This window comes from Reyranella sp., from assembly GCF_044224635.1.
Classification (GTDB): domain Bacteria; phylum Pseudomonadota; class Alphaproteobacteria; order Reyranellales; family Reyranellaceae; genus Reyranella.
The window spans coordinates 221931-278138 of the sequence record NZ_JBGAKA010000003.1; the positions used below are offsets into that span (position 1 = coordinate 221931).

54 protein-coding genes and 1 pseudogene (2 of these 55 running past the window's edge) are annotated in these 56208 nt (G+C 68.5%); 30 read left to right on the forward strand and 25 right to left on the reverse strand.

All coding sequences use genetic code 11. The annotated features are described in order from the left end of the window. From ACILR9_RS04680 to ACILR9_RS04700, 5 genes are all read right to left on the reverse strand, one after another. Positions 1-601, reverse strand: partial view of a DUF2950 domain-containing protein gene (locus tag ACILR9_RS04680; RefSeq protein WP_395708732.1) — the 5' portion only. 326 nt of this gene lie to the left of the window's left edge; the window shows 601 of its 927 coding nt (coding positions 1-601); it begins with the start codon at positions 599-601; its stop codon lies beyond the left edge, outside the window. After that, the gene (locus ACILR9_RS04685; RefSeq protein WP_395708733.1) at positions 598-1806 is read right to left on the reverse strand and encodes a DUF3300 domain-containing protein; all 1209 of its coding nucleotides are present in this window, start codon (positions 1804-1806) and stop codon (positions 598-600) included. The genes ACILR9_RS04680 and ACILR9_RS04685 overlap by 4 nt, the downstream gene beginning before the upstream one ends. 73 nt (positions 1807-1879) lie before the next feature. Further along, on the reverse strand, positions 1880-3736 hold the full coding sequence (locus ACILR9_RS04690) for an adenylate/guanylate cyclase domain-containing protein (protein WP_395708734.1): 1857 nt from the start codon (positions 3734-3736) through the stop codon (positions 1880-1882). Positions 3737-3946: 210 nt separating this feature from the next. After that, positions 3947-5554, reverse strand: coding sequence for a phosphoenolpyruvate carboxykinase (locus ACILR9_RS04695; RefSeq protein WP_395708735.1), 1608 nt, complete (start codon positions 5552-5554; stop codon positions 3947-3949). Between the two features lie 296 nt (positions 5555-5850). Beyond that, positions 5851-6585, reverse strand: a complete 735-nt coding sequence (locus tag ACILR9_RS04700) for a HugZ family protein (protein ID WP_395708736.1) — start codon at positions 6583-6585, stop codon at positions 5851-5853. 152 nt (positions 6586-6737) lie between these two features. Between ACILR9_RS04700 and ACILR9_RS04705 the strand changes: the two genes are divergently transcribed. The 15 genes and pseudogenes from ACILR9_RS04705 to ACILR9_RS04775 all read left to right on the forward strand — a co-directional run bounded on the left by ACILR9_RS04705 (position 6738) and on the right by ACILR9_RS04775 (position 24575). Beyond that, positions 6738-7433 carry a response regulator transcription factor gene (locus tag ACILR9_RS04705; protein ID WP_395708737.1) on the forward strand — a complete coding sequence of 232 codons (696 nt, stop codon included), beginning with the start codon at positions 6738-6740 and terminating at the stop codon, positions 7431-7433. Further along, positions 7402-9180, forward strand: coding sequence for a stimulus-sensing domain-containing protein (locus tag ACILR9_RS04710; protein WP_395708738.1), 1779 nt, complete (start codon positions 7402-7404; stop codon positions 9178-9180). The genes ACILR9_RS04705 and ACILR9_RS04710 overlap by 32 nt, the downstream gene beginning before the upstream one ends. A 32-nt stretch (positions 9181-9212) precedes the next feature. Next, a complete protein-coding gene (locus ACILR9_RS04715) occupies positions 9213-9650 on the forward strand; it encodes an HPr kinase/phosphorylase (protein ID WP_395708739.1) in 438 nt (145 codons plus the stop codon). Between the two features lie 149 nt (positions 9651-9799). Beyond that, positions 9800-10726: an RNase adapter RapZ gene (gene rapZ / locus ACILR9_RS04720; protein ID WP_395708740.1), complete on the forward strand. Its 927-nt coding sequence runs from the start codon at positions 9800-9802 to the stop codon at positions 10724-10726. A gap of 13 nt (positions 10727-10739) precedes the next feature. Then, positions 10740-11144, forward strand: a complete 405-nt coding sequence (locus ACILR9_RS04725) for a PTS sugar transporter subunit IIA (protein WP_395708741.1) — start codon at positions 10740-10742, stop codon at positions 11142-11144. Beyond that, positions 11141-11452, forward strand: a complete 312-nt coding sequence (locus ACILR9_RS04730; RefSeq protein WP_395708742.1) for an HPr family phosphocarrier protein — start codon at positions 11141-11143, stop codon at positions 11450-11452. Before ACILR9_RS04725 ends, ACILR9_RS04730 begins: the two co-directional genes overlap by 4 nt. A gap of 119 nt (positions 11453-11571) precedes the next feature. Then, complete coding sequence (locus ACILR9_RS04735) at positions 11572-12744, forward strand: hypothetical protein (RefSeq protein WP_395708743.1); 1173 nt, start codon at positions 11572-11574, stop codon at positions 12742-12744. 261 nt (positions 12745-13005) lie between these two features. Then, a complete protein-coding gene (gene ahcY / locus ACILR9_RS04740; protein WP_395708744.1) occupies positions 13006-14400 on the forward strand; it encodes an adenosylhomocysteinase in 1395 nt (464 codons plus the stop codon). Positions 14401-14494: 94 nt separating this feature from the next. Next, positions 14495-14935, forward strand: coding sequence for a tRNA (adenosine(37)-N6)-threonylcarbamoyltransferase complex ATPase subunit type 1 TsaE (tsaE, locus tag ACILR9_RS04745; RefSeq protein WP_395708745.1), 441 nt, complete (start codon positions 14495-14497; stop codon positions 14933-14935). Between the two features lie 7 nt (positions 14936-14942). Next, positions 14943-15971 carry an aminoglycoside phosphotransferase family protein gene (locus ACILR9_RS04750; protein ID WP_395708746.1) on the forward strand — a complete coding sequence of 343 codons (1029 nt, stop codon included), beginning with the start codon at positions 14943-14945 and terminating at the stop codon, positions 15969-15971. Further along, complete coding sequence (locus ACILR9_RS04755) at positions 15968-16660, forward strand: nucleotidyltransferase family protein (protein ID WP_395708747.1); 693 nt, start codon at positions 15968-15970, stop codon at positions 16658-16660. The genes ACILR9_RS04750 and ACILR9_RS04755 overlap by 4 nt, the downstream gene beginning before the upstream one ends. 10 nt (positions 16661-16670) lie before the next feature. Continuing rightward, positions 16671-19622 (forward strand): double-strand break repair protein AddB, encoded by a 2952-nt coding sequence (addB, locus tag ACILR9_RS04760; RefSeq protein ID WP_395708748.1) that lies wholly within the window; start codon positions 16671-16673, stop codon positions 19620-19622. 5 nt (positions 19623-19627) lie between these two features. Beyond that, positions 19628-23128, forward strand: coding sequence for a double-strand break repair helicase AddA (gene addA, locus ACILR9_RS04765; RefSeq protein ID WP_395708749.1), 3501 nt, complete (start codon positions 19628-19630; stop codon positions 23126-23128). Positions 23129-23213: 85 nt separating this feature from the next. After that, a pseudogene (trxA, locus tag ACILR9_RS04770) lies at positions 23214-23528 on the forward strand (thioredoxin TrxA); the annotation flags it as partial. Between the two features lie 15 nt (positions 23529-23543). Continuing rightward, positions 23544-24575 (forward strand): alpha/beta hydrolase family protein, encoded by a 1032-nt coding sequence (locus tag ACILR9_RS04775; RefSeq protein WP_395708798.1) that lies wholly within the window; start codon positions 23544-23546, stop codon positions 24573-24575. 303 nt (positions 24576-24878) lie between these two features. On the opposite strand, the gene ACILR9_RS04780 is transcribed toward ACILR9_RS04775, so the two are convergent. From ACILR9_RS04780 to ACILR9_RS04790, 3 genes are all read right to left on the reverse strand, one after another. Then, on the reverse strand, positions 24879-26174 hold the full coding sequence (locus ACILR9_RS04780) for a bifunctional folylpolyglutamate synthase/dihydrofolate synthase (RefSeq protein WP_395708750.1): 1296 nt from the start codon (positions 26172-26174) through the stop codon (positions 24879-24881). A gap of 228 nt (positions 26175-26402) precedes the next feature. Then, complete coding sequence (accD, locus tag ACILR9_RS04785; protein WP_395708751.1) at positions 26403-27287, reverse strand: acetyl-CoA carboxylase, carboxyltransferase subunit beta; 885 nt, start codon at positions 27285-27287, stop codon at positions 26403-26405. A gap of 60 nt (positions 27288-27347) precedes the next feature. Further along, positions 27348-28562 (reverse strand): D-alanyl-D-alanine carboxypeptidase family protein, encoded by a 1215-nt coding sequence (locus ACILR9_RS04790; protein ID WP_395708752.1) that lies wholly within the window; start codon positions 28560-28562, stop codon positions 27348-27350. A 70-nt stretch (positions 28563-28632) separates the two neighbouring features. Between ACILR9_RS04790 and ACILR9_RS04795 the strand changes: the two genes are divergently transcribed. Then, the gene (locus ACILR9_RS04795; protein ID WP_395708753.1) at positions 28633-29289 is read left to right on the forward strand and encodes an MBL fold metallo-hydrolase; all 657 of its coding nucleotides are present in this window, start codon (positions 28633-28635) and stop codon (positions 29287-29289) included. A 204-nt stretch (positions 29290-29493) separates the two neighbouring features. Here the strand turns inward: ACILR9_RS04795 and ACILR9_RS04800 are convergent, their stop codons facing one another. Then, positions 29494-30399 carry a polysaccharide deacetylase family protein gene (locus ACILR9_RS04800; RefSeq protein WP_395708754.1) on the reverse strand — a complete coding sequence of 302 codons (906 nt, stop codon included), beginning with the start codon at positions 30397-30399 and terminating at the stop codon, positions 29494-29496. A gap of 70 nt (positions 30400-30469) precedes the next feature. On the opposite strand from ACILR9_RS04800, the gene ACILR9_RS04805 reads away from it, so the two are divergent. After that, a complete protein-coding gene (locus ACILR9_RS04805; RefSeq protein WP_395708755.1) occupies positions 30470-31495 on the forward strand; it encodes an LLM class flavin-dependent oxidoreductase in 1026 nt (341 codons plus the stop codon). Between the two features lie 11 nt (positions 31496-31506). Next, positions 31507-32721, forward strand: coding sequence for a CaiB/BaiF CoA transferase family protein (locus ACILR9_RS04810; RefSeq protein ID WP_395708756.1), 1215 nt, complete (start codon positions 31507-31509; stop codon positions 32719-32721). Positions 32722-32745: 24 nt separating this feature from the next. Here the strand turns inward: ACILR9_RS04810 and ACILR9_RS04815 are convergent, their stop codons facing one another. Next, on the reverse strand, positions 32746-33618 hold the full coding sequence (locus tag ACILR9_RS04815) for an HpcH/HpaI aldolase/citrate lyase family protein (RefSeq protein ID WP_395708757.1): 873 nt from the start codon (positions 33616-33618) through the stop codon (positions 32746-32748). A 282-nt stretch (positions 33619-33900) separates the two neighbouring features. Here ACILR9_RS04815 and ACILR9_RS04820 point away from each other — a divergent pair, with 282 nt between their 5' ends. Then, the gene (locus ACILR9_RS04820) at positions 33901-34419 is read left to right on the forward strand and encodes a DUF1993 family protein (RefSeq protein WP_395708758.1); all 519 of its coding nucleotides are present in this window, start codon (positions 33901-33903) and stop codon (positions 34417-34419) included. Positions 34420-34523: 104 nt separating this feature from the next. Here the strand turns inward: ACILR9_RS04820 and ACILR9_RS04825 are convergent, their stop codons facing one another. Further along, on the reverse strand, positions 34524-34928 hold the full coding sequence (locus ACILR9_RS04825; protein WP_395708759.1) for a cupin domain-containing protein: 405 nt from the start codon (positions 34926-34928) through the stop codon (positions 34524-34526). Between ACILR9_RS04825 and ACILR9_RS04830 the strand changes: the two genes are divergently transcribed. Continuing rightward, positions 34927-35082 (forward strand): hypothetical protein, encoded by a 156-nt coding sequence (locus ACILR9_RS04830; RefSeq protein ID WP_395708760.1) that lies wholly within the window; start codon positions 34927-34929, stop codon positions 35080-35082. The two genes, ACILR9_RS04825 and ACILR9_RS04830, sit on opposite strands and share 2 nt — an antisense overlap. Before the next feature lie 30 nt (positions 35083-35112). Here the strand turns inward: ACILR9_RS04830 and ACILR9_RS04835 are convergent, their stop codons facing one another. From ACILR9_RS04835 to ACILR9_RS04880, 10 genes are all read right to left on the reverse strand, one after another. Next, complete coding sequence (locus tag ACILR9_RS04835) at positions 35113-36096, reverse strand: D-2-hydroxyacid dehydrogenase (RefSeq protein WP_395708761.1); 984 nt, start codon at positions 36094-36096, stop codon at positions 35113-35115. 18 nt (positions 36097-36114) lie between these two features. After that, on the reverse strand, positions 36115-36888 hold the full coding sequence (locus tag ACILR9_RS04840) for a hypothetical protein (RefSeq protein ID WP_395708762.1): 774 nt from the start codon (positions 36886-36888) through the stop codon (positions 36115-36117). Positions 36889-36902: 14 nt separating this feature from the next. Then, a complete protein-coding gene (locus ACILR9_RS04845; RefSeq protein ID WP_395708763.1) occupies positions 36903-37574 on the reverse strand; it encodes a glycoside hydrolase family 25 protein in 672 nt (223 codons plus the stop codon). Between the two features lie 315 nt (positions 37575-37889). Then, complete coding sequence (locus tag ACILR9_RS04850; RefSeq protein ID WP_395708764.1) at positions 37890-38264, reverse strand: hypothetical protein; 375 nt, start codon at positions 38262-38264, stop codon at positions 37890-37892. A 126-nt stretch (positions 38265-38390) separates the two neighbouring features. Next, on the reverse strand, positions 38391-39224 hold the full coding sequence (gene trpA, locus ACILR9_RS04855; RefSeq protein WP_395708765.1) for a tryptophan synthase subunit alpha: 834 nt from the start codon (positions 39222-39224) through the stop codon (positions 38391-38393). Between the two features lie 2 nt (positions 39225-39226). Continuing rightward, positions 39227-40441: a tryptophan synthase subunit beta gene (trpB, locus tag ACILR9_RS04860; RefSeq protein WP_395708766.1), complete on the reverse strand. Its 1215-nt coding sequence runs from the start codon at positions 40439-40441 to the stop codon at positions 39227-39229. Positions 40442-40534: 93 nt separating this feature from the next. Continuing rightward, positions 40535-41080 (reverse strand): RidA family protein, encoded by a 546-nt coding sequence (locus tag ACILR9_RS04865; RefSeq protein WP_395708767.1) that lies wholly within the window; start codon positions 41078-41080, stop codon positions 40535-40537. A 16-nt stretch (positions 41081-41096) separates the two neighbouring features. Then, entirely contained in the window at positions 41097-41735 is a 639-nt protein-coding gene (locus tag ACILR9_RS04870) for a phosphoribosylanthranilate isomerase (RefSeq protein ID WP_395708768.1), read from the reverse strand. Between the two features lie 19 nt (positions 41736-41754). Continuing rightward, complete coding sequence (gene pyrF, locus ACILR9_RS04875; protein WP_395708769.1) at positions 41755-42507, reverse strand: orotidine-5'-phosphate decarboxylase; 753 nt, start codon at positions 42505-42507, stop codon at positions 41755-41757. A 139-nt stretch (positions 42508-42646) separates the two neighbouring features. Continuing rightward, positions 42647-43870, reverse strand: a complete 1224-nt coding sequence (locus ACILR9_RS04880) for a mandelate racemase/muconate lactonizing enzyme family protein (RefSeq protein ID WP_395708770.1) — start codon at positions 43868-43870, stop codon at positions 42647-42649. A 274-nt stretch (positions 43871-44144) separates the two neighbouring features. Between ACILR9_RS04880 and ACILR9_RS04885 the strand changes: the two genes are divergently transcribed. The 7 genes from ACILR9_RS04885 to ACILR9_RS04915 all read left to right on the forward strand — a co-directional run bounded on the left by ACILR9_RS04885 (position 44145) and on the right by ACILR9_RS04915 (position 50645). Then, positions 44145-45407, forward strand: coding sequence for a DUF763 domain-containing protein (locus tag ACILR9_RS04885; RefSeq protein WP_395708771.1), 1263 nt, complete (start codon positions 44145-44147; stop codon positions 45405-45407). Next, positions 45404-46243: an exodeoxyribonuclease III gene (gene xth, locus ACILR9_RS04890; RefSeq protein WP_395708772.1), complete on the forward strand. Its 840-nt coding sequence runs from the start codon at positions 45404-45406 to the stop codon at positions 46241-46243. Before ACILR9_RS04885 ends, xth begins: the two co-directional genes overlap by 4 nt. Before the next feature lie 346 nt (positions 46244-46589). After that, positions 46590-46889 (forward strand): hypothetical protein, encoded by a 300-nt coding sequence (locus ACILR9_RS04895; RefSeq protein ID WP_395708773.1) that lies wholly within the window; start codon positions 46590-46592, stop codon positions 46887-46889. A gap of 10 nt (positions 46890-46899) precedes the next feature. Beyond that, positions 46900-47394: a hypothetical protein gene (locus ACILR9_RS04900; RefSeq protein WP_395708774.1), complete on the forward strand. Its 495-nt coding sequence runs from the start codon at positions 46900-46902 to the stop codon at positions 47392-47394. 107 nt (positions 47395-47501) lie between these two features. After that, positions 47502-48098 carry an HdeD family acid-resistance protein gene (locus ACILR9_RS04905; protein WP_395708775.1) on the forward strand — a complete coding sequence of 199 codons (597 nt, stop codon included), beginning with the start codon at positions 47502-47504 and terminating at the stop codon, positions 48096-48098. Positions 48099-48261: 163 nt separating this feature from the next. Further along, a complete protein-coding gene (locus ACILR9_RS04910; protein WP_395708776.1) occupies positions 48262-49287 on the forward strand; it encodes a MerR family transcriptional regulator in 1026 nt (341 codons plus the stop codon). Continuing rightward, complete coding sequence (locus tag ACILR9_RS04915) at positions 49284-50645, forward strand: phosphatidylserine/phosphatidylglycerophosphate/cardiolipin synthase family protein (protein ID WP_395708777.1); 1362 nt, start codon at positions 49284-49286, stop codon at positions 50643-50645. The genes ACILR9_RS04910 and ACILR9_RS04915 overlap by 4 nt, the downstream gene beginning before the upstream one ends. Before the next feature lie 162 nt (positions 50646-50807). Here the strand turns inward: ACILR9_RS04915 and ACILR9_RS04920 are convergent, their stop codons facing one another. Together ACILR9_RS04920 and ACILR9_RS04925 are read right to left on the reverse strand one after the other, a co-directional pair. Then, positions 50808-51455, reverse strand: a complete 648-nt coding sequence (locus ACILR9_RS04920; RefSeq protein ID WP_395708778.1) for an NrsF family protein — start codon at positions 51453-51455, stop codon at positions 50808-50810. Next, on the reverse strand, positions 51452-52000 hold the full coding sequence (locus tag ACILR9_RS04925; protein ID WP_395708779.1) for a sigma-70 family RNA polymerase sigma factor: 549 nt from the start codon (positions 51998-52000) through the stop codon (positions 51452-51454). The genes ACILR9_RS04920 and ACILR9_RS04925 overlap by 4 nt, the downstream gene beginning before the upstream one ends. Before the next feature lie 229 nt (positions 52001-52229). Between ACILR9_RS04925 and ACILR9_RS04930 the strand changes: the two genes are divergently transcribed. After that, positions 52230-52463, forward strand: coding sequence for a hypothetical protein (locus ACILR9_RS04930; RefSeq protein ID WP_395708780.1), 234 nt, complete (start codon positions 52230-52232; stop codon positions 52461-52463). Between the two features lie 173 nt (positions 52464-52636). After that, positions 52637-53113 carry a DoxX family protein gene (locus ACILR9_RS04935; protein WP_395708781.1) on the forward strand — a complete coding sequence of 159 codons (477 nt, stop codon included), beginning with the start codon at positions 52637-52639 and terminating at the stop codon, positions 53111-53113. Positions 53114-53164: 51 nt separating this feature from the next. Here ACILR9_RS04935 and ACILR9_RS04940 read toward each other — a convergent pair whose 3' ends face one another. Then, entirely contained in the window at positions 53165-53617 is a 453-nt protein-coding gene (locus ACILR9_RS04940) for a response regulator (protein ID WP_395708782.1), read from the reverse strand. 210 nt (positions 53618-53827) lie between these two features. On the opposite strand from ACILR9_RS04940, the gene ACILR9_RS04945 reads away from it, so the two are divergent. Continuing rightward, entirely contained in the window at positions 53828-54631 is an 804-nt protein-coding gene (locus ACILR9_RS04945) for a response regulator (protein WP_395708783.1), read from the forward strand. 93 nt (positions 54632-54724) lie between these two features. Here the strand turns inward: ACILR9_RS04945 and ACILR9_RS04950 are convergent, their stop codons facing one another. Beyond that, positions 54725-56208: the 3' portion of a PAS domain S-box protein gene (locus ACILR9_RS04950; protein ID WP_395708784.1), read on the reverse strand. Its footprint extends 1123 nt past the window's final position; the window shows 1484 of its 2607 coding nt (coding positions 1124-2607); its start codon lies off the right edge, out of view; the stop codon is at positions 54725-54727.

A 56208-nucleotide genomic window follows, 5' to 3' on the forward strand; every position in this document is an offset into this window, starting at 1 on the left:
GCGGACTCTGCGGCTCGCCCGGGCTGGTCGCCCAGTAGAGGCCGTCCTTGCTGCCCGCCGAGCTCAGCAGGCGGCGGGCAAAGACCGGCGCGCCGGTCTTCATCGGATCGAGCGCGGCATAGTCGTACTGCGCATCGACGATGGCGAGCAGCGTCTGGACCACCGACAGCTCGTTGTGGCCGATTCGGCGCAGCGCGATCTCCTTGAGGCCCGCCGCGATGTCGAAGCGCCATTCCGCGCCGTCCTTGACCAGCGGGATCGGCAGCGTCCAGCCGGCGTGCCCGACCTCGATCGTCGCCTTGCTGTCGCCCGACGGGATGATCTTGTGGCCGGCATCCCACGCCGCGATGAACGAATTGCGGCGGCGCTGCATCTCCTCTTCGTTGAGCGGCACGAAGTCCCGCCAGTCGTTGCCCCACAGCTTGGCAATGGCGGCGCGATCGCCGCTGCGCACGGCCGCGGTCAGCGCGGCGGCCGCCGCTTCGGCCGTGGGAAAGCCCTGCGGCTTGGCCAGCGCCGGCTGCTGCGCGCCGGCGCCGGCGGCGAAGCCCGCCACGAGGGCAACCGCCAGCAGGAACCGGCGCATCATTGTCATGCTCATCGCCGGCCTCCAACGCCACCCCTGCCGCCGCCGAAGCCGCGATCGCCCCACGAGCGGTTGCCCTGCTCGAAGTCGCGATTGACCCCCTGGCCACGATCGATGCCCTCGAAGGCGCCGCCGCGGTTCTCCCAGGTCGAGCGCGGCTGCTCTGCCGCACGCGGTTGCTCTGCCCTCGGCTGCTCTGCGCGGGGCTGCTGAACGCGCGGCTGCTCGGGTCGCTGCAGGGTGCCGGCACCGCCGCCGGGTCGATTGGTCGCCTCGCCGTCGCGCCCCTCGAGCTGGCCGCGGAACTGCTCGCGCTGCTGGGAGCCCATGCGCGTCTGGCCGAATTCCTGGCGCTCGGGCTGGGTGCGATAGGGCACGCCGTCACGATGCGCCGGGTCGTGGCGCCATTGCCCGTTGGCGTAGCGGTTGGCGTCGAAGTTGTTGCGGCTGATGTTGACCGCCTTGTTGACGTTGACCGAGGTGTAGCTGTTGCCCCAGCCGTTGCCCGACCAGCCCCAATGCCAGCCGCCGAACATGGCGGTACCGGCGGCCACGCCGAGGCCGAACATCATGCCCGCTGCGAGTGCGGTGCCGTAGCCGTAGGCCGGCGGCGGCGGATAGTAATAGGGCGGATAGGCCGGATAGGGCCACGCGCCGTAAGCCCAGGCCGGGTTGTAGTACGGCACGTAGATCACTTCCGGATTGGCCGGCTCGATGATGATGGCGCTGGCCCCGCCGGACGGCGCCGGCTGGGTCGTGACCTTCTGCTGCGACGTCGTCTTGAGGTTGCCGGCGGCGGCCGCGCGGGCGCGCAGGCGCTGAACCGAATCGGCCACCTCCTTCTGCTGGCCGATCATCGCGTCGCCGAGCTTCTGGGTCCACTCCAGCTTGTCGTTCATCATCGTCAGGACCTGCGGGAAGGCGACCAGCGACTTGACGCTGACATCCCAGCTCTTGTCCTTGACGGCGGCCACCGCGGCATCCCCCTTGAGATTGGGATTGGCCTGCACCCAGCGCGCCGCCTCGACGATCTCCAGCGGATAGGTGGCGGCCATCAGCACCTGCGCCAGCAGCGCATCGGGATAGAGCGCGATCGGCGCCAGCATCTGGTCGAGCTGTTCCGACGTGAACGGCTTGGCCGAGCCCTGCGCCCTTGCGCCGGAGAAGGGGCCCGTCGCCAGGATCATGCTCGACAACACCAAGAAGTCGCGTCGATTCATGCCCTGTCCCTTGCTCGCTCCGATGACGCCGCACAGTAGGGGCTTGCGAGCCCAGGGGCAACGCTCTCCATCCTCACGCCAACCGAAAGACCTCGACCGGATCATCGTGACCCTTGACCAGGCGGCGGACCGGCGCGACGGCGGCGATGCCGAGCGCGGCCTTGTCCTTGACCGCCGCCATCGTGGCACCGCTCACCAGCACGACGATCTCCTCGCCTTCCTTCATGAACTCCTTGCCGAGCTGCTCGAAGCGCTGGGCGACGTTCACCGTGTCGCCGACCACGGTGAAATTGACGCGGCCGGGCGCACCGATATTGCCGACGACGACCGGCCCGGAATGGAGGCCGATGCGGACCCGGATCGGCAGCTGGCCGGCGGCGCGCCGCATCTCATTGTCCTCGCGGACCACATCCACGATGGCGAGCGCCGCGCTCACTGCATGGTCGGCGTGGTCCTCCATGCGCGACAGGCCGCCCCAGACGGCCATGACGGCGTCGCCGATGTACTTGTCAATCACGCCGTGCTCGCGCTCGATACAGGCGCCGAGCAGCGCGAAATGATGATTGAGCAGCTCGGCCGTTTCTTGGCCGGGCAGGTCCTCGGCCTGCGGCGTGAACTCGACGATGTCGGTGAACATCACCGTGACAGTGCGGCGGCGCGAGCGCACCGCATCTTCGCCGAGCTCCATCAACCGGAACACGAGGCGGTGCGGCACGTAGGCGCCGAACCATTTCAGCGCGCCGCGCGCCTTGTCGAGGCTGTGGCCGGCATCGTCGATCTCGCGCAGCAGGGAGCGGCGGTGGAACGGCTTGTCGAACTCCAGTCGCTCGATCGCTTCGGCCGCCGACGTGATGGTGCGGATCGAGCGTGCCATGCTGAGCCCGATCACCAGCGCCAGCACGGCGGCGACGGCGAGCGTGCCGGCGCCGACCATGGCGCCGTTGGTCAGGCGGACCAAGTCGCTGGTCGCCTCCTCGATGGGGAAATACTGGCCAACCAGCCAGGGGTCGGGCCCGTAGCCCTTCAGCTCGCGGTAAACGAACACCCAGCGCTGGCCCTCCACCTCGACGACATGGCCGAGCGAGCCCAGCGCGCGGTCGATCTGCGCGCTGCGCAGCGGCGGTGCCCAGATCTTCGCCAGGACGGGGTCTCCCAGCTCCTGGATCGTCGGCAACGGATGGGTTTCCGACAGCCCGAGACCGTCCGGCTTGACCAGGCGGCGGTGCGCCAGGACGTTGGTGCGGCCGACCAGGATGAAGAAGCCGTCGTCGCCGGCCGGCGTCGCAAGGCTGATCAGCGAGGACAGATCACCGACCGATACGGTGGCAATCAGGCCGCCGATGAACGCATTGTCGATCCGCCGCACCGGCGTGCGCACGTTGAGCACTGGCTGCTGCAGCGGTTCGCTCCAGAACAGGGCACCCCAGAAGCTCCTGGTCAGGGTCTGCAGGTCACGGAACCGTTCGAGGCCGCGCGGCTGATCGAGCAGCGAGCTGGTGATGCCCGTGAAGGTGCCATTGGGCCGGCGCGAGACGCCGTGCGTCTGGAGATCGAGAGTCGCGAAGGCGACATAGGACACCTCCGGCACGCGCCCCATCATCACCCGCAGCGCCTCGCGCACGTCGACCGGCGATTCGATGTCGATTCGGCCAGCGCCGATCAGAGCGGCGATCATCTCGAGGTTCTCGGTCACCGGATCGAGCTGGCGGCGAACCAGCGAGATCTGGCTCTCGATGGTTCGCTCCGCCCGATCGATCAGCAGGCGGTCGGCCGTGCCGGTCGCGCCGGTCAACACGATGAGATAGGCGGCGCCGGAGATGAGGGCCAGCGACACGAAGGCCAGCACCAGGGCCGAGATCAGCGGCAGGCGCAGCCGCCAGCGCCGTACGGGCGATGCGACAGCATCGGGTGCGTCAGGAATCGTGCTCACGCACCCACAAGATGATACGTCGGCGCCATGAGGGGAAGGCCCCCGGACAATTCGCCCGTGGGGGAACTCAGGCCCCTCCCCAGCTCCGCTGGGGAGGTGTCGGCGTAATCGCCGACGGAGGGGTCGAAAGCCCCACTGAGACTCATGACCCCTCGTCGCCGTATGACGGCGACACCTCCCCGGCGAAGCCAGGGAGGATGGCGTGGCGCCTCATGCCGCGGCGCGGATCGCGGCGCGGTTGACCTTGTCCTCGACGTGGCTCTCGAACTGCTGGAAGTTGACCTCGAAGCGGCGGGCAACGTCGCGCGCCGCCGAATCGTAGGCCTTCTTGTCCTTCCAGGTATTCTTCGGGTTCAGCACCTCGCCCGGCACGTCGGGGCAGGCGCTCGGCACCTGCATGCCGAAGTGGGGATCGGCGACGCTGGCAATCGTGGCCAGCCGCCCGTCGAGCGCGGCGCGCAGCATCGCCCGCGTGTGGCGGATCGACATGCGCTCGCCGACGCCGAAGCCGCCGCCCGACCAGCCGGTGTTGACCAGCCAGCACTTGACGTGCTGGCGCGCCATCTTCTCGCCCAGCATCCTGGCATAGACGGTCGGATGACGCGGCATGAAGGGCGCGCCGAAGCAGGTCGAGAAGGTGGCTTGCGGCTCGGTCACGCCCTTCTCGGTGCCGGCGACGCGCGCCGTGTAGCCTGACAGGAAGTGGTACATCGCCTGCTCGGGCGTGAGCCGGGAGATCGGCGGCAACACACCGAACGCATCGGCCGTCAGCATGACGATGTTCTCCGGCGTGCCGGCGATGCCGCTGGGCGAAGCGTTGGGGATGAAGTCGAGCGGATAGCAGGCGCGCGTGTTCTCGGTATGCCGGCCGTCGTCGAGATCGAGGCCGCCGGTCGCAGGGTCCATCACCACGTTCTCAAGCACGGTGCCGAAGCGCTCGGTGGTGGCGTAGATCTCGGGTTCGGCGGCGCGGCTCAGCTTGATCACCTTGGCGTAGCAGCCGCCCTCGAAATTGAACAGGCTCTGCTCGCCCCAGCCATGCTCGTCGTCGCCCAGCAGCGTGCGCGCCGGATCGGCCGACAGCGTCGTCTTGCCGGTGCCCGACAGGCCGAAGAAAATCGCCACGTCGCCGTTCGGCCCGACATTGGCCGAGGCGTGCATCGGCAGCACGTTCCGGTCGGGCAGCAGGTAGTTCATGATGGTGAACACCGACTTCTTGATCTCGCCGGCGTACCAGGTGCCGCAGATCGCCACCACGCGGTCGGTGAAGTTGACCAGGATGGCGCAGTCCGATGCGGTACCGTCGAGCTTGGGATCGGCCTGGAAGCCGGGCAGGTTCAGGATCGTGAAGTCGGGCTGGAAGCCTTCTAGCTCGTCCGCCTTGGGCCGCAGGAACATGTTGCGCGCAAAGAGATTGTGCCAGGCCGTCTCGGTGATGACGCGCACGCCGATGCGATGCGCCGGATCGGCGCCCGCCCAGCAATCGCGCACGAAAAGGTCACGACGCTGGGCATAGGCGGTCATGCGGTTGTAGAGCGCGCGATAGCGCTCGGGCGAGATCGGCTTGTTGGTCTTGCCCCAGTCGACGCGATCGCGGCTCGCCGCATCCTCGACGAACACCTTGTCGTTGGGCGACCGGCCGGTGTGGATGCCGGTACGCACGACGAACGCGCCGCCGTCGGCGACGCTTCCCTCGCCGCGGCGCACCGCCTCTTCATAGAGAGCCGGCACCGAGAGATTCCAATGGACCGCGCCGCGATTCTTCAATCCGAGCGATTCAATTCCGAATTTGGGGACGACGAAGCCCGTCTGTCTCACTGCGCTTCTCCTGGCTGTAGGGCGCAAGGGCTATGCGACACTCCGAACGCTACGAGCAAGAGGGTGGTTTCGCACCCGCGAATGGCATGTCGCGGCGCGGAAATCCCGTGGATAATCTGTGACGACCCCGGTGGCCTCCCCGTCTCTCTCATTTTCCTCCCCAAGCGTAGCTTGGGGAGGTGTCGCCGTCTTCGGCGACGGAGGGGTCATGAGCCCCAGTCCCGCTGCTCATGACCCCTCCGCCCCGTATGACGGGGCACCTCCCCAGCGAAGCTGGGGAGGAGAGTGAAAGGCGATTACGGGGGAGGGATGGAGGACGCCGCCCGCGCCCGTTTGACGAGATCGACCAGGATCCCGCGCGCCTGCGCGGCGGCGGCAAGCGGCCTGTCGAAGGCCAGGCGGGCGACCTCGCCGCCGGACCGCAGGTCGATACCCTCGGCGTCGATTCCGGTCATCCGCCAGCCATCACCGGCGCGGCCAAGCAACTTCCCGGCATAGAGCTGGACGGCGTCGGCATGGTCCTTGTTCATATGCTCGACGATGCCCGGCTCGGCGGCGGCGAGGCCATCGGCCGTCGCCTCGCCGCGCAACTCGTCGGAGGAAAGCCAACGGATCCTGCCGAAGCCCGCGACCAGGTGGGCGCGCTCGACGGCCACCCGATAGAAGGCGAAATCCTTGAAGCCGGCATACAGGTCGGCATCCGGATGGCGCGCCAGGAAGCGCCGGCGCAGCCTCTCGTCGTCCGTCCGGCCGGCGCGCCCGACCAGGGTGACGCGCGGCCCGGTGAGCGGCTGGTCGAGCCCGTGCGTGCCGTCGAACAGCAGCGACACCCGCGCCTCGCCGGCAATCGCCTTGGTGTGCTCGGCGAGATCGCTCAACAGGAGGATGGGCGACAGATCGTGATCGACCGCCACCAGGACCAGCGAGGCATAGGGCCAGGCTGCGCCTTCGCCACCCCCGTGCGCCGGCAAGAGGCTGGCCAGGGCAGCGCGATCCAGCCCGCGCACCAAGTCGCGGGCGGCACGTGCCATGTCATTTGTCATGGCGCCACGTCTTTCATCATGATTTCTGGTCAAAAACGCCGTAATTCGTCCATAGGGATGGCAGAATGGGGCAGCGGCGGCAACGCCCCGGTCTGTGCTACGATTATGCCACCGTCCGACCCGTCAGGAGAAGCAAAGCCGTGCGCAAGAACATCGCCCTCGTCGACGACGACCGCAACATCCTGACCTCCGTCTCGATGCTCCTGGAAACCGAGGGCTTCCAGGTGAAGACCTACAATGATGGGGCTTCGGCGCTCGAGGGCCTCAACCAGGCGCCGCCCGATCTCGCCATCTTCGACATCAAAATGCCGCGCATGGACGGCATGGAGCTGCTGAACCGCATCCGCAAGACCCAGCAGTTCCCGGTGATCTTCCTCACCTCCAAGGACGAGGAGATCGACGAGGTGCTTGGCCTGCGCATGGGCGCCGACGATTTCATCCGCAAGCCGTTTTCCCAGCGCCTGCTGCTCGAGCGCATCCGCGCCGTGCTGCGCCGCGCCGATTCGGGCACCGGCAAGGGCGAGGGTCAGGTCGAGCGCATCGTGCGCGGCGAGTTGGTGCTCGACCCCAGCCGTCACCAGTGCACCTGGAAGAGCAAGGAGGTGCATCTCACGGTCACCGAGTTCCTGCTGCTGAAGTCGCTCGCCGAGCGGCCGGGGCACGTGAAGAACCGTGACCAGTTGATGGATGCGGCGTACGGCGAGACAATCTACGTCGACGACCGGACCATCGACAGCCACATCAAGCGGGTGCGCCGCAAGTTCCGCGAGGTCGACGGCGAGTTCGAGCAGATCGAAACGCTCTATGGCATCGGATACCGATACCGCGACGCCTGAGCCCGGCCGGCGCTGGTCCGGCCTGCAGGGTTTCCTCTCGCGTATCGCGGCTGCCTTCAGCCGCCGCGAGCTCGCGCCTGCGCGTCCGACCGAGACGCCGTCGCTGTTGCGCCGCCGGCGCAGCGCGACACGACGCTACTCGCCGCTCACCCGCCGCATCCTGCTGCTCAACATCGTGCCGGTCGCGCTGCTTACCCTGGGCGCGGTCTACCTCAGCGACTACGAGGAGGAGCTGATCGACGCCGAGCTCGCATCGCTCGCCGTGCAGGGCGAGATGGTCGCCGCCGGCATCGCCGAGATCGCGGTGGCGGGCGGCGAGACCACGGTCAATCGTCTCGATGCCGAGGCGGCCCGGCAGCTGCTCGCCCGCATGGTCCATCCGACCGGCGTGCGCGCCCGGCTGTTCAGCGAGACCGGCGAGCTTCTGGGCGACTCCGCGCTGCTGAGCGAGGCAGGCCGCATCCATGTCGTGCCATTGCCGCCGCCCGAATCGCCGTCCCCGGCGCATGGCGATCTCGGCGAGCGCGTGAGCGAGTGGATCGCCCGCCAGCTCTCGCGCGCCGACCGCTTTCCCGAATATGTCGAGCGCGTGCTGCCGACGGTGCGCGACTTCCCCGAGGGCCAGAGCGCGCTGCGCGGCTTCAACGCCTCGGCGGTGCGCGTCTCCGGCGACGGCCGGCTGATCCTGAGCGCCGCGGTGCCGGTGCAGCGCTACAAGCAGGTGCTGGGTGCCCTGCTGCTGATGCGCGACAACCGCGCCATCGCCGCTTCCCTGCGCGAGGTGCGCTACGACATGATGGTGATCGCCGCGGCCGCGCTCGGCATCACCGTGTTGCTGTCGCTCTACCTCGCCGGCACCATCACCCAGCCGATCGTGCGGCTGGCGCGCGCCGCCGACGAGGTCCGGCTGGCACGCGAGAGCCGGCCCGAGATTCCCGACCTCGGCAAGCGCGGCGACGAGATCGGCGATCTCAACGACGCGCTGCGCTCGATGACAGAGGCCTTGTGGCAGCGCCTCAACACCATCGAGAGCTTCGCCGCCGACGTGGCGCACGAATTGAAGAATCCGCTGACCTCGCTGCGTTCCGCGATCGAGATGGCGTCGCGTCCGACGCTCACGCCCGACCAGCGCGACAAGCTGATGGCCATCGTGATGGACGACATCAACCGGCTGAACCGGCTGATCTCCGACATCTCCGACGCCTCGCGGCTCGATGCCGAGCTGATGCGCGGCGACGTGAAGTCGCTCGATCTCAACCTGCTGCTGGCCGACATGGCGCGCCACTACGCCGCCACGGCGCTGCAGAAGGCGGGCGTCGAGCTCGAGTTCCGCCTCGCCGCCAATCCGCCATTCCTGGCGCACGGCCACGACGGTCGCTACGGCCAGGTGTTCCGCAACGTCATCGACAACGCCTTGTCTTTCAGCCCCGCAGGCTCGCGCATCGTCGTCGAGCTCGCGCGCGCACCGCGCAACGGGCCGTTCATCGTCACCATCGACGACGAGGGGCCGGGCATTCCCGAAGATAACCTGGAATCGATCTTCGAGCGTTTCTACTCGGAGCGACCAACCGAGCATTTCGGCCAGCACTCCGGCCTCGGCCTGTCGATCTGCCGCCAGATCATGGAGACTTACGGCGGGTCGATCACGGCCTCCAACCGCCGGGCGCCGGCCGACGGGCCGGAGCCCGGCCGCATCCTGGGCGCACGCTTCACCATCCAGGTGCCGGCGGCCGATTTGCGCGCGTGACCCGGCCGGCCCCAGAGTCGGCGCCAGGGTCGATGCCAGGATCCGTGCACGCCACCTGCGTCGCCCTGCGCCACCGCCGGACCTGGCACGCCGTGCTGCTGCGCGGGCCGTCGGGCGCCGGCAAGTCGGACTTGGCGCTTCGCCTTATGGAGGCGGGCGCCCGCCTGGTGGCCGACGATCGCACCACGCTCGACCGCGCCGGCAACGCCGTCATGGCGAGCGCGCCGGCCTCGATCGCCGGCCTGCTCGAGGTGCGCGGGCTCGGCATCCGCCGCCTCCCCCGCAACCAGCTGCTGGCGCAGGCCGCGGTCGTCCTGCTGGTTGACCTGGTGCCGCCTGATGCGATCGAGCGCCTGCCCGAACCGGAGCACGAAGCGCTGCTCGGCATCGACCTGCCCGTGCTCAAGCTCGCCGCGTTCGAAGCCTCATCGTGCGCAAAGTTGCGCCTTGCAGTCGCCATGAGGGTATAGTTAGTCAGCCTCCTCCTCCAGCTTCGCTGGGGAGGTGTCCGCGTCTTCGCGGACGGAGGGGTCATGAGCAACGGGACCGGGGCTCATGACCCCTCCGTCGCCGTGAGACGGCGACACCTCCCCGGCGAAGCCGGGGAGGTGAAATTACCATGACCGCCGCCGCCTCCGTCGCCCCTCTCACCCAGCCTCGCAGCGCACCGCGCCCGTTCGTCGTCGTGACCGGTCTGTCCGGTGCCGGACGGATCACGGCGCTGCACGCGCTGGGCGACATGGGCTACGTCGCGGTCGACAACGTGCCGCTGATGCTGCTGGGCGACGTCATGAGCTCGACAGCGGGCAATCCCGGCGAGCGTGCCGTCCCGCTCGCCTTCGGCATCGACACGCGGACCTTCGGGTTCGAATCGCATGCCCTGGTGCGGCGCGTCCGGGAGCTGCGTCAGCGCACCGATATCGCCGTGCGCCTGCTGTTCCTCGACTGCGACACCGAGATCCTGCAGCGCCGCTACACCGAATCGCGCCGCCCGCACCCGCTGGCGCCCGACCGGCCGCTGATCGACGCAATCAGCGAGGAGCGCCTGGAGATCGGCTGGGTGCGCGACGCGGCCGACCTGGTGATCGACACGTCGGCACTGTCGCCGCACATCTTCAAGCAGCTGCTGGCCGGGCACTTCGCGCTCGCCGCCGTCGGCACGCGCCTGGCGGTGATGTCGTTCTCCTACCGGCGAGGCCTGCCGCGCGAGGCCGACCTGGTGTTCGACGTGCGCTTCCTCAGGAACCCGCACTACGTGCCCGACCTCAAGCCATTGACCGGCCGCAACCCGGCGGTCGCCGCCTTCGTCGCCGGCGATCCCGGCTACCGGCCCTTCCTCGACGGGCTGAAGGGGCTGATCGGGCCGCTGCTGCCGCGTTTCGACGCAGAAGGCAAGAGCTATTTGACAATCGCCGTCGGCTGCACCGGCGGCCGGCACCGATCCGTGACGGTCGCCGAGGAGCTGGCAGACTGGTTGCGCGGCGCGGGCCGCTCGGTCACTCTCTCGCACCGGGACGCCGATGCGGCCGGGGAGGCGGCGGCGTAGGGTAAAGCAGGACATGATTGGTATCGTATTGGTTACCCATGGCAATCTGGCCCGCGAATTCATAGCGGCGCTGGAACATGTGGTCGGGCCGCAGCAAGGCGTGGCGGCCGTATGCATCGGTCCCGACGACGACATGGAGAAGCGGCGCGCCGAGATCCTGGAGAACGTCCAGGCCTGCGAAAGCGGCGACGGCGTGATCGTGCTCACCGACATGTTCGGCGGGACGCCCTCCAATCTCGCCATCTCGATCATGGAGCGGGCCCGCATCGAGGTGCTGGCCGGCGTCAACCTGCCGATGCTGGTGAAGCTCGCGTCGGTGCGCGCCCGGCCGATCGCCGAGGCCGTGCGCATGGCGCAGGAAGCGGGCCGCAAGTACATCACGGTCGCCTCGCGCATCCTCGCCAAGGAAGCTTCGTGAACGACGGTCCGCCGCACGTCACCGCAGAAGCCGAGATCGGCATGATGCGGCGCACCCTGCAGATCACCAACAAGCGCGGCCTGCACGCTCGCGCCGCCGCCAAGTTCGTGCGCACTGTCGGCCAGTTCGACTGCCAGGTCCGCGTCGCCTTCAAGGGCCAGGAAGTCTCCGGCCTGTCGATCATGGGCCTGATGATGCTGGCGGCCGGCCTGGGCAGCGCCATCGACCTCGCCTGCTCGGGCCGTCAGGCGGTCGAGGTCATGGCCGCGCTGTCGACCTTGATCGAGGGCCGGTTCGGCGAGGACTGACCCTCCGGCAAGCTCAGGGCAGGCGACGGCTCGGCGCATGGCGGGTCGAATGCCCATCGGTCATGCTCTTCCCATTTTGCCTCTGCCGGTGCTAATCCGCCTCGCTGGAGGTGCAAGGAATGAGCGTCGAGGGTGAGACGGCCGGAAGCGGTCTCGCGAAGGCGCGTGCAGAACCGGCCAAGGAGACGAAGCCGGAGCAGGGTGCCGGGCAGCCATTGCCGAGCGTGAACGCGCGTCTCGCAAGCGCGCTGCTGGTCATCGGCTCGGTGCTGCTCACGCTGGGGGTGATCGAGATCGGCTGCCGCCTGCTGCGCGGCGGGCCACAGGCGCTGATCCACTGGCCGAACTTCCCCGCCGTGCGCATGGGCATCAGCGACCAGGGCGGCGGCGCCTGCGCTTATGCCTACGACGCCACCCTCGGCTGGACCCTGCCGCCGAATTGCCAGGTGTCCTCGCTCAGCACCGATGCGCACGGCTTTCGCCGAACGCCCGATGGCGCCTTCACCGGCTGGCCGGCGATCCTCGCCACCGGATCGTCCTTCACCCAGGGCGAGGAAGTGGCCGACGACGAAGCCTGGCCGGCACAGCTGCAATCGATCATCGGCCGCAAGGTGGTGAATGGCGGGGTCAGTGGCTACGCCTTCGACCAGGCGGTCCTCTACACCGAGCGCGTGGCGCCCAAGGTCAAGCCGCGCCTCGTCGTGATCGGGTTCACGCCCGACGACGTCCGGCGCAGCGAGCTGGCCGAAGCGTGGAGCCGGAAGAAGCCCTACTTCACCGTGATCGACGGCCGACTCGAGCTGCGCAACGTGCCGGTGCCGGGCCAGCTGCGCGCGTCCCTGCCGACGCTGGGCCGTCTGCTCGGCTGGTCAGCGCTGGCCGAGGACCTCACGCAACGGCTCGGCATGCAGCGAGGCTGGTACTTCGACGAGGTGCAGGGCGCGCCGCCCGGCAGCGGCGAGGAGATCGCCTGCCTGCTGGTGGGCAGGCTCGCCGGCCTCGGCGTGCCGGTGATGTTGCTGTCGCAGTACAGCCGCGGCTACGCCATGGCCGACGTCGCCGGCAAGGCGCGGGATCGCCGCACCGTGAGCAAGGTGCTGGGCTGTGCCACCGCGGCTGGCCTCATCGCCTTCGACCTCGCCGAGCCGCTGCAGGCCGCGATCGGCCAGCGCGGCGTCGACGCGCTCTACCGCACCGATCACCATTCGGCCGAAGGCAACCGCGTGATCGCCGAGCAGATCAAGGACGAGCTGGCGAAGCGCCGCCTGCTGCCGCAGGTGTTGGAGCGATGATTTGCCCCTTCAAGCCAGCGAAATGCCCGGCGCGCCGATTAGCTCAGCGTAGCACGGCCCGTCCGGCGTGACGTTCGTCCTCGGGTGGCGCGTCTGAGGACGCGCGCCGCGGCCGGGACATCACCTCATAAAGCCCGGCGCATATCGGCATAAATAGTTGCTTATATGTGCGTATCTCCGAGCCGACCGCGTTGAGGGCCCGCAGGGCCGCTGTTATGACACGGCCCGCCTTCCCTCTTCCCGCACTGCCAGGAGCGCCACATGGCCCAGGATTACGTCGTCAAGGATATCGGGCTCGCCGATTGGGGCCGCAAGGAAATCGACATGGCCGAGACCGAGATGCCCGGCCTGATGGCGATCCGCAAGGAGTTCGGTCCGAAGCAGCCGCTCAAGGGTGCGCGCGTCGCGGGCTCGCTGCATATGACCATCCAGACGGCGGTGCTGATCGAGACCCTGAAGACGCTCGGTGCCGACGTGCGCTGGGCGTCGTGCAACATCTACTCGACGCAGGACCATGCCGCCTCGGCGATCGCGAAGTCGGGCACGCCGGTGTTCGCGATCAAGGGCGAGAGCCTCGAGGAATACTGGGACTACACCCACAGGATCTTCGAATGGAGCGACGGCGGCGCGCCCAACATGATCCTCGACGACGGCGGCGACGCCACCCTGCTGGTCCATCTCGGCATGCGCGCCGAGAAGGATCCGTCGCTGATCGCCAAGCCGACCAACGAGGAGGAAGAGGTCCTCTACAAGGCGATCGCCAGGACCAACAAGGAGAAGCCCGGCTGGTACGCCAAGCTCGGCGCGGCGATCCGCGGCGTCACCGAGGAGACCACGACCGGCGTGCACCGGCTCTACCAGATGGAGAAGGAAGGCCGCCTCTTGTGGCCGGCCATCAACGTCAATGACTCGGTCACCAAGTCGAAGTTCGACAACCTCTACGGCTGCCGCGAATCGCTGGTCGACGGCATCCGCCGCGGCACCGACGTGATGATGGCCGGCAAGGTCGCCATGGTCGCGGGCTTTGGCGACGTCGGCAAGGGCTCGGCCGCCTCGCTGCGCCAGGCCGGCTGCCGCGTCATGGTCTCCGAGGTCGATCCGATCTGCGCCCTGCAGGCGGCGATGGAAGGCTACGAGGTGGTCACGATGGAAGATGCCGCGCCGAAGGCCGACATCTTCGTCACCGCCACCGGCAATGTCGACGTCATCACGCTCGACCACATGAAGGCGATGAAGCATCGCGCAGTGGTCTGCAACATCGGCCACTTCGACAGTGAGATCCAGATCGCGAGCCTCAGGAACTTCAAGTGGCATCACGTCAAGCCGCAGGTCGACGAGATCGAGTTCCCCGACGGCAAGCGCATCATCGTGCTGTCGGAAGGCCGCCTGGTGAATCTCGGCAACGCCACCGGCCATCCGAGCTTCGTGATGTCGGCCTCGTTCTCCAACCAGACGCTGGCGCAGATCGAGATCTTCACCAATCCGGGCAAGTACGAAAAGAAGGTCTACACCCTGCCCAAGACGCTCGACGAGAAGGTGGCGGCGCTTCATCTCGAGAAGGTCGGCGCCAAGCTCACAAAGCTGCGCGCCGACCAGGCGAAGTACATCGGCGTTCCCGAGGCCGGCCCGTTCAAGGGCGACCTCTACCGGTACTGATCGGGGTGCTCTTCACTGTCCTCCCCAGCGAAGACGCTGGGGAGGAAAATGATCCCCTTGCGGGGGCACCTCCCCCGTGAGACGGGGAAGGCAAATGAGTTATTCCCTCTCCCTGTCCGACGAAGCCGCGACCGAGCGGCTGGGCGCGTCGCTGGCCGGACGCCTGCGGCCCGGCGACCTGGTAGCGCTGCAGGGCGGGCTGGGTGCCGGCAAGACGACGCTCGCACGGGCCGTGCTGCGCGCCGCATCAGGCGATCCGGCGCTGGTCGTGCCCAGCCCGACCTTCACGCTGGTCGAGGTCTACGACACGCCGCGCGGCAGCTACTGGCATTTCGATCTCTACCGCCTGGAGTCGGCCGAGCAGGTGCTCGAGCTCGGCTGGGAAGAGGCGCGCGCCGACGGGGTGGCCCTGGTCGAATGGGCCGAGCGCCTCGGTCCCCTGCTGCCGCCGGACAGGCTCGCCGTCAGCCTGACGATCGAGGGCGCCGGACGGCGCGCCGACATCGACGGAGGCGCGCGCTTTGCGGGCCTCTGAGGAAGACATGACCTCTCAAGAAGACGGCGCCTCCGAGCGCGCCAAGGCGCGCGATCGCGCGCGCGCCGCATTTGCCCGGCGCGCCGGCTGGGGCGATGCCGGCGCGCGCCGGCTAGCGGGCGACGCCTCGTTCCGCCGCTACTATCGGTTGAGCCGGCCGCGCCAGTCGGCGATCGTCATGGACATGCCGCCCGGCGAGGACGCGACGCCGTTCGTGCGCGTCGACCGCCATCTGATCGGGCTCGGGCTCAGCGCGCCCGAGCTCTACGCCGTGGATGCTGCCGCGGGCTTCCTGCTGATCGAGGATTTCGGCGACGATACCTTCACCCGCGTGCTCGCGGCCGGCGGCGACGAAGCCGAGCTCTATGGTCGCGCGACCGATGTGCTCGTCGCCTTGCATAGGGCCGGCGCGCGTGCCTTGCTGCCCGGCCTGCCGGTCTATGCCGGCGAGGCGTTGATCGAGGCGACCATGCTGCTGCCCGAATGGTACGTGCCCGCCGCGACCGGCTCAGCCCTGCCGGCCGACGAGGCCGAGCGCTATCGCGCGGCGTGGCGCGCCGCGCTCGCCAGCCTGCCGTCGGCCGACGACACGCTGCTGCTGCGCGACTATCACCGCGCCAACCTGATGTGGCTGCCGGCCCGTCCTGGCGCACAGGCCTGCGGGCTGCTCGATTTCCAGGACGCCCAGCTCGGCCATGCCGCCTACGATCTCGCCTCGCTGATCGAGGATGCGCGCCATGACGTGTCGCCCGCCGTGCATGCCGCTTGCCTCGATCGCTATCTCGGCGAGACCGGCCTGGGCGACCGCGCAGGCTTCCGGGCGGGCTTCGCCCTGATGGCGGCGCAGCGCCATGCGCGCATCATCGGCCTGTTCGTCCGCCTGTTGCAGCGCGACGGCAAGTGCGATTACCTGCCGTTCCTGCCGCGCGTCTGGCGGCAGCTCGAGCAGGCGCTGGCGCACGAGGCGTTGCAGCCGCTCAGGGCCTGGATCGATCGCGTGGTGCCGCCCGGCTTGCGGCGCGTGGGAGCAGCATGATCACGACAGCAATGATCCTGGCCGCCGGCCGCGGCGAGCGCATGCGGCCGCTCACCGACACCATTCCCAAGCCGCTGATTCCGGTCGCCGGCAAGTCGATGCTCGAGCGCTCGCTCGACAAGCTGGTCGAGGCGGGCGTCACCAGGATCGTGGTCAACGTCCATCATCTCGGCCAGCAAATTGTCGACCGGGTAAGCGACCGTGCCGAGATCATCCACGAGGACCGGCTGCTCGACACCGGCGGCAGCGTGAAGAACGCCCTGCCACTGCTCGGTCCCGGTCCATTCTTCATCCTGAACGGCGACATGCTGTGGCGCGACGGGCCGGACATGCTGCTGCCGCGCATGCGCATGCGGTGGAAGCCCGAGAGCATGGACGCGCTGCTGCTGCTGCATCCCATCCACAAGGTGATCGGCCGCGAGCCCGGCGAACGCGGCGACTACTTCCTAGAACCGTGGGGCCACATCCGCCATCGCGGCATGGCCCCGCTGACGCCCTACGTGTTCGCTGGCATCTCGGTCTGCGATGCCCGCCTGTTCGAGGAGTCGCCCGATGCGCCGTTCTCGCTGCTGACGCTGTGGCATCGCGCCGAGGCGGCGCGGCGCCTGTTCGGCGCGCTGCACGAGTGCGAATGGTTCCATGTCGGCACGCCGAAGCAGCTCGCCGAGGCGGAGCGCATCCTGGCCTGAGTGACCGGGAATGACGCGCGTCTTCACCATCGCACTCGATCGCTGCTTCGCCGACGTTCTGGCGCGCGGCATCCTCGCCGCCTACGGCGACGAGCCGCTGGCGCTGGCCGATGCCCTGATCCTGCTGCCGACGCGGCGCTCGGTACGGGCGCTGCGCGAGGCCTTCCTGCGCGCCTCCGACGGCAAGCCGCTGCTGCTGCCGCGGATGGCGCCGCTGGGCGATGTCGACGACGGCGCGTGGGAACCGATGTCGGGCGACGATGTCAGGGCCCTCGCCCTGCCGCCGGCCATCGCGCCGGCGGAGCGCGAGGCGCTGCTGGCCCAGCTGGTCACCGCCTTCGCCGACGAGGACGGCCAGCGGGTCGCGCAATCAGCGGCGCAGGCGCTGAAGCTCGCGCGCGAGCTGGCCAGCCTGATCGACGAGCTCGCCATCGAGGGCGTGTCGTTCGGCCGCCTCGCCGGCCTGGTCGACAGCACCTTCGCCAGCCATTGGCAGCGCACGCTGCGGTTCCTCGCCATCATCGGCGAGCATTGGCCGCGCATTCTGGCCGAGCGCGGTCAGATCGACGCCATCGACCGCCGCACACGCTCGATCCGCGCCCAGGCCGAACGCTGGCATACCAACCCGCCAGCAACTCCGGTGATTGCCGCCGGCTCGACCGGCTCGCAACCGGCGACGCGGGAACTGCTCGCCGCGATCGCCGGCCTGCCCAAGGGCGCGGTGGTGCTGCCCGGGCTCGATCGCGACATCGACGAGGCGAGCTGGCGCGCGCTCGACTTCTCGCATCCGCAGTTCGGCCTGCGCGAGCTCCTGCAGGCGCTGGACGTCGAGCGCGGCGCGGTCGCCGACTGGCCGGGCAGCGCGGCGCCCCCCTTCGGACAACCGTCCCGCGGAAAGCTGGCGAGCGAGCTGATGCGGCCGGCCGAGACCAGCGAGGCGTGGGTGCGCCCGCCTGCCTCGTCGCTCGAGCACGTGACGCGCGCCGACTGTGCAACGCCGCACCACGAAGCGGTGGTGATCGCGCTGGCGCTGCGCGAGGTGCTCGAGGCGCCGGGGCGCACCGCGGCACTGGTGACGCCCGATCGCGTGCTGGCGCGGCGCGTCGCCGCCGAGCTCCGGCGCTGGAAGGTCGATATCGACGATTCGGCGGGCCAGCCACTCAGCCACACGCCGCCCGCCGCACTGCTGCAGCTGCTGGTGGAGGCGCTTGACCAGCGCTTCGCGCCGGTGGCGCTGCTGGCGCTGCTCAAGCATCCGCTCACGACCCTGGGCGGCACGCGCGGCGCACTGCTCGCCACCGCCCGGCGGCTCGACATCAAGTGCCTGCGCGGCCTCAAGCCGGCGCCCGGCCTCGACGAGATCCGCACCCGGCTGGCCGGGGCGACGTTCGGTGATCCGGACGAACGTGATCGCATCGGCGCCCTGCTCGACCGGCTCGACTCGGCGACAGCCGATCTGGCCCACGCGCTGGAAGATGGCGCGCCGCCCGACCGCCTGCTCGATCTGACGATCGCCTCCGCCGAGCGAGTCGCCGCGTCGCAATCCCTGTGGTCGGGCGGAGCCGGCGAGGCGCTGGCCGACGCGCTGGCCCGCCTGCGCGGCGCCTGGCAGGGGCACGCCGCGATCGCCGGCCGCGAATGGCCGGCGCTGCTCGGCGCCATGCTGGAGCCGGAGATCGTGCGGCCGGCCTATGGCCGCCACCCACGGCTCGCCATCTGGGGCCCGCTCGAGGCCCGCCTGCAGCGCGCCGACCTGGTGGTGCTGGGCAGCCTCAACGAGGGCACCTGGCCACCGTCGGTCGACACTGGTCCGTGGATCAACCGGCCGATGCGCGCCGCTCTCGGCCTGCCGCAACCGGAACGCCGCGTCGGCCTGTCGGCGCACGATTTCACCGAAGCGCTGGGTGCCGAGCGCGTGCTGCTGACCCGCGCCGAGCGCGAAGGCGGCGCGCCGACCGTACCGTCGCGCTGGCTCGCCCGGCTCGATGCGCTGTTCGGCTACGAGCCCGGCGCCCCGGTGGCGCCGCCGGAGTACATCCAGCGCGGCCGGCGCAGCCTGCTCGCCTGGGCCGAGGCGATCGATGCGCCGACCACCTATGCGCCGTGGCTGCGGCCCGAGCCGCGGCCGCCGGCCGAAGCGCGGCCCGCCGTGCTGCCGGTGTCGGCCATCGAGCAATGGCGCCGCGATCCCTACGGTCTCTATGCGCGGCGTATTCTTCGCCTGCGCCTGCTCGACCCGCTCGAGGCCGAGCTCGGCGCGGCCGAGCGCGGCACTGCCCTGCACGACGCTTTCGACGAATTCCTGAAGGCCCATCCGTCCGGCACGCTGCCGTCGGATGCGCTGGCGCGCTTCGAGACCATGGGCGAGCAGCACCTGGCCAGGGTGCTGGCGGCGCCGGCCGAGCGCGCCTTCTGGTGGCCGCGCTTCAAGCGCCTGGCGCGCTGGTTCGTCGCCACCGAGAACGCCCGCCGCGGTGCCGGCACGCGCGTGCTGGGCAGCGAGATCGAGGGCGCGCTCCAGCTCGGGCCACTGCGCGTCGAGGCGCGCGCCGACCGCATCGACGAGATCGGCCCCGACGTGTGGGAGATCATCGACTACAAGACCGGCCGCGTGCCGCAGAAGAAGGAGATGGTGGCGCTGTTCGCGCCGCAGCTGCTGCTCGAGGCGGCGATGGCCGAGCGCGGCGGGTTCGCCACGCTGCCGGGCCGCGCCGGCAGCGCACACCTGTCCTACTGGCAGGCCAATGGCCTGGGTGACGGCGGCTCGGTGAACCCCGTCGCCGACAGCGACGACCTGGTGCCGCGCATGCTCGCGCTGGTCGAGCGCATGGCCACGCTCTACGCCTCGCCCGATACGCCCTATCGCGCCGTGCCGTGGTCGGCCTTCATGCCGTTCTTCAACGACTACAAGCACCTCGAGCGCATCGCCGAATGGTCAACCGCCGGCGGAGACGAGGAATGAAGGGAATGACCGACGCCCTCACGCTCGCGACGCAGTCGCAGCGGCAGGCAACGACGCCGCGGCATTCGGCGTGGGTCGAGGCCAATGCCGGCACCGGCAAGACCAAGGTGCTGACCGACCGCGTGACCCGCCTGCTGCTCGACCGGGTGCCGCCGCAACGCATCCTCTGCCTCACCTTCACCAAGGCGGCGGCGGCGGAAATGCGCAACCGATTGGCGAGCCAGCTCGGCCGCTGGGCGCTCGCCAGCGACTCTGCGCTCGACGACGAGATCGCCCAGCTGATCGACCGTCGGCCCGAGCCCGACGAACGCATGGTCGCCCGCCGCCTGTTCGCCGGCGTGCTCGATGCGCCGGGCGGCATCAACATCCTCACCATTCACGCTTTCTGCCAGGCGCTGCTCAAGCGCTTCCCGCTCGAGGCCGGCGTGGCGCCGGGCTTCGAGGTGCTCGACGAGGCAGAGGCGCGGGGGCTGCTGCAGCGGGCGCGCGATGCGCAGATGGAATCGCTGGCGGCCGACGCGGCCCCCGCCGATCTCGCGCAGGCGCTGGCCACCGTGGCCAACAAGGTATCGATCGCCGAATACAGCCAGCTCCTGTCCGACCTGCTGGGCGAGCGCGCCTGGCTGCTCAATCGCCTGCGCGACGACGACGGCCTGCAACGGTTGCGCGTGCGACTGGCACGCGCCCTCGGCTCGGCGCTGGGCGATAGCGGCGACGCGCTCACCGAGGCCGCCTGCCGCGACTCCGCTTTCGACAAAGCCGGCCTTGGCGAAGCCGTGCGCGCCCTGGCCAAGGGCAGCCCGACGGATCGAGAGCGCGGACAGCGGATCGCCGACTGGCTGGAAGCCGGCGACAACCGCGCCGCGCTGTGGTCGGACTATGCCCAGGTCTTCTTCACAAAGGACGGCCGCATCCAGGCCCGCCTCGCCACCAAGGCGGCCAGCACGAGAATGCCCGGCATCGACCGCGTCCTGCGTGTCGAGGCCGAGCGGCTGGACGAGGCGCTCGAACGCATCGCCGGCGCGGCGCTGGTCGACGGCACGGTGGCTCTGTTGCGACTCGGCCTCGACATCGCCGAACGCTATGCCGCGGCCAAGCGGCGGCGCGCCGTGCTCGACTACGACGACCTGATCGTCCACACGCGCCGCCTGCTCGAGACGGCGGCCAGCGCCGCCTGGGTGCTCTACAAGCTCGATGGCGGCATCGACCACGTGCTGGTCGACGAGGCTCAGGACACCAACCCCGATCAATGGGAGGTGATCCGCCGCCTGACAGAGGAATTCTTCGCCGGCGAGAGCGCGGTCGAGCGACCGCGCACCATCTTCGCCGTCGGTGACGCCAAGCAATCGATCTTCGGCTTCCAGCGCGCCGATCCGCGCAAGCTCGAGGAGATGCGCGCGTGGTTCAGTGACCGCACCGAGCTCGCCGCGCAGCGCTTCGTGCCGGTCGACCTGCACGTGTCCTTCCGCTCGACGTCTGCGGTGCTCGACGCCGTCGACTGGGTGTTCGGCGAGGCCGCGGCAGCAAACGGCGTCGCGTCCGCCAACACCGAGGTGGAGCATCTGGCGAGCCGCACCGGCGAGCCCGGCCGCGTCGAGATATGGCCGCTCGTCCGCGCGATCGAGGGCGAGACCGATACGACCAACCTCGAGTCGGCGCAGGTCGAGATGGCGGAACCGCATGAGCGGCTCGCCCAGTTGATCGCCCGCCATGCCAAGGGCCTGATCGGCAGCGAGCGGCGGGCACGCAAGGGCGAGCTGCTGCACGAGGGCCATTTCATGGTGCTGGTGCGCCGGCGCAATGCCTTCGTACACGCGCTGGTGCGGGCGCTGAAGCGCGAGCGCATCGAGGTGGCGGGCGTCGACCGGCTCGACCTCGCCGAGGAACTCGCGATCCAGGACCTGATGGCGATAGGCCGCTTCGTGCTGCTGCCGCAGGACGACCTCAACCTCGCCTGCCTGCTGAAGTCGCCGCTGATCGGCCTCGACGAGGACCAGCTCTTCGCCCTGGCGTGGCAGCGCAGCGGCTCGCTGTGGCAGGCGCTGCGCAAGCGCGCCGGCGAACCGGCCTTCGCGACTGCCCATGCCCGCTTGGCCGATTGGCTGGGCCGTGCCGACCTATCGACGCCGTTCGACTTCTTCGCCGACGTGCTGGGCCCCGCCGGCGGCCGTGTGCGCCTGCTCGAACGGCTGGGCCGCGAAGCCGCCGATCCGATCGACGAGCTGCTGGCGCGAGCGCTGCAGTACCAGCAAGTCGAAGGCACCTCGCTGCAGGGCTTCGTGCGCTGGTTCGAGGCGGGCGGCGGCGACATCAAGCGCGACCTCGACCAGAACCGCCGTCGCGAGGTCCGCATCCTGACGGTGCATGCTTCCAAGGGCCTGCAGGCGCCAATCGTCTACCTGCCCGATACGACTCGCGTGCCGCAGAATTACGAGCGGCTGCTCGCCGCCGAGGATGGCGACACGCGCCTGTGGCTGCCGCGCGTTCGCGAGGCCAATGCGGCAGCGCACACCTGGCGCGGTCAGGCGCGCGAGCGCGACCTGCAGGAACAGAACCGGCTGCTCTACGTCGCCATGACGCGAGCCGAGGACCGGCTCTATGTCGGCGGCTGGATCAACGCCAAGGAGCCCGACCGCGGCTGCTGGTACGAGCGCATCACCGCTGGCCTGCGCGCCAGCAGCAGTGCCGATGCCGACCGTGCGCCGGCGCGCCAGCGCGCCGTGGCGCGCAGCTTCGACTTCTCGCCGCTGCTCGGTCCGCCAGGCTGGGCGGGCGAGGGATACGAGCTCACCAACCCGGGCACGATCACGGTGGCCGAGCAGATCGAGCTTCCTCTCGAATCGGCGGCACCGCTGCCTCCCTGGCTGGGCGAGGACGCGCCGGCCGAGCCCGATCCGCCGACGCCGCTGGCGCCCTCGCAGCCGCTGCCCGACGAGACTGTGGTGCCGCCGCGCGCCTACAGCCCGTTGTCCCCGGGCGATCCGCGCCGCTTTGCCCGCGGGCTGCTGCTGCACGACCTGCTGCGCCACCTCCCGGCGCTGCCGACCGTCGAGCGGATGGCCGCGGCGCGATGCTTTCTCGCCCAACCGGCATATGGCCTGGCGGCCGACGAGATCGCCCAATGGGCCGACGAGGCGCTGGCGGTGATCGCGGCGCCGGGCCACGCCCCGCTGTTCGCCGAAGGCTCGCGCGCCGAGGTGCCGCTGATCGGCACGGTGCGGACGGCGCGCGGCGCCTTCACCGTCAGCGGCCAGGTCGATCGCCTGGCGGTGACGCCCCGCGAGGTCCTGATCGTCGACTACAAGACCAACCGCCCGCCTCCCGCCCACGTGCACGACGTGCCGCTCGCCTACCGTCGCCAGCTCGCGCTCTATCGGACGCTGCTCCAGGGCATCTATCCCGGGCGATCCGTAAGGGCTTTCCTGCTCTGGACGGCGGCACCGTTGTTGATGGAGATCGATGGCGAAACACTCGCCCGATCAATGCCTTACGCGGCCGCATCTTGACTTGCCCGAGGCCCGTTCCTAGCTTCTTGCGCAAGGGCGGCGCCGGTCGATCGACCGGCCTGATTTGTTTTTGGGAGAAGTCCGGATGACCGTCAAAGCAACCGATGCCTCGTTCGAGCAGGAAGTCCTGAAGTCGGACACCCCCGTCCTGGTCGACTTCTGGGCCGAATGGTGCGGCCCGTGCCGCATGATCGGCCCGTCGCTCGAGGACATCGCCAAGGAGATGGACGGCAAGCTCAAGGTCGTGAAGCTCAACATCGACGAGAACCCGATGGCGCCGACGCGCTACGGCGTGCGCTCGATCCCGACCCTGCTGCTGTTCAAGAACGGCCAGGTCGCCGCCACCAAGATCGGCGCCGAGCCGAAGCAGAAGCTGGTGAGCTGGATCAACACCGTCGTTTGCGCAGTCTCCGACATGAGGTCGCTGGCCGCCGCCGTTCTGGCGTTGCTCGGCTTGGCCCTGCTTGCACGCAGCGCGACGAGCGCCGATCCCGACTATGCGTCGCCGGGGCTTTTCACCGTACGGCAGATCGACGAGACCTGGACCGACGACGCACGGCAACGCGACATCCCGGTGCGCATCCGCTTGCCTGACAGTCGCGAACGGGTGCCGGTCATCGTGTTCTCGCACGGGTTGGGCGGCTCGCGCGACGGCGGCCGGGAATGGGGCGAGCACTGGGCGAGCCGCGGTTTTGCCGTGATCCACGTGCAGCATGCCGGCAGCGACGAAGCCTTGTGGAAGGACAAGCCTCCCGGCGAACGCTTCAGCGGCCTGCGCAGCGGCGCCACTCTGCAGCAGTTCCTTGCGCGCATCGCCGACATCAAGTTCGTCGTTGCCGACCTCGGCAGGAGGCAATCGGCCGGCGATGCTCTCGCCACGCGCCTGAACCTCGACCGTCTCGGCATGAGCGGTCACTCGTTCGGCGCCGTCACGACCTTGTTTCTGGGTGGCCAACGACCCGCCCCGGGAATCGCCGATCGCCTGGCCGCCGGCTTGCCCGAAAGCCGGTTCGCCGCGTTTCTCGCCTTCAGCCCGCAGGCCCTGGGCGCCGATCCCGAGCATCAATTCTCGGCTTTCGGGCGCCCCGCCCTGCTGATCACGGGCACGCTCGATGGCCGGCCCTTCCCGGGGCTCGGGGCGACGGTCGAGCAGCGCCTGGTCCCATTCGCCGCCATGCCCGCGACCGGCAACAAGTTCTTTCTCGTGATCAACCAGGCCGACCACATGTTCTTCAACGGCACGCGCGGTTTGCGCGATATCGGCGTCGGCGGCCGCGAGACGATCGATTTCGCCGCGGTCGAGTCACGCGGCTACGCCCTGATCAAGGCCGTCTCCACCGCCTATTGGCTGACCTATCTGCGCGATGACGGCGCCGCCTTCAGCTGGTTGAAGGCCGGCGACGCGGCGTCTCTCGTCGCCGGCAACGCAACGCTCGAGATGAAGTGAGCGCTTCGCGCCGCTCGCTCACGCTCTTCCGGACCGCGAGCGCCCCGCTCGCTCAGGCTCATGAGCGAGCGGCACGCTCGTTGGTGTGGACGGCCCCCCGACGGCATCGATGTGCCAAGGTGAGGTCGTTGAAATCTCACACCAGGGGAGCCGTCCATGGCGAAGATAGCACGGATAGGGGTCGATACATCGAAGAGCGTTTTCCAGGTGCACCGCTCGCGGTCAGGAGAAGCATGAGGCTAGCCGTTGCGGGCCAGGACCGTGCCGGCGACGTAGGGCGAGCGGTCCGGAAGAGCATGAGGACTAGCCGTTGCGGGCCAGGACCGTGCCGGCGACGTAGAGCGAGCCGCAGATCAGGATGCGCAGCGGCGCGGGCTGGGTGGCGAGCAGATCCTCCAGCGCCGACGCGATGTCGGTGGCGGGGATACAATCGAGGCCGACGTCATTGGCGCGCGCCGAGGCTTCGTGCGGCGTGTAGGCGGAATGGCCTTCGATCGGCACGGCACGCGCGCCGAGCGCATGGCGCGCCAGCGGCCGCAGGAAGCCCATGGCATCCTTGGTCGTCAGCATGCCGAACACGAGATAAAGCGGCAGCGGCGCCGGCTCCTTGGCCCATTCCACGGCCTGGCGGGCGAGCGCGATACCGCAATCCTCGTTGTGGCCGCCATCGAGCCACAGCTCGCAGCCCGGCAGCAGAGCATCGACCAGCGGCCCGCGCCTCAGCTGCTGCAGGCGCGCCGGCCAGTCGACCGAGGTGAGGCCTTTCACGATCGCCGCATCGTCGACGCGAAGCCGCGTCGCGCGCAGCCGCTCGATGCAGGCGACGGCGGTCGCCGCATTGTCGAGCTGGTGCACGCCGACCAGCGTCGGCGCCGGCAGGTCGAGCCCGGTGAGGTCGCTCTCGTAACGGAAGCCAGATTCGGCGGGCGTCATCTGCCATTCGCGGCCGAGACGGAACAGCGGCGCGGCGAGCCGGGCCGCCTCCTCGGCGATCACGCCGGCGCAGACGTCGCGCTGGCGGCCGATCACCGCCGGCACGGCATGCTTCAGGATGCCGGCCTTCTCGCGCGCGATGCCGTCGAGCTTGTCGCCCAGGAAGCCGGTGTGATCGTAGCCGATCGGCGTGATCGCCGACAGCACCGGATCGATCACGTTGGTGGCGTCGTGCCGGCCGCCCAGCCCGACCTCGATCACCGCAAGATCGGCCGGCACGCGCGCGAACGCCAGATAAGCCGCCGCCGTGGTGATCTCGAAGAAGGTGATCGGCCTCTCGCCGTTGGCCTGCTCGCACTCGGTGATCAGCCCGTCGAGCGCATCGTCGTCGATGATCTCGCCGGCGACACGAATGCGCTCGTTGAAGCGCACCAGATGCGGCGAGGTGTAGACGTGCACGCGATAGCCGGCCGCCTCGGTCATGGCGCGCAGGTAGGCGACCAGCGAGCCCTTGCCGTTGGTGCCGGCGACATGGACCGCCGGCGGCAGCCGGCGCTGCGGATTGCCCAGCCTGTCGAGCAGCATCTCGATGCGCCCGAGCCCGAGATCGATCGAGCGCGGATGCAGCCGCATGACACGCTCGACCAGGGGGTCGATCAGGGTCATGTGACGTGCGCGCGCCTCCCCAGCTTCGCTGGGGAGGTGTCGGCGTCTTCGCCGACGGAGGGGTCATGAGCCGCGCACCCCGCTCCAGTGGCCCTCATGCTCTTCCTACAACCAAGTCGAAGAGTGCCACTGGAGTGACGCGCTCCGGCCATGACGCCCATGACCCCTCCGCCCCGTAGACGGGGCACCTCCCCAGCGGAGCTTGGGAGGAGAAGGGAGAAGCCATCCTCATCGCGCCGCGACCGCCGCTTGCGGCGGCGCGCTCGACTCCATCAGGAGCGCGATCAGCCGGACCAGGGTCTCGCGCATCTTGTGGCGATGCACGACAGCGTCGACCATGCCGTGCTCGAGCAGGTACTCCGAGCGCTGGAAACCCTCCGGCAGTTCCTGGCGGATGGTGTCCTGGATGACGCGCTGGCCGGCGAAGCCGATGATGGCGTCGGGCTCGGCGAGATGGATGTCGCCCAGCATGGCAAACGAGGCCGACACGCCGCCGGTCGTCGGATCGGTCAGCACGACGATGTAGGGCAGGCCGGCCTGCTTGACCTTGCGCACGGCGATGGTGGTGCGCGTGAGCTGCATCAGCGACAGGATTCCTTCCTGCATGCGCGCGCCGCCCGAGGCCGAGAACACGATCAGCGGCGCCTTGCGCGCGACGGCGAGCTCGGCCGCCATCACCAGCCCCTCGCCGACCGCCGTGCCCATCGAGCCGCCCATGAATCCGAAATCGAGCAGCGCCACCACAGCGGCCCGCCCGCCCATGGTGCCGCTCGCCACGACCAGCGCGTCGGTCGCGCCCTCGGATTTGGCCTGCGCTTCCTTGAGCTGCGCATCGTAACGCTTGGTGTGGCGGAACTTCAGCGGATCGGCGATGACGCGCGGTATCGGATGGATCTCGAACTTGCCGTCGTCGAACAGGTGAGGCAGCCGTTTCATCGGCCGAATCCGCATGTGATGGCCGCAATGCGTGCACACTTCCTGGTTAGCCTCCCAGTCGCGCATGAACAGCATCTGTTCGCACTTGGGGCACTTCAGCCAGAGATTCTCCGGCGCCTCCTTGCGGGCGACCAGGGCTCGCAGCTTGGGCCGGACGAAATTGGTCAGCCAGTTCATGGGCGCGGCCAGTTCATGGGCGCGGTATGGCACGAATGCCGGGGCCGGCCAAGCCGACCTTCAGCGCCAGAAACCGCCGAACGGGGCGACGAATTCCTCGGGTTTCTTCACTTGGCAGAACAGCTTGCGCTTGACGTAGTCGGCACACAGCTGTTGGGCGGCGGCCGGCTCGAGATCGGCGATGATGGCGGCCTGCCGGGTCACCTTGTTGGCGGTCACCGGCAGGATGTACTCCTTGCCGAGCCGGGCGATGCCGAGCCGGGCCAGATCGGACTGCCCGACGTCGTAGACGTGACGGGCGCTCTTCCAGTCGGGATAGGTGCCGAGCCAGACCGCGTCACCCGGCATGTCGTAGCGGATGGTTCCGCACTCACCCTGCGGCAACACCGTGGCCGGCCCGCCGGTGCCGTTGCGCACCTGCCAGATCTTGGGCCGGTTGCCGCCGGTCTTCAGCGCATAGGCCTCGTCGAGCAGGCGGACCAGGAACTCGTCGCGCAGGTCGGCGCGGCGGAAGCCGAACGCCACGCCGATCAGCCGCCGCCCGTCGCGCACGGCGCTGCCGACGATGTTGAAGCCCGAGGCGCAGATGAAGCCGGTCTTCAGCCCGTCGGCATAGGGCGCATAGAGATCGAGGAACTTCATGCCGGGCCCGATCCGCGTCTTGCCGAGCAGGAATTCCTGGGTGTGGAAGTAGCCGTAATATTCCGGGAACTGCTTGACCAGGGACATGGCGAGCATCGCCATGTCGCGCGCCGTGGTGATCTGGTTCGGATCAGGCCAGCCGCTGGCGTTGCGGAACTGGGTGGCGTTCATGCCGAGCCGCGCCGCCGTCTCGGTCATGCGCAGCGCAAAGGCCGGGGTCGAGCCGGAGATCAGCTCGCCCAGCGCCATCGCCGTGTCGTTGGCCGAGCGCGCCACCAGCGACTGCAGCGCCTGCTCGACCGTGATCGTCTGGCCGGGGCCGACGCCGAGCTTGGAGGGCGGTTGGGACCGCGCATGCTCGGAGAACGGCACCGGGGTCGCCAGAGTCAGCCGGCCCGCCTTCAGCTCCTCGAAGACGATGTACATCGTCATCATCTTGGTGAGCGAGGCGGGATACCAGAAGGTGCCGGCATTGCGCTCCAGCAGGGTCTCGCCGGTCACGGCATCGACCACCACGTAGGGGCCGGCCTGGACCGGGCCTGAGGGCGAAGCCACCGCCGCGATCTGGGCCCGCGCCGGGGCCAGGGAGGAGCCGATCAGACCGAGCAGGCAGAGCAGGAGTCGCAGGTTCATTGCCACCGACGCATGGAGGGCCGCACCATACGCCCTTCCGCCCGGCCGCGGGAGGCATTAGATCGGTGCCATGCTCAAGGTCATGATCGCCCCCGTCACCCCGTTCCAGCAGAACTGCTCCATCATCTGGTGCGACGAGACCATGCAGGGCGCCGCCGTCGATCCGGGCGGCGATTTCGACCATCTGCAGCAGGAGATCGACCAGCAGGGCATCCGGGTCGCCAAGGTGCTGCTGACCCACGGCCATGTCGACCACGCCTCGGCCGCCGGCACCATGGCCGACCATTACGGCGTCAAGATCGAGGGCCCGCACCGCGACGACCTCTATCTGATCGAGGGCCTGCCCGACTCGGGTCGCAAATACAATTTCCCGGCCTACAAGCCGTTCGTGCCCGACCGCTGGCTGGACAATGGCGAGACGGTGAGCCTGGGCAACCTCACCTTCGACGTCGTGCACTGCCCGGGCCACACGCCGGGCCATGTCGTGTTCGTGCACCGCCCATCCAAGGTGGCGTTTGTCGGTGACGTGCTGTTCCGCGGCTCGATCGGCCGCACCGATTTTCCGCGCGGCAACCACGAGCAGCTGCTCGGCTCGATCCGCCACCGCCTGTGGCCGTTCGGCGACGACATCACCTTCGTGCCCGGCCACGGCCAGACCTCGACCTTCGGCTGGGAGCGCAAGACCAACCCCTACGTCGCCGACCTGCTGTTCGACGACGAAGAATAGAGCCACCTGAGCGGCGCGCTCCTGGGCGCCACTCCGGTGGTGCTCATGCTCTTCAATTTGGACCGCGGGCCTCTTGCCCGCTCTTCTCATAAGCCATGAGCGGGCGAGACTCCCGCGGTCCAGCGAAGACTCGCAGGCGACTACGTTACGGCAATCGTGGCTTCGCCGCGGCGTCCACAAGCTGCGCGGCCTCCGCCGTGAACGTCATCGGGTTCCGGCATCGGCCGGCACCTGTGTGCGATACCAGTCGAGGATCTCGGCGCCGGTCCACATGACGACGCCGTCGTGGCCGAGAATGTGGTCGTACAGCATCTCGAGGTACTTGATGCGGTGCGGCACGCCGGTGAGATAGGGGTGAATCGAGATCGCCATCACGCGCGGCGTCTTGGCGCCGTCGAGATGGAGCCGGTCGAAGTGATCGCGGCCGCGTTGGAATATCTCGTCCGACCGCTGCTGCTGGACGGCGCTGATCACGACGTCGTTGATCTCCACGGTGTAGGGAACCGAGACGATCCCGCCGCTCCGCGTGCGCAGCGGAACCGGCTGCTCGTCGAGCACCCAGTCGGCGACGTACTCGATGCCGGCTTCGGCCAGGAGATCGAGCGTCTCGTCGGTCTCGGTGAGGCCGGGACTTTCCCAACCGCGCGGCGGCTTGCCGGTGAGGTCGGTGATTGCCCCGATCGTGTCGGCAATGGCGGCGCGCTGGTCCTCGACCTTGTGCATGGGCCGCTGCACGTGGCCATGCCCCATGAACTCCCAGCCGGCCTCTTGCGCCGCGACGCAGGCTTCCTGATAGAGCGTGCACGCCGTCCCGTTCACCGCAAACGTCGCCTTGAGGCCGCGCTCGCCCAGCACCTCGAGAAAGCGCCAGAAGCCGACTCGCATTCCATACTCGTGCCACGCCCAGTTCGGCACGTCGGGCAGCAACGGCTGACCCATCGGCGGCGGCAGCACGGCGCGCGGCATCGGCCCGAGCGGACTCCAATTCTCGACATTGACGATCGTCCACACCGCGACGCGCGCGCCGCCTGGCAGCTGCAGGCGCGGCCGCCCGTGGATGGGGGCATAGGCAACGCGGTCGCGGATGCTACCGCCGTGTTCCTGCGGCATCGTTGCCTCTCGGTGCTCGTGTTCTTCTGGACCGCGGGCGTCTCGCCCGCTCATGATCATGAGCATCAGGATGACCAATCTCACTTACGGTCTGTTCGTGCGCGGCCAGTATCATGCCGGCGACGACATGAGGAAGCGGTTCGAGGAAGTGAAGGCGCAGGTGCGCCTGGCCGACCAGCTCGGCTTCTCCGACCTGCTGACCGGCATGCACTATGCGGCGGCGCCCTTGCAGCAGTACCAGCTGATCCCGTTGCTGGCGCGCCTGCTGGCCGAGACCGAGCGCATGCGCATCATCACCGGCATCATCCTGTTGTCGCTGCACAAGCCAATCGATATCGCCGAGCAGCTCGCGACGCTCGACGTCATGTCGGACGGGCGTCTGGTGTTCGGCGCCGGGCTGGGTTACCGCGACGTCGAGTTCAAGGCCTTCGGCACCACGGCGCAGGAGCGCGTGCAGCGCCTGGAGGAGAATCTCGAGGCCATCAGGCGCCTGTGGACCGAGACCGACGTCTCGATGAAGGGATCGCACTTCGAGCTCGATCGCGCCACGGTGTCGCTGAGGCCGGTGCAGAAGCCCCATCCGCCGATCTGGCTCGGCGCCAATGCCGATACGGCGGTGCGGCGCGCCGCGCGCCTGGCCGACACCTGGTTCATCAACCCGCACCAGCGCATGGACACGATCGAGCGCCAGCTGTCGATCTACAAGAAGGCCCTGGACGAGCTCGGCAGGCCGATGCCCGCCGAGCTGCCGCTGATGCGCGAGATCTTCGTGGCGCGCACGCGCGCAGAGGCGATCCGATTGGCGCGCCCGTACCTCGAGGAGAAATACAAGGTCTACCAGCAGTGGGGACAGCAGAAGGCGATGCCGAAGGGCGACGACGACCTCTCGCTCGCCTTCGACGAGCTCACCCGCGATCGCTTTCTGCTGGGATCGCCCGACGAGGTCACGGAGCAGATCGTCGGCTACAACCGGCGCCTGGGCGTCAACCGCATGATCCTGTCCGTGCACTGGGTCGGCATGCCGCATGCGCAGGTGGTCGACACCATGAGCCTGTTCGCTACCGAGGTCATGCCGAAGGTGGCGCAGGCCTTGTGAGGAACCGTATCGTGTCCGACAGTGCTGCCAACAATCGCCCGCTCGCCGGGCTGCGCGTCATCGACATCGCCACCTACATCGCGGCGCCGTACTGCGCGACCATCATGGCGGAGTTCGGCGCCGAGGTGATCAAGGTCGAGCAGCCCAAGGTCGGCGACCCGTGCCGCCGGCTCGGCACCGTCAGCGAGTGCGGCGACACGCTGGTCTGGCTGTCGGAAGCGCGCAACAAGAAGTCGGTGACGCTGAACCTCAAGTCGCCCAAGGGGGCGGACCTCCTCAAGCAGCTGGTCGCCAAGGCCGACGCGCTGACCGAGAACTTCCAGCCGGGCACGCTGGAAGGCTGGGGTCTCGGCTGGAACGTGCTGAGCGTCGTCAATCCGCGCCTCGTGATGCTGCGCGTCTCGGGCTACGGGCAGACCGGGCCCTACAGCCACAAACCCGGCTTCGGGCGGATCGGCAACGCCTTCGGCGGCATCTCCTACCTGGCCGGCGATCCGGACGGGCCGCCGGTGACGCCAGGCTCGGCAACGCTGGCGGACTACATGGCCGGCCTCTACGGCGCGCTCGGGGTGATGATGGCGCTGCGCGGACGCGACGCGACCGGCCGCGGCCAGCAGATCGACATCGGGCTTTACGAGCCGATCTTCCGCATCCTCGACGAGATGGCCCCTGCCTATGACAGGGTCGGCTTCATCCGCCAGCGCATGGGTGCCGCGGCCCCCAACGTCTGTCCGCACAGCCACTACCAGACCGGCGACGGACGCTGGATCGCCATTGCCTGCACCAACGACAAGATCTTCGCGCGCATGGCCCGGCTGATGGGTTGCCCCGAGGTGGCCGGCGACGGCATCTACGGGACCATCGCCAAACGCGAGAAGCAACGCCCCGCGGTCGACGGCCTCGTCGCCGCGTGGGCGAAGCAGCAGACGCAACAGGAAGCGGTACGCCTGTGCGACGCGGCGGAAGTGCCCTGCGGCATCGTGGCGTCGGTCGACGAGCTGTTCCGTGACCCGCACTACGCGGCGCGCGGCAACATCGCCCGCGTTAGCGACCGGCGCGCCGGAGAGCTCGCCGTGCCGAACGTGGTGCCGCGCCTCACCGACACGCCGGGCGGCGTCGACACGCTGGGGCCCGGCCTCGGCCAGCACAACGCAGAGGTCTACGGCAGGCTGCTGGGAATGACGCTGGCGGATTTGCAGAAGCTGGAGAGCGAAGGCGTGATCTGAGAGAGCGCGAACCAGAGAACCAGCCTACGTCACCGCGTCGGCGGCGCGGGCTGCGTCGAGGGTGCGCCGGGCCTTGTAGACGATCGGGTAGTCGATGAAGAAGCCGTCGAGCTGGATCGACGAGGACCCTGCACGCTCCGCCTCCTCGAACGCCGCGACGACACGTTTCGCAAAGGCGATCTCCTTCCCGGTCGGCGTGAAGGCGCGATTCACCAGCTCGACCTGCGGCGGGTAGATGCACATCTTGCCCTGGAATCCGAGCTGCCTTGCCCGCCTTGCGGAGCTCGCGAGACCGTCGAGATCCTTGATGTGCACCCACACCGTATCGATCGGCGCTTCGAGGCTGCCGGCACGGGACGCCACGACCATCTCCGCCCGCGCATGCTCGAGCTCGCTCTCGCCCCGCGTCCACTCCATGTTCACGTCGAGGGTATAGTCCCCGGCGCCGAAGGCCATGCGCTTGACTCGCGTGCCCGCGTCAGCGATGGCGCACGCGTTGGCGATACCCTTCGCCGTTTCGATGATCGGGATGATGTCGATGCCGCCAAGCGGCATGCCGCGCTCGCGCTCGAGCGATCCGACCAGCCAGTCGAACGCCATGATCTGCTCGCGGCTCTCGACCATCGGCAGGATGATGCCGTCGAGCCCCGGACCGACCACGGCCGCCGCGTCGCCATAGCAGAACTCGGTGGCGAAGGCGTTGACCCGGATGTAGGCGCCGCCGCGGCGCGGCCGCCTCAACGCCTCGGCGACGAGCGCGCGGGTCGCGACCTTCTCGGCCCTGGCGACCGCATCTTCCAGGTCTAGGATCACGTTGTCGGCGCCGCAGCCGAAGACTTTATCGACCTTCCGTGCATGGTTGCCGGGAGCGAAAAGAAAGCTGCGATACGCGGGCATGGCGTTTCCGTCAGAAGATCGCCGATGATGCCAAAGCGATCGGGACAGGGCAAACCAGCGGCGAGGACGGGGCTGCGGCGCTTCACCCGCCTGACCAACGCTTTCTCAAAGAAGGTCGAGAACCACTTCTTCGGGTCTGGCCATCTACAGGCTTCTCTTTCTTCAACCGCGCGTCAAGGAATCGGGCCGACTTTCAAGCTGACCCACTACCGACGGGTTGGCACGACGGCCACGCTCCGCCTATGGTCCTGCCTTCGAGGTCCCTGACGACGGAGCTATCTCATGGCGTATTCCCTGTATGATGCAGCCGTAACCCCCTGCATCCAGCAACTCGGCGCGCTGGCCGGCATCATCGACAAGGCCGCGGCGCATTGTGCCGCCAACAAGATCGAGGAAGCCGCGCTGCTGCAGGACCGACTGTATCCCGACATGTTCTGCCTCGCCCGGCAGCTCCGTCAGTCGGCGGATTTCGCCATGAATACCGGCGGCCGCCTGGCGGGCGTTGCTCCCCCCGCCCTGCCGGCCGTGGACGACGCCAGCTTCGCCGCTGCCAAGAGCCGCGTCGAGACCGCCCTGGGCTTCGTGAAGTCGCTGACACGCGCCCAGGTCGACGGTGCGGAAGACAAGGTCATCGCCTGGAGCGCCGGTGGCAACGAGCGGAAGTTGAAGGGCAACGACTACCTGCAGCAATTCGCGCTGCCGAATTTCTTCTTCTTCGTGACGACGGCCTACGACATCCTGCGCCACCGCGGCGTGCCGGTCGGCAAGCGGGACTTCCTCGGCCCGGTCAACTGGCTTTAAAGGCACGACTTCCCGCCGGGCTGTTTCCAGCCCAGAGGGTGCCTCGGTTCATGAGCATCAGGTGGGCCAGGCCGCCGACCTGCAGCGCCCCGGCGAGAGTCAGCTCAGTCTTTTGCCGGCGTCTTGCCGTAGTCGGCGTCGCTCACCGGTTCGAGCCACGTTGTCGCCTGGCCTTTTTCGTCGGTCTCCGACATGGCGAGATGGCACATCATCGTGTCCGGCGCCGAGCCGTGCCAATGCCGCGCGTTGGGCGGGATCACCACCGTGTCGCCCGGCCGGATTTCCTGAACCGGCTGCCCGTCCAGCTGGTAGCGGCCGACGCCGGACAGCACGTGGAGGATCTGTCCGACCGCATGCTGATGCCAGTTGGTGCGGCCACCCGGCATGAAGGTCACGCGCGACGCGCGCAGCCGCGAGGGGCCCTCGGGCGCCCATACCGGATCGGACATCACCGGACCGACGAAGTTTGCTGCTTCCGCCTTGGATGTCGGGCGGGTCGAGGCACGCATGATCCTGGGCTTCAACGTCTTCTCCCTTGGCAACGGCAGCCTGCTGCCGGCTATGGTGCGTCAACAGTCCCATCTTTCCGCTGCCCTGTCGACGGGCCGCAAATCAGGTATGGCGCTCTTCATTCCTCCCCAACCAAGTTGGGGAGGAGAATGAAGAATTCGCCAATATGCCGATCCCCTACGGTCAGAACCAGGACGCCTTGTCGACTTGATTGCGCAATGGGTGCCCGGCGCCGAAGGCGCGGCAATTGTCCGCCATGATCTCGAACCGTCGCTCGTCGAGGTATGGTCCGTGTCCCGCCATGTGCGGCGTAAGCAGCACGTTGGGCAATCCCCACAGCGGATGCCCGCTCGGCAACGGTTCCTGCTCGTAGACGTCGAGCGCGGCGCCGGCAATCTCGCCTGACCGCAGCGCCGCGACCAGGTCATCGAGCCTGGTCGTCATGCCGCGGCCGATGTTGATGAAGAAGGCCGACCGCTTCATGCGCTGGAAGCGGGCACGATTGAAGAAGCCTTCGGTCGCCGGCGTATGGGGCACCGTCAGGATGACGAAGTCAGCGCGCGGCAGCAGATCATCCAGTGCATCCGGCGGATGCAGCTCGGTGACGCCGTCAGGCGCTGTTGTCCGGCGCGCATCGGTTGCCAGCACGGTCACGCCGAACGCTGCGAGCAGGCGCGCGGCTTCGGCACCGATGCCGCCCACGCCGACGATCAGGGCCGTCGCCTCCGGCAGATGCACGACATCGCCGGCCTCCAGCGGGCTCTTCTTCCACTCGCGGCGCAGCTGTTGCGGAATGAACACGTGCAGCCCGCGGGCAAACGCCAGCACGAACGCCAGGATGTGGGCGCCGATATGGTCGTTGAAGATCTCGCGGAAATTCGTCACGGACACCGGGTGGGCCACCAGCTCGGGATAGTAGTAGCCAGCCGCCGGCGCCGCCTGGGGGGCCTGCAGCCATCGCAGGTTCCTGGCCTTCGACAGGAGCTCCTTGCCGAGCCAGCCGAATGCCGCCTCCGCGTCGACGATCTCGCGTGCGGCGGTCTCCTCATCCTCGGCAACGACGACGCGGACCTCCGGCGCGGCTTCCGCCAGGCGCTTGGCCCAGCCACGGGTGGTGTCCGTCTGCGGCGGCAGCATGACGAACTTGAAGGAATTCCGGCTGATCATGGCGGGACCTCTCTCTCCTCACGCGAGCCTGTACTGCCTCTGAAAAAATGCCGAATGCACTCCACCGTCGGGCGGCCTGGCGGCGATGTGCTGCGTGACCTGGGAATTTTCCGAGCTGTTGCCGGCGACCATCAGCATGGCATGGTTCACTGGAATCGTCCTGAGAATCCCCCGCTTCAGCAGAGCATCAAAAATGAACTCCGGCTCCCCCTCCGGAACAGAAATCCAATACCGCAGCGCCTTGAGCATGCTCTGCGTTTCAGGATCGAACGCCCTGTAGTCACCGGCGACATAGTGCGTCCCCAGGGTTTCGATCCTGGCAATGCAGATCGGCTCTCCCGCGCCATCCGGATCCTCGGCGCTATGGTCGGTATGCAGGCCATGCGGCTGGGGAACCGTGAACCTGCCATACGCATAGTGCCCTTTGCGGTAGCGCGCCGACGGAACGAGCACGCCCATCATGTCATCGACATCGTCGTTATAGAGACGCGCGTAATGCGCCATCGTGTCCGAGGATCCCTTGTCGACCTTCGCGGCAAGCCAACTGTCGTCGACATATACCGTCTCGACATCGTCGAACTGCTTGGCGCCTTCACGAATCGCCCTGCTTGCGGCCTCGCGAAAGCGGGCAATCGGCATAGGCAAACAAGCATGCGCTTCGCGGTCGTTGAAATCGGCATGCAGGCATTCGAGGAGAGACCATTGGTCGGACGAGAACTGCAGCGGTTCCAGTATCCTTAGCCTGGGCCGCAGGGCCGCCCAGGCCCGATGAAGAGATGTCATGGCCGTCATATCCGTACGTCTGCTCAGCTGGCCGCGCTCCAGAGACGAAAAAGCGCAGTCGCATCACCGTTGAACAGGTTGCGATCGCAATGGCTGACGCCGCGCACGATGCTGGTCTGGCCATAGGCGGGGCGGCTATCGGTCTCGTCTCCCGCGTACTGCCAGAGCCGCCAGCCTGTTGCCTCCCAGGCAAGCGGTATCTCGGGCGAGTCGTGGTAGTCGGCGACCCACAGGCCGCAGCGCGCGAGAATCGATGCCGGCGTGATGCGGGCGCCAAGGCTGAGGCCCGAGTTGGGCAGCGGGTCGCCATTGGCCCAGGTCGGATGCACGTAGACCATCGGCAGCCGGCCCGTCGCCGCGGCCACCGCCTGCACGAACTCCTCGGCCTGCTCGAGCCTCATGGAGCTCGACGGATTGTTCTCGTTGGCCTCGAGGTCGAGGCAAAGCAGGGTCCTGGGTCCGGGCCGCGACACGGACAGGAAGAACGCCGCCTGCTGCGCGCCCGGCGACTGCCCCGTGCCGAAATGATAGGTCCCCCACAGCAAACCCGCCGCCTCGGCCGCGGGACGCCTCGCGGCGCACGCCGCGTCGACATAGTCGCCGCCTTCGGTCGCCTTATGGATGACGGCGAGGATATTGCTCTGGCGCACCAGTCGGAAGTCGGAGACGGCGACGCTTCGACTGATGTCGATCACCGCGTCCAATCCCAGCGACGCACGATCCGGCGGCGGGGGTGCGAGGGGATACTGATAGGGCGGCCGCAACGGCGCCTGGGGGGAACTGCAACCGGCCGCCGCTGAAGCCGCCAAGCCCGAAAGAGCGCTCCGGCGTGAAATCATGCGCCGACAGTAAGGCGTTGAGCGCGCGCGGCAAGTCGGTCGTCGCAAGAGTTACGCCGTGTTCACTTCAAATCTTTCGGCGTCATGGTCTTCTGGACCGCGGGCGTCCCGCCCGCTCATGAGCTTGAGCAGGCGGGACGCCCGCGGCCCATTGGAATTGAACGATCCGGTTCACCGCCCGAGCGATGCCTGCACGGCGCGCTGGCCCGCGATAACGGCGGGCGGCAGGCCGATATCGGCGGCAGCCAGGGGTGCATAGCGCTTGTGCACGTAGTCGATGCCATGGCGCAGCATTGCCTTGGTGAAGCGCACCGTTTTGTCGGCGAGTGCCGCCACGACGTCGGGCGAGCGTTGCTCGATCGGCCGCCAGAACGCCTCGAGCTCGACATGCGCGACCAGAGGAAGCCCGCAGGCCAGGGCGCCGAGCGCATACGACAGGCATTCCTCTTCCCAGCGATCAGGCTCGCGCCGCTCGGCATCGAGATGATCGAGCGCGGCAATGAAAGAGCCGTGAAGCCTGTCGTTGCGGTCGATCGTGCCGTCCATGCGCATCCTCCTCCGCTGATTGGAGGCCTGCATATGGGATGGCGAGATGACCTGCCAATGACGGAGTCGCACTACGCCAAGATTGGTCACAGCATCGCGGTGCGAGCCGCAGCGATGCTGAGAAATCTACGCCTTGCGCACGCTGCGCACGCCTTGGGCCAGGCTCCGCACGTAGTCGAGAACGCCCGGTACGAGACCGGACCTGGCCTTGCCATCGGCGCCGAGCCCTGCCTTGACACGGTCGACGATAGCCGAGCCGACAACGGCTGCGTCGGCATGACGCGCAACGGCGACCGCCTGTTCCGGGGTCTTGATGCCGAAGCCGACACCGACCGGCAGCGCCGTGTGACGTCGGATGCGCGCGACATGCGCGGCGACGGATTCCTCGGTCGCCGACTTGGTTCCGGTGATGCCCAGCACCGAGACGAAATAGACGAAGCCCGACGAATACTTCAGGACGGCGGGCAGCCGCTTGTCGTCGGTGGTCGGCGCAGTCAGCAGCACGGTATCGAGCCCGTGCGCGACGGCGTATGGCTTGAGCTCGTCGGCTTCCTCGGGCGGCAGATCGACCAGGATGAAACCGTCGACCCCGGCCTCGGCCGCTTGGCTGCAGAAGCGCTCCGCGCCGCGCTGGTAGACGAGATTGTAGTAGCCCATCAGCAGGATCGGCGTGTCCTTGTCGCCCGCCTCGCGGCGAAAGCGGCGCACCATGTCGAAGGTCGCGTCGACCGTGATGCCGGCCTTGAGCGCACGCTGGCCGGCAAGCTGGACCGACGGTCCGTCGGCCATCGGATCGGTGAACGGCATGCCGAGCTCGATCAGGTCAGCGCCAGCCTCGGGCAGCCCCTTCAGGATCTCGTAGCTGGTCGCGAGGTCGGGATCGCCGGCAGAGACGTAGGCGATCAGACCGGCGCGCTTGTCGGCCGCGAGCCGGGCAAAGCGCTGGGTGATGCGGCTCATGGCTAGACCTTCATGCCCAGCCGCTGGGCGACGGCGAACACGTCCTTGTCGCCGCGGCCGCACAGATTCATCACCAGCAGATTGTCCTTGGGCAGGGTCGGCGCGAGCTTGGTGACATGGGCCAGCGCATGCGCCGGCTCGAGGGCGGGAATGATGCCCTCGAGCTTGCACAGCAGCTGGAAGGCTTCGAGCGCCTCCTCGTCGGTCGCCGACACGTACTCGACGCGCCCCAGCTCCTTCAGCCAGGAATGCTCGGGGCCGATGCCGGGATAGTCGAGGCCGGCCGAGATCGAATGCGCCTCGATGATCTGGCCCTCGTCGTCCTGCAGGAGATAGGTGCGGTTGCCGTGCAGCACGCCCGGACGTCCGCCGGTCAGCGACGCGGCATGCTCGCCGGTCTCGACGCCCTTGCCGCCCGCCTCGACGCCGACGATGCGCACGCCCGTGTCGTCGAGGAAGGGATGGAACAGGCCCATCGCATTCGAGCCGCCGCCGATGCAGGCGACCAGCGTGTCGGGCAGGCGGCCTTCCGCTTCCATCATCTGGCTGCGGACCTCGTCGCCGATCACGCACTGGAAGTCGCGCACCATCGCCGGGTAGGGATGCGGTCCAGCCACCGTGCCGATGCAGTAGAAGGTCGTCTCGCAGGTCGCCACCCAGTCGCGCAGCGCCTCGTTCATGGCATCCTTGAGTGTCGCCGACCCGGCGGTCACCGGCCGCACCTCGGCGCCCAGCATCTTCATGCGCACGACGTTGGGCGCCTGGCGGTCGACATCGACCGCGCCCATGAACACCACGCAGGGAATGTCGAACAGCGCACAGGCTGTAGCCGTGGCGACGCCGTGCTGGCCGGCGCCGGTCTCGGCGATCACCCGCGTCTTGCCCATGCGCCTGGCCAGCAGCACCTGGCCCAGCACGTTGTTGATCTTGTGACTGCCGGTGTGGTTCAGCTCGTCGCGCTTGAAATAGATCCTGGCGCCGCCGAGACGGCGGGTCAGGCGCTCGGCGAAATAGAGCGGGCTCGGCCGGCCGGCATAATGCGTCAGCAGATAGGTCAGCTCGCCCCTGAACTGCTCGTCCGCTTTGGCCTCGTTGTAGGCCTTCTCCAGCTCGAGGATCAGCGGCATCAGCGTCTCGGCGACGTAGCGGCCGCCGAAGAGACCGAAATGCCCGCGCTCGTCGGGGCCGATGCGGAAGCTGTTGGGGGACGTGGCCATCGCGGTTCCTGAAAAGACACTTCATCCATCCCTCCGGGGGTGGAGGGATGGATGGGCCTTAGCAGCCCCGGCTGGGGTCGGTCAAAAGATGCCCTACCTGCGCTTGGCCTTGGTGGACTTTCTCTTGGCCCCGACCGCCGATTTGCGCGATGCCGCGGCCGCGCTGCCGCGCGCCGGCCCGGCATTGACCTCGACGATCACCTCGATCTCGACGGGAATGCCGCGCGGCAGCGAGCCCATGCCGACCGCCGAGCGGGCATGCCGGCCACGATCGCCGAACACGGTGACGAACAGGTCCGAGCAGCCATTGATCACCTCAGGCTGCTCGCCGAACTCGGGCGTGGCATTGACCATGCCCAACACCTTGACGATGCGCTTGACGCGATCGAGGTCGCCCAGCTCCGCCTTCATCACGGCGATCAGGCTCAAGCCCGTCTGCCGCGCGAATTCATAGCCCTGCTCCCTGGTAAAGTCGCGGCCGACCTTGCCGACCGGCAGCGGATGGCCGGGCAGGCCCGGTCCCTTGCCGGCGAGATACAGCAGGTTTCCGGTGCGCACGGCGTTGACGTAGTTGGCCATCGGCGCGGTGGGCATCGTGAGCTCGATGCCGAGCTCCTTCAGCCGTCGTTCAGTCTTCATCGCAAGAGTTCTCCCCTCAAAGCGCCTTCACCCTCTCGAGGAAAGCGTCAATCAAGGCGATGGATTTCACACCGCGGCTCGATTCGACGCCAGAGGAAACGTCGACGGCGCGCGCTCCTGTCACGCGTACGGCTTCGGCGACGTTGTCTGCCGTCAGGCCGCCGGCGAGGAACCACGGCAGAGGCACGGCGCGGCCGGACAGGAGTGTCCAGTCGAAGGCGCGGGCATTGCCGCCGGGCAGCGTGCCGCCAGCGGCCTCGAACATCAGCCGGTCGGCCACACCGCCAAAGGCCGCGATACCGCGCTCGATGTCGGCCGCCTCGGCGATCTTGATCACCTTCATTATCGGCTTGCCGGTGCGCGCCTTGATCTCGGCGAGACGCTGCGGCGACTCGGCACCCTGGAGCTGCAGCAGGTCGATGGCGCCGCTCGCCAGGCGCTCGTCGACAAGCACATCGTCGGGATCGACGAACAGCCCGACCCGACCGACGCCCGCCGGCACGCGCTTGCCCAGCGCCGCCAGCAGCTCGATCGAAGCGACGTGGCGCGGCGAGGACGGATAGGTGACGAAGCCGACCCAGCGCGCGCCGGCGCGCGCGGCGGCATCGATCGCCTCCGGCGTCGTCAAGCCGCAGATCTTCGCCTCGACGCTCATCGTTCGCTGACCCGGGCATTCACAGGTGGTTGACCCCGGCCTCACGGGAGATCGCCTCGGCGGCGGCGCGCGGATCGGCAGCCCGGTAGATCGGCCGCCCGACCACGAGATGAGTGGCGCCGAGGTCGATCGCCTGCCGCGGCGTCATCGCGCGCTTCTGGTCGTTGGCGTCGCTGCCGATCGGCCGGATGCCCGGCACCATCAGGACGAAATCCGGTCCGCAAACCTGTCGCAGCGCAGCGATCTCGAGCGGCGAGCAGATCACGCCGTCGAGCCCGCTTTCCTGCGCCAGGTTGGCGAGCCGCAGCACCTGGTCGGATGGCTCGGCCAGGACGCCGGTCGCCTCGAGATCGGAACGGTCGAGCGAGGTCAGCACGGTGACGCCCAGCAGCATTGGCCGCGTCACGCGCAGCCGGGCCGACTGATCGACCGCTTCGGCGACTGCCGCTCGCAGCATCTCGCGACCGCCCTGGACGTGGATGGTGATGTAGGTCGGCTCGAGCTCGACCACGGCGCGAATGCCGCCGGCCACCGTGTTGGGAATGTCGTGCAGCTTGAGATCGAGGAAGAAGCCGACCCCGGTCGCCCGCACCGGCGTCGGGAAGGCGTAGCGCACCCCCGGCGCGCCGTGCGCCAGGAAGAATTCCAGCCCGAGCTTGATGCCGCCGACCGCCGGACTGGGGGCGCCCGCGATCGACTGGATCAGCCGGGTGGCCTGGGCGAGGTCGGTGGTGTCGATACCGCAATAGACGGGATTGGCTCGGGTACGCATGGCGGGCGCAACCTAGTGATCGGGCGGGCCGGCAGCAATAGCGCCGAACGGCGGTTTCGGGGGCGACGTAGCCCACCGATGTTGGATTCATGAGCGAGCAAGATGCTCGCGATCCGCAAGACGATGAATCCGAACGCGTTCAGCTCTTGCGGCCGTAGCTCGCCAGGCCGCCGGTCGTCGACTTGGGCGGATGGGCGCGGATCGCCTCCTCGTTGGGCTCGGTACCCCAGCCGGGACGCGATGGCATCACCAGGTGGCCGTCGACGAACTCGGGGACATGGGTGAACAGCTCGTGGTCCCAGGCGAGCCGGTCGATGTCGGTCTCCATGATGCGCAGGTTGGGCACGCAGGCCGCGAAGTGGGCGTTCATCATGGTGCAGAGGTGGCCATAGAAATTGTGCGGCGCCACGTTGACCTCGTGCGCCTCGGCCAGGTTGGCGATCTTCATCGACTGCCAGACGCCGTTCCACGGCGTGTCGATGATCGCCACGTCCATCGCCTGCTCGCGGAAATAGGGCAGGAACTCGCGGATGCCCAGCAGGGTCTCGCACGAGGAGATCGGATGCGGGCTCTGGCGACGGATCAAGCCGAGCGCCTCGGGGCTGTAGGTGTCGATCTCGATCCAGAACATGTCGAGGTCGCGGATGGCGCGCAGGATCTTGAGATAGCCCTCGGTGCTGGCGTTGAAGTTGAGGTCGAGCAGCAGGTCGACGTCGGGGCCGGCGCCCTCGCGGATCGCCTCGAGATGCATGCGCAGATTGCGCAGCACGGCACGGTCGACGTTGCGCTCGGGATAGGCCGGGACGCCGAAGCCCGGTCGCCAGCCCCTGGGATTCTTCTTCTCGTTGTCATAGATGAAGATGTTGGTCTTCATCGCGGTAAAGCCCTTCTCGCGCACCTCGCGGCCGATCGCCTTGACGCCGTCGAGATCGGTGATGGCCGGCTTGAAATAGCCTGGATGGTTGATGCGCCAGGTCGCGCAGTGCGACCAGTAGACCCGGATACGGTCGCGCACCTTGCCGCCCAGCAGCACGTAGCAGGGCACGCCGAGCGCCTTGGCCTTGGCGTCGAGCAGCGCATTCTCGATGGCGCCGAGCGCCAGCGCGACGACGCCGCCCGCGGCGGGACGGGTGACGGAATAGAGCTCGCTGTAGAGCCGCTCGTGATCGCCGACCGGCTGGCCGACCAGGCGGGACGACAGCTTCTCGATCGCGGTGCCGACACCCGGCGCGCCGAAGCCTTCGTCGTACTCGCTCCAGCCGACGACGCCGTCCTCGGTCGTCACTTTCACGAAATAGTAGTTGCGCCAGCCGGCATCGGCGGCAAGCGTTTGCACGGAGCGGATTTTCGAATCGACTTTCATGGTCGGGCTTCTCCCCTGGGCATTTCCTCGGCGCCCTTGTTAGCACCCGGCGGCGGCGACGCGGTCACCCCGTGGAGAAATTTTCCGGCGTGCCGTGCCGCCTCTTGAACCGCCGCCCGCCACGCCAAGATGATTTGTCGCGGGGCGCCGTTCCCGGGCCTGCGCAGCGATTGTTTCCCCATGTTGCTCTGCGGAGGACGTGATGAACCAGTCCCGTTCTCACTCTGTTCCAGCTGGTCTACACTGCAGGGATGACCCGTCGGAGCCGCCTCCCGTGACGCGCCGCGCCGGCAGTGCCGACCTGCCGCTGCATGGCGGCCGCGTGCCGCGCTGGCTGGCCGAGCGCATGACCCGGCTCGGCACCGTCATCGCCGAGGCGATCGTGCTCGAGTACGGGCGCGACGAGTTCCTGCGCCGCCTCGCCCATCCCTTCTGGTTCCAGAGCTTCGGCGCCGTGATGGGCATGGACTGGCATTCGTCGGGCATCACCACCAGCGTGCTCGGCGCCTTGAAGCGCGGGCTCGCGCCGCGCGCCGGCGAGCTCGGCCTGCATGTCTGCGGCGGCCGCGGCAGGCACTCCCGCCAGACGCCGCACGAGCTGATCGGCCTCGGCGAGCAGCTCGGCGTCGACGGCGCGGCGCTCGCCCGCACCAGCCGCCTGATCGCCAAGGTCGACAGCGCGGCGGTGCAGGACGGCTTCGATCTCTACCTACATGGATTCATCCTCGCCGACGACGGCCACTGGGTCGTCGTCCAGCAGGGCATGAGCGACGCGCGCGGCCAGGCGCGGCGCTATCACTGGCTGTCGGAAGGCCTGCAGAGCTTCGTCGAGGCGCCGCACGCCGCCATCGACGGCCTCGACCAGGGCATCATCGTCAACCTCACCGACCGGCGCGCCGCCGCCTCGCGCCAGGGCCAACTCGACCTGCTGGGCACCCTGGGACCGGACGCCATCGAGCGCCGGCTGGCGGCGATCGACCCGCTGCCGAGCCAAGCTGCCCCGCAGCCAGTGCAGCCGACCCTGCCGCATCTCGTCATGCCGGAGCATCACGATGTGCGGGCAGAGGACATCGTGGCGCGGCGGCTGCACGGCAATCTCGCCGCGGCAGCCGACGCCGCGCCGGCCGATTTCGCCGACCTGCTGCTGGTGCCGGGCGTCGGCGCCCGCACCATCCGCGCCCTCGCCCTGGTCGCCGAGGTGGTGCACGGCGCGCCCTGCCGCTTCAGCGATCCGGCGCGTTTCTCGATCGCCCATGGCGGCAAGGACCGCCATCCCTTCCCCGTGCCGATCAAGGTCTACGACCGCACGATCGACACGCTTAAGCGGGCGGTCGCGCACGCGAAGCTCGGGCATGCCGAGGAGCTGGCGGCAATCCGACGGCTCGACGACCAGGCCCGACGGCTCGAGCGGCACGCGACGGGCCCGTCGGTCGAGGCGCTGTTCACCGGGGAGCGCGCGTCCTCGCATGCCTATGGCGGGCGCAGCGTGTTCGGCGACGAGCCGCCGCCGGCAGCAATTGCGGACCCGGTCGCGTGAAGATCGCCACCTTCAACGTCAACGGGGTCAACGGCCGCCTGCCGGTGCTGCTGCGCTGGCTGGGCGAGGCCAAGCCCGACGTCGTCTGCCTGCAGGAGCTCAAGGCGCCGCAGGAGAAGTTCCCCGACGCCGCGATCCGCGCCGCCGGCTATCACGCGCTGTGGCATGGCCAGAAGAGCTGGAACGGCGTCGCCATTCTGGCGCGCGATGCGATGCCGGTCGAACGCGGCCGCGCCCTGCCCGGCGATCCCGAGGATCTGCACAGCCGCTACATCGAGGCCGAGGTCGCGGGCCTCGTCATCGGCTGCCTCTACCTGCCCAACGGCAACCCTGCGCCTGGACCGAAATTCGACTACAAGCTCGCCTGGTTCGAGCGCCTGGCCAGGCACGCACGCAAGCTCGTCAAGGCCAGCGCGCCGGTGATCATGGCCGGCGACTACAACGCCATCCCCACCGACCTCGACGTCTACAAGCCGGAGCGCTGGGTCGACGACGCGCTGTTCCGCCCCGAGACCCGTGCCGCCTATGCCCGGCTCGTGAAGCAGGGTTGGGTGGATGCCCTGCGCGCCAAGCATCCCGGCGAGAAGATCTATACGTTCTGGGATTATTTCCGGAACGCCTATGCGCGCGACGCCGGCTTGCGCATCGATCACCTCTTGCTGAACCCGGCGGTGAGCCGCCACCTCGTCGCCGCGGGCGTCGACCGATCTGTCCGCGGCTGGGAGAAGGCGAGCGATCATGCCCCGGTGTGGATCGAGCTTTCTTCCGGACTGCGGGCGTCTCGCCCGCTCGCGAGTCATGAGCGGACAAGACGCCCGCGGTCCGGAAGAGGATGAGCGCTCCGAGGCGCCAGAGCGCAAGCAACGACGCTGAAGCCTGGCGTTCATACGGCTGTTCTCATCCGGGAAGTGAAGTGAAAGGTCCCCCCGCTGCGCTTGGGATGACACCATTATCGTCATCCCGGACAACGTACTTGTGCTGTCATCCCGAGCCAGACGCTTGCTTTGCAAACGTCGCCAGCGAGGGACCTTTCTTTTCCGACTGCCGTCGGCTGTCGAACCATCGGTCGCTTTCGCTTGATCTGCATCAACGTGAACGACGACCATTCTTCCATGATATGATGTGCATCTGCGACGCGCTGACCGCGCTCGATCGGGGCGGTCGTCTGAAGGGATGCGGGCCATGGCCACGGATGTCGTCCTCTCGAACGAGTTGAAGTCCCTGCAGGACGAGCTCGCGGCCACGCGGCGCGAACGCTCGGCGATGACTGCGCCGCCGCCCGCGGTCGCGGCGGCTCCCCCTCTGCCGGTTCCGGAATCGGCGGACGAAAGCGAGCTGCGCGAGCTCCTCAGCCAGTTCATCGACGAAGCCGGCACCTTCATCGGCGACGCCGAAAAGACCATCGCGGCAAACCCGGCCCGCAGCGTCCTCGGCGCGCTGGTTGTCGGCATCGTGATCGGGCGACTGCTCGGAAGACGCTGAGGAGCCCGCCATGATCGAGCATCTTCTTCGCGACCTGCAGGTTCTCCAGAAAGCCGACATCCTCATCGGCAGGATCTGGTTGAAGGTTATGCTGCGTCGCTTCGGCTTGACGGCGTTGGCAAGCCTGATCGCCGTGTTCGGGTTGGGAATGGCCAATCTCGCCGGCTTCCAGGCCCTGCAGGTTTCCGTCGGTCCCGTCTGGGCGGCCGCCATCGTTGCCGGCGTCGACTTCATCATCGCAGCGATCGTCCTGGCGCTGGCTGCCGGATCGCGACCGGGACCGGAACTCGAGATTGCGCTCGAGGTCCGCAAGATGGCGGTCGACGCGCTGCAGGCCGATGCGCGCGAGCTCAAGACCGTGATCGAGACCGTGGGCTCCGAAGTGAAGAACGTGAAGGCGACCATCGCGCACCTCGTGCATGATCCGTTCGAGGTCGCCGCGAAGAAGCTTCTCGTCCCTGCCGTCCTGTCGCTGCTGAGGGGATTGCGGTCGAAAAAGGAATAGGCCTGAGTGCGGGCCGTCGCGAGACCACTCGTCACACCATCCCAGGAGCGTTCTCCGGCTGGCTCGGCGAGAAAAGACGCGGCCCGTATGGAAAGGCGGAAAGGCCCTTGATCGACTCGAGCCCACACGACGGCAGACCCGACGCAGCACGCCCACCCTTCGCCGAATCTCCGCTGCTCGATGCCGCCATCCATCATCGATCGCTGCTGCGCTGGCGCGGACTGGCGGCGGTCGCGTTCGGCCTGCTCGTCTTCTTCTGGCCGCACCTGACCTTGACCGGGTTGACGGTTCTTTGGGGAGGCTATTCCTTCATCGACGGCAGCCTCGCCCTCAGCGCCGCCGTCAGCGGCCGGCTCGGAACGCCGCGCGCCGGCCTGAGCCTGATCGGACTGGCTGGCGTCGCCTGCGCCGCGGCAGTGCTGGTCGCGCCCGCAGACGTCGGCGCCCACCTCGTGGCGATTGTCGCAGCCTGGGCGATAGGCACGGGCGCCATGCAGATCTGGGCCGCCTTGAAGCTGCGCCAGGCCGTCGACGGAGAATGGGTCCTCGCCCTGGACGGCGCCGGTGTGATCGCCTTCGGCCTGATCCTGGCCCTGTGGCCGCGACTGGAGACGGCTCACCTCGTATGGCTGATCGGCGGGTTCGCCCTGCTGCTCGGAAGCCTGTACCTGGCGATCAGCCTGTGGCTCAGGGAGCAGCGTTGACGCGCTGAGTCTTGCTCTTGCGGACCGCGCGGGCGTCCCGCCTTCTCAGGATCTTCCTCGACGGACGTCAGGCGGTCCTCTGTGCAAAATCCGCCTGAAGCCTGTTGACCCGGCCCTTGGGGCCGGTCGCATAAGGGTGCCGTCGGCAAGGGCGGGGCATGTCGTGGGCGTCTCCGGTGAATTCCTGAATCCTTCCGAGGCCGCGCGGCGGCTCGGAATCTCTGCCAAGGCGCTGCGGCTCTACGAGCAGCGTGGGCTGATCATGCCCGTGCGCAGCGCGGCCGGATGGCGGGCCTATGGCTCTGCCGAGATGGAGCGGGCGTCCGAGATCGTCGCCCTGCGCGCGCTCGGGTTCAGCCTGGCCGAGGTGGCGCGGGTGCTGACGGGCGACCTGAGCGCGCTCGACTCCGCCCTCACCAACCATCAGGCGATGCTGGACGAGCGCATCCGCCAACTCGTCGCGGCCTCGGCGAAGGTTCGCGAGCTTCGGGACTCGCTGGCACGCGGCGAGCCGCCGACGCGCCGCGACCTGGGGCAGCTGATCCGCCCATCCTCCCGGATCGGCGTCGCCTTCGATCTGCCCTGGCCGTGGGATGGCGAGCGGTTCGAGCTCGGCGACATCCGGGCCCTGACCTACATCACCGGCCCCCTGGGCAGCGGCAAGACCAGGCTCGCCAGGCGCCTCGCCGAAGGACTGCCAAACGCCGTCTTCGTGGGCGTGGAGCGATCGACGGAACACGGCGAAGCCGCGCGGGCGCGGCTCGCCTCAGACCCGGACCTCGAATCGCGGGTCAAGCGCGCGCTCGCCTGGGTCATCGAAGATGGCGGCGCGGAGTCGGACGCGCTGGTCGTCCTGCTGATCCAACTCGAAGCGCAGGGACCGCAAATGCTGGTCGTCGACATGGTCGAGCAAGGTCTCGACGCGCCCACTCAGGAAGCGCTGATCGCCCTGCTTCGCCGCCGTGGACCGGACGCACGGCCCCTGTTCCTGCTCACGCGCTCCACCGCCATCCTGGATCTCGAGTCCGTCAGCGCCGACGAGGCGATCCTGTTCTGTCCCGCCAATCACGGCGTGCCGATGCGCGTGGCGCCGTATCCGGGTGCCCCCGGCTACGAGGCACTCGCCTCGTGCCTCGCCTCCCCGGCGGTGCGGGCGCGGACCGACGGGATGATCGCGGTGCGTCGATGACGAGTCCAGCGATTCCCTTCGTGGCGTCGTCGTCCTATCCGGTTCGGGCCGGCAACCGGGTGCGGCCGCTGATCGACGGCGAACCGGCCTTCCGGCGCATCTGCCAGGCGATCGAGATGGCCCGCGAGAGCGTCCAGGTGACGGTGACGTTCATGTGGGCGGCCTTCGAGATGCCGGACGGCCGGGGAAGCACCCTCGACGTGCTCGATCGCGCCGCCGCGCGCGGCGTCGACGTGCGCCTCGTCTTCTGGCGCCCGGATGCCGAGACCGAACGGCATAGGCGCAACGCCTTCTGGGGATCGGCGGCGCATGTTGGCCTGCTCGAGGCGCGCCGGTCCGCGGTAAAGATCCGCTGGGATCGGGCGCATCCCGGATTCTGCCAGCACCAGAAGAGCTGGCTGATCGATGCCGGCGCCGACGGCGAGACCGCCTTCGTCGGCGGGATCAATCTCAATCCCCATTCCATGGTCGCGCCCGGTCACCACGGCGAAGGACACAATCACGACGTCTACGTCGAGCTGGCGGGTCCCTCGACGGTCGACGTTCACCACAACTTCGTGCAGCGCTGGAACGAAGCGAGCGAGCGGCTGGCGCCGGATGGACGCTGGGGCGCAGGCAGCGAGACCGACCTGCCGTTCCCGACCCGGATTCCCGCCCCGTGCGGCGGCGCCACGGTGCAGGTTCAGCGCACGATCCACGCCGGACGCTACTGCGACGGCACGGCGGCGCCTGGAGGACATGCCTTCGATGTCGCGCGGGGTGAGCGATCGGTCTTCGACCAGTATCGCGCCGCCATCGACGCTGCGCGGCGCTCGATCTACATCGAGAACCAGTATCTCGACGTGCCCGACATCGTCGATTGCCTGCATCGAGCGCTCGAGCGCGGCGTCGACGTGGTCCTGCTGATGCCCGCGGAGCCGGACGTCACCTTGCCCGTGTCGCCGGAGCGACGCGCCGTCCTCGACTCCCGCGCGCGCCTCGGCGCCTTCGCAAACTTCATGCTGGCCGGCCTTGCCGGCCTGGGCGCCGACCGTCGTCGCAAACCGGTCTATGTCCATGACAAGCTCATGCTGATCGACGACGCATGGGCCACCGTCGGCTCGTGCAATCTCCATCGCTACTCGCTGTTCGGCAACGGCGAGATGAACGTCTCCTTTGCGGAGCCCGACACGGTCCGCGCGTTGCGCTGCGAGCTGCTGCATGAACACCTCGGCCGCGACACCGCCGGCCTGGATGACCGCGCGGCGCTGGAACTCTTCCGAAGGATCGCGAAAGAAAACCGCACGAAGCGCGACGCCGAAGATCCCGCCTGGCAAGGGCTCGCCTTCGAGCTCGATGCGGCCACGCATGTGGGATGAGAGGGCTCGCGATGGGAGTCCTTCGGTCGTCCCGGTAGAGGAAAGGCCCCCGGTCTCAAAGGAAGTGCAATACCTTTGCAACAACCCGCCCGATGTCATCCCGAGCGCAGCGAGGGGACTTTTCCTTTCTCCATCCCGCAGCCTCCGCCGCGCAGACGGCACTCACCAGCGCAACAGCCGGCGTCCGACGATGGCGCCGAGCGCGATGACGGGCACCGCAGCCAAGGCGTACCAAGTGACGACGAACAGCGGCGAATCGTCGAAGCAGTGGAAGGCGTAGAGCGTCGCGCCGGCGGTCGCGGCAAGCAGGCCGGCGGCGGCGCCGGCGAGCGCGGGCGATGCGGGGGCGCCCGCGCGCAGGATCCACAGCACCGCTGCGAGCGGCGCGATCGCCAAGGCGGGAATCGCCGCCAGGCAGACCACGGCATTGCTGCCGACCAGCCGTGCGACCCAGGCCGCGCCGGGAAGCGCGGCGAGCTCGATCGCGACCGCCGCGACGGCCAGGGCGGCCAGCGGCAGCAGGCGCCAGGCCGCGCGGCCGGACGTCACCGGGCGCGACCACGCCACGCAGAGGCTGAACGCCAATCCGAGCGCAAGCAGGACCATGGCCACCTTGAGCTCGAACCGCCAGGTTCCGAGCGCTTCGGCGATGTCGGCGCGCACGCCCAGCGCAACCAGGAACAGCGCAAGCGAGGCCATCGCGCCCGTGACGAGCGCGCTGGCCAATCCCAGGGTCATCCACTTGGCCACCCGCTTGCCGGAGGTCGCGCGATCGGCGACCAGCGCCTCGATCAGGTTCGCGGTCTTCATGACGGCCCCTTGCGATAGACGGCGGCCAATGCCCTGAGAGCACGATGCAGCGTGACGCGAACCGCGCCCTCGCTCATGCCGAAGCGCACCGCCACCTCGGCCGCCCGGTGGCCTTCGATCGAAATCTCCTCGACGATCCGGCGCTGGCGGTCCGGCAGGCTCTCCAGCAGTCGCCGCGAATCGGCCCGCGCGTCGGCATCGGGGTCGGTCGTCGCCGCCAGGCACTCGACTTGCTCATCGATGCTGACATGGTCGCGGTAGCCGCGCCGGCGCAGATGGTCGACCAGCTTGTGGCGGGCAATCGCGCGCAGCCATGGCTCGATCGGCTGCGCCTCGTCCCAGGTGTCGCGCTTCAGATGCATCGCCAGCAAGGTCTCCTGCACGACATCCTCGCAATCCGCCGCACTGCGTCCCGCCGCGACCAGCCCGCGCCGCACGACGGAGCGCAGCCAGACTGAAACCAAGCCGAGAAGCTGCCTGTAGGCGTCCTCGTTCCCCTGCCTGGCCAGTCGCATCAGCCCGGAAAGATCGTTCTGGTCAGCCAATGAAACTGTTCTTTCACATATTCGTGTGCGCCCGCGGGAACGTTACACGCCACTTTATCGATCTTCCCCATGGGCCGCCGACAAAGGCCAGTAAAAACGCGCGCCGGCTGCGGGCAAATGGATGGATGCCGCGGAGCCGAAAAAATATCCGGCATCCGCGTAACGACCGGACGAGATGCCGCGAATGGTTGAATGCGAGCAACCGGCTCGTCATTCCAGGAGGACCTCCATGAACAAGCGTACAGCGATCGCCACGGCCGCCTCGATCTTTGCCGCCAGCACCTTCGCCACCGCCGCCTTCGCCGCCGGCGTCAAGTGCACCGGCAGCAATGCCTGCAAGGGCCAAAGCGCCTGCAAGAGCACCAGCAACGCCTGCAAGGGCCAGAATGCCTGCAAGGGTCAGGGCTTCACCGAAGCAGCCAACGCCGGCGAATGCGCCGCCAAGGGTGGCAAGGTGATGTAGAGCTTCGCCTGGAACGACGACGTGGGCGCCCGGCCCGACACCGGCGCCCATGTCGGCCTCGTCCCCAGTTTCAACGGTGAGAGGGGAGAATTCGTCCGATGGCACAGGTCTCGATGGACGTCGATGCCGCTCGCCCGCACCGCGAGCCCGCCCCGAGCACGCAGGATGTCCGAATGAACGGGTTGATCACGATCCTGTACGATTGGCCGCGCGTGGTGGCTGGTTCCCTGGGCTGGGCGGCGCCGCTCGCCGCCCGCATCGTCGTCGGCTGGGTGTTCCTGTGGACCGGTTGGCAAAAGCTGCACTTCCTGCCACGCATGATCGAGAACTTTCGGGAATGGGGAATCCCGGCGCCCGAGATCCTGACGCCCTTCGCCTCGGGCATGGAGCTCGTCGGCGGCGTGATGCTCCTGCTGGGCCTGCTGACCCGAATCGTCTCGGTGCCGATGATGATCATCATGCTGGTGGCCATCGCCGCGGCGAAGTGGGCCGACGTCGATTCACTGCAGACCCTGCTCGGCTTGGAGGAAGTCTCGTACTTCGTGATGTTCGCTTGGCTGGGCATCGCCGGCCCCGGTCCGGTATCGCTCGACCACTTCATCGTGAAAGCGGTGCGCCGGAATCGGCCGCCGGCGGCGTACGACGCGTAGACCTTGCCCACCTGGGCCTCCTGGTCGCGCGAAGGCGCCGCCGCGGCCGCCTCAGGCTTCGGGGCGGGGACTGCCGAGACCGGAGGCGAGCCAGCCCTGGCCGGTCGAGCGGCCGCCGTTCTGGACCAGGCGCAGCACGGCTTGGCGCCAAGGGCGCAGAGGCAGCGGCTTGTTGAGGAAGGCGGTGATACCGATCTGGCGCAGAATCTCTTCTTCCAGCCCACCGACCTTGGCCGACACCATCATGATCGCAAGATTGGGCAGGATGCTGCGCAACCGGCGCGCCACCTCGACGCCGGTCATGTCGGGCAGATTGTAGTCGATCACCGCCACCTTGGGCGGGCTCGCCGCAGCATGGCGCACCGCCGTCTCGCCATCACGCGCCACGATCACGACGAGACCGGCGCGCGCCAGGAAGCTGCCCATCTCGTCGCGCTGCATCGGGTCGTCCTCGACGATCAACACGTCGGAACCGTTGTTGGCGGGACGCAGATTGTTCGCCATTCGCGGCCGACATAGGGCAGCGCCCGGCGGCGAGTCACGCTCGATCTGTTCCAACTTGAAAAGATTGCAGTGTACCCCATCGAAGTTGCTTCGCGACATCGTCGCAGCAATGCGTTATTGCAGTTCGACATCGCCGGACGTCACGAGCGAATATGAAAGGCCTGCCGAAGGTGTCGGCGCAGCAACGGCAAGCCGCGTAGAGGCTCTAGATTGACGACCGCAATTCCTTCGGGCACCGAACCGCTCGACGTCCTCGTCGTCGAGGACGATACGGCTGTGGCCAATGAGTTCGTCGACTGCCTCAGTCGTGCCGGGCTGCGCTGTGCCCATGCTCCGGACGGCTGGCAGGCGCTCCGCATGGTGGCAGCCCCCCGTGAAATCGCCATCGTCCTGACCGACCTGCGCATGCCCGAGCTCGACGGGCTGCAATTCGCAGAGCACCTGCAGAAGCTCAGCAACGGCACCCGGCCGGAGATCATCTTCGTGAGCGGCAATCCCGCGTTCAACGATGCTGTGCGGGCGATCCAGCTCGAGGCGCGCGACCTGCTGGTCAAGCCGGTCGAGCCGGATGCTCTCGTGCGCTCGGTGAAGTCGGCGCTGCTGGTACGCGCGTTGCGCGCCCAATCGTCAGGCGATCCCGCGACCACCGTGGTATCCGCCACACCCGTCCAACGCAACAAGGCGTCGCTGCAGAGCCTGCGCGCCGTCCGTCGGATCAGGAGCCGATACTTCCCGTCCGAACTGTTCTCGGACCCGTGCTGGGAGATGCTGCTCGACCTCTACGACTGCCTGCTCTCCGGCCAGAACGCCACCGTGACCAGCCTGGCCGCCGCCTCCGGCGCCACCACGACGACCGCGTGGCGCCGCCTGGGCGCCCTGCAGGCCCACGGCCTGATTGAGCGCACCGAGGACCCCGAGGACAAGCGCCGCACCATCGTTCGCCTCACCGAGGCCGGCCGCCAGGCGGTCGAGAATTTCTTCGACACCTACTCGCGCAGCAGCCAGCACCAGTAGTCTTCCGGACCGCGGTCCGGAAGGGGTGCTCTCCGTCGGCGATTACGCCGGCACCTCCCCAGCAGAGCACCAGCAGAGCTGAGGAGGGATTTGTCACGCCGCCGCGGCGGCGACCATGGTCGGGAGAAAGACGTCGAAGCGGGCGCCGCCCTCGGGGCGGTTGGCGCCGCTGATGGTACCGCCCATCTCGTCGACGATGCGCCGGCAGACGCGCAGGCCGAGACCGGTGCCCTTGCCGCGCTCCTTGGTCGTGACGAAGGCCTCGAACAGGCGATTCAGCACCGCCGGGCTGATGCCTGGGCCGTTGTCGAGCACCGAGAGGCGGACAAAGTCGCGGCCGTCGGCCTGCCGCTCGACCACGGCCTGGACCTCGACCTCCGTGCCGCCCGAGTCGCGCGCATTGTTGATCAGGTTGACGAACACCTGCTCGAGCTTGCGGGCCTGGCCCAACACCTTGGGCAGCGGCCCGTCGAGCGCGAGCGACAGCTTGACGTCGGACTCGCGCAGGGCGTGCTCGGTGAGGCCGGCGGCGAAGCGTACCGATTCGGCCGGGTCGAACGGCTCGGCGGCGGCGTCGGTCAGGCCGTGCACGAAGTTGCGCAGGTCGCCGACGATCTTGGTGCCGCGCTCGACCTGCTCGCCGATGCGGTCGAGCCGGGTGCGCACGAAGGCGAGGTCGGGCGCCTTGCCGTCGATCCCCTCGAGCTCATCCAGCGCGGAGTGGCAGGCGAGGTTGATGACCTGCAGCGGTTGGGCGACCTCGTGGGCAATCGCCGCCGACATCTCGCCGATCACGGCCAGCCGCTCGGCAACGAACAGCGCCTGCTCGGCATCGCGGCGCACCGTGTCGTCGACGCCGACGAAGACAAACTGGCTCACCCGGCCGTCCTTGTCGACAGCCGGCTTGACGGTGATGCCGAGGGTACGGCGGACGCCGGCCGGATCCTTGTGGCGGGTGGCGAACTGCGTCGCCGGCAGGTTGCGGCCGACGAACGTGCTGTCGAGCCACTGCTTCATCGCCGGATTGTCGCGCGGCAGGCGCAGGACCTCGGGCAGCTTGCGGCCGACCGCCTGGTCGACCGGCACGCCGATCAGCTCGGCGAAGCCCGAGTTGGCGAGGACGATGCCGAGCTCGCGGTCGGTCACGACGACCAGGGCGCCGCTCGATTCGACGATCGAGCGCAGGCGGGCACGCTCGGCCTCGAGCCGCTCGGCAAGCTGGGTCTGCATCTCAACGTCGCGCAGCGCGCCCACCACCGTCGGCACAGCACCGGGCATCCGCCGGAAACGCGATTCGACGTGCTTGATGCTGCCGTCCGCGGTGCGGATGCGGAAGCGCACCTGGTGCACCGTGTTCTCGCCGGCGCGCAGCATCTCGCGCGTCAGCTCGATCAGCGCCTCGTGGTCCTCCGGCACCACCAGATCGATGGCGCGGCCGACGAGCAGGTGCTCCGGCGGCCAGCCGAAAAGGTCGCGCGCGGACGCGCTGGCAAAGGTGAGCTTGCCCGACAGCAGCTCGAACTTGAACACCATGTCCGACAGCGAGGCGACCAGCGTCTCGAACTCGATGCGCAGGC

Bases quoted from the DNA above. Each gene is read 5' to 3' on its own strand.
- ACILR9_RS04900 (WP_395708774.1), top strand. From the start codon at position 46,900: ATGATCGAGCATCTTCTTCGCGACCTGCAGGTTCTCCAGAAAGCCGAC.
- ACILR9_RS04835 (WP_395708761.1), bottom strand. From the start codon at position 36,096: ATGATCAGCCGGAATTCCTTCAAGTTCGTCATGCTGCCGCCGCAGACG.
- ACILR9_RS04685 (WP_395708733.1), bottom strand. From the start codon at position 1,806: ATGAATCGACGCGACTTCTTGGTGTTGTCGAGCATGATCCTGGCGACG.
- ACILR9_RS04715 (WP_395708739.1), top strand. From the start codon at position 9,213: ATGCCAGGATCCGTGCACGCCACCTGCGTCGCCCTGCGCCACCGCCGG.
- ACILR9_RS04930 (WP_395708780.1), top strand. From the start codon at position 52,230: ATGAACAAGCGTACAGCGATCGCCACGGCCGCCTCGATCTTTGCCGCC.
- trpA (WP_395708765.1), bottom strand. From the start codon at position 39,224: ATGAGCCGCATCACCCAGCGCTTTGCCCGGCTCGCGGCCGACAAGCGC.
- ACILR9_RS04735 (WP_395708743.1), top strand. From the start codon at position 11,572: ATGAGCGTCGAGGGTGAGACGGCCGGAAGCGGTCTCGCGAAGGCGCGT.
- ACILR9_RS04800 (WP_395708754.1), bottom strand. From the start codon at position 30,399: ATGCCGCAGGAACACGGCGGTAGCATCCGCGACCGCGTTGCCTATGCC.
- ACILR9_RS04935 (WP_395708781.1), top strand. From the start codon at position 52,637: ATGAACGGGTTGATCACGATCCTGTACGATTGGCCGCGCGTGGTGGCT.
- ACILR9_RS04830 (WP_395708760.1), top strand. From the start codon at position 34,927: ATGATCCTGGGCTTCAACGTCTTCTCCCTTGGCAACGGCAGCCTGCTG.
- pyrF (WP_395708769.1), bottom strand. From the start codon at position 42,507: ATGCGTACCCGAGCCAATCCCGTCTATTGCGGTATCGACACCACCGAC.
- ACILR9_RS04865 (WP_395708767.1), bottom strand. From the start codon at position 41,080: ATGAAGACTGAACGACGGCTGAAGGAGCTCGGCATCGAGCTCACGATG.
- ACILR9_RS04870 (WP_395708768.1), bottom strand. From the start codon at position 41,735: ATGAGCGTCGAGGCGAAGATCTGCGGCTTGACGACGCCGGAGGCGATC.
- ACILR9_RS04840 (WP_395708762.1), bottom strand. From the start codon at position 36,888: ATGACGGCCATGACATCTCTTCATCGGGCCTGGGCGGCCCTGCGGCCC.
- ACILR9_RS04725 (WP_395708741.1), top strand. From the start codon at position 10,740: ATGATTGGTATCGTATTGGTTACCCATGGCAATCTGGCCCGCGAATTC.
- tsaE (WP_395708745.1), top strand. From the start codon at position 14,495: ATGAGTTATTCCCTCTCCCTGTCCGACGAAGCCGCGACCGAGCGGCTG.
- trpB (WP_395708766.1), bottom strand. From the start codon at position 40,441: ATGGCCACGTCCCCCAACAGCTTCCGCATCGGCCCCGACGAGCGCGGG.
- accD (WP_395708751.1), bottom strand. From the start codon at position 27,287: ATGAACTGGCTGACCAATTTCGTCCGGCCCAAGCTGCGAGCCCTGGTC.
- ACILR9_RS04700 (WP_395708736.1), bottom strand. From the start codon at position 6,585: ATGGCACGTGCCGCCCGCGACTTGGTGCGCGGGCTGGATCGCGCTGCC.
- ACILR9_RS04895 (WP_395708773.1), top strand. From the start codon at position 46,590: ATGGCCACGGATGTCGTCCTCTCGAACGAGTTGAAGTCCCTGCAGGAC.
- ahcY (WP_395708744.1), top strand. From the start codon at position 13,006: ATGGCCCAGGATTACGTCGTCAAGGATATCGGGCTCGCCGATTGGGGC.
- ACILR9_RS04710 (WP_395708738.1), top strand. From the start codon at position 7,402: ATGGCATCGGATACCGATACCGCGACGCCTGAGCCCGGCCGGCGCTGG.
- ACILR9_RS04920 (WP_395708778.1), bottom strand. From the start codon at position 51,455: ATGAAGACCGCGAACCTGATCGAGGCGCTGGTCGCCGATCGCGCGACC.
- ACILR9_RS04880 (WP_395708770.1), bottom strand. From the start codon at position 43,870: ATGAAAGTCGATTCGAAAATCCGCTCCGTGCAAACGCTTGCCGCCGAT.
- ACILR9_RS04915 (WP_395708777.1), top strand. From the start codon at position 49,284: ATGACGAGTCCAGCGATTCCCTTCGTGGCGTCGTCGTCCTATCCGGTT.
- ACILR9_RS04850 (WP_395708764.1), bottom strand. From the start codon at position 38,264: ATGGACGGCACGATCGACCGCAACGACAGGCTTCACGGCTCTTTCATT.
- ACILR9_RS04820 (WP_395708758.1), top strand. From the start codon at position 33,901: ATGGCGTATTCCCTGTATGATGCAGCCGTAACCCCCTGCATCCAGCAA.
- ACILR9_RS04750 (WP_395708746.1), top strand. From the start codon at position 14,943: ATGACCTCTCAAGAAGACGGCGCCTCCGAGCGCGCCAAGGCGCGCGAT.
- ACILR9_RS04755 (WP_395708747.1), top strand. From the start codon at position 15,968: ATGATCACGACAGCAATGATCCTGGCCGCCGGCCGCGGCGAGCGCATG.
- ACILR9_RS04825 (WP_395708759.1), bottom strand. From the start codon at position 34,928: ATGCGTGCCTCGACCCGCCCGACATCCAAGGCGGAAGCAGCAAACTTC.
- ACILR9_RS04815 (WP_395708757.1), bottom strand. From the start codon at position 33,618: ATGCCCGCGTATCGCAGCTTTCTTTTCGCTCCCGGCAACCATGCACGG.
- addB (WP_395708748.1), top strand. From the start codon at position 16,671: ATGACGCGCGTCTTCACCATCGCACTCGATCGCTGCTTCGCCGACGTT.
- ACILR9_RS04780 (WP_395708750.1), bottom strand. From the start codon at position 26,174: ATGACCCTGATCGACCCCCTGGTCGAGCGTGTCATGCGGCTGCATCCG.
- ACILR9_RS04805 (WP_395708755.1), top strand. From the start codon at position 30,470: ATGACCAATCTCACTTACGGTCTGTTCGTGCGCGGCCAGTATCATGCC.
- addA (WP_395708749.1), top strand. From the start codon at position 19,628: ATGACCGACGCCCTCACGCTCGCGACGCAGTCGCAGCGGCAGGCAACG.
- rapZ (WP_395708740.1), top strand. From the start codon at position 9,800: ATGACCGCCGCCGCCTCCGTCGCCCCTCTCACCCAGCCTCGCAGCGCA.
- ACILR9_RS04775 (WP_395708798.1), top strand. From the start codon at position 23,544: ATGAGGTCGCTGGCCGCCGCCGTTCTGGCGTTGCTCGGCTTGGCCCTG.
- ACILR9_RS04795 (WP_395708753.1), top strand. From the start codon at position 28,633: ATGCTCAAGGTCATGATCGCCCCCGTCACCCCGTTCCAGCAGAACTGC.
- ACILR9_RS04940 (WP_395708782.1), bottom strand. From the start codon at position 53,617: ATGGCGAACAATCTGCGTCCCGCCAACAACGGTTCCGACGTGTTGATC.
- ACILR9_RS04790 (WP_395708752.1), bottom strand. From the start codon at position 28,562: ATGAACCTGCGACTCCTGCTCTGCCTGCTCGGTCTGATCGGCTCCTCC.